Source organism: Chryseobacterium cucumeris (assembly GCF_001593385.1).
GTDB classification, from domain to species: domain Bacteria; phylum Bacteroidota; class Bacteroidia; order Flavobacteriales; family Weeksellaceae; genus Chryseobacterium; species Chryseobacterium cucumeris.
Window position 1 is genome coordinate 115,344 of the sequence record NZ_LUVZ01000046.1, and the last position, 57,671, is coordinate 173,014.

Below are 57,671 nucleotides of genomic sequence, written 5' to 3' on the forward strand. Positions count from 1 at the left end.
ATCTGCACGGATTCCGTTTTTAGCCGCAATATCTTTATAGTAAGGCATTACTCCGAACACTCCGATAGAACCGGTAAGTGTGTTAGGCTCTGAATAAATTTTATCTGCAGCCATTGCTACATAATATCCTCCTGATGCCGCATAGTCTCCAAAAGATACGATCAGTGGTTTTTTCTTTTTCAGCTGCTGTAACTCAAATAGGATCTCATCTGAAGCATTAGCACTTCCTCCCGGAGAGTTGATTCTGAAAACAACCGCTTTCACTTTATCATCCTCCTGAAGTTTTTTAATATACTTCACATATTTCTCAGAATGAATATCATTGTATTCATCTCCGTTATTAATAGATCCTGAAGCATACAGTACTGCGATCTTTTCGCCGGATTTATCTTCATCCGCATAAGAATTGATATAACTTGTCAAAGAAATCTTGTTCAGTTTTTCGTCATTCTTTACGCTTAACTTAGCCTTAAGAAGATCTTCGTATTCTGATTTCTGAATCAGTTTATCTGCTAGTTTATATTTTAAGCTTTGCTCAGGAATCATTCCATACAAACTATCTGTGATCATTCTGAACTGAGCAGTATCAATTTTTCTTGAAGCAGCCATTTTATTGGAAGTGTTTTTCCAAAGGTCATTCAAGAGAGTGCTTAACTGTTCTTTATTTTCAGGAGAAATATCATTTCTTAGAAAAGGTTCTACTGCAGACTTGAATTTACCGTGACGAATTACTTCAATTCCAATCCCGTATTTATCTGCAAAATCCTTGAAGAAAGCAACCTCTGTAGAAAGACCTTTTAATTCTACCATTCCTGCAGGATGCAGATAATATTGATCAGCAACAGATCCTAAATAATAAGCAGACTGTGATACTCCATTTCCGTATGCATATACAAATTTTCCGCTTTTCTTGAAATCTTCAATGGCGTTTCTCAGATCATCAATCTGAGTAAGTCCTGCAGATAAATAATCAGTTTCTATACTGATTCCTTTAATATTGTCATCAGTTTTTGCTTTATTGATAGCTTCCAGTGCGTCATATATAAGGATACTTTTATTTTGAGCACCCAAGCCGAATAACCCCATCTCTTCTTCAGTAGGACTATCGATTATATTTGTCTTTAAATTAATCGTAAGAACGGAGTTCTTTTTTACCGCCACCGACTTATCATTCCCCATCGCACTGAACACAAGCATCATAATGAAAAAGATGAAAAATAGAGCGCAAAGTATGATAATTGCTACTATATTTGCCAAAACATTTTTAAAGAAACTTCTCATAAATCAATCAATTTTCTAATATGTCGCAGCATAAGGTCGTTTTGTTACTGGGAAGTAACTTAGGAGAGCAAAAAAAAAATGTAGAGCTTGCATTAAAGATGATAAATGATGCTGGAAATCACATTTCACAAACCAGCGAATTTTTAATGTCTGACCCTGTAGAGTTTGTCAGTTCCAATATTTTTTGTAATATTGCAGCAATAATATTCACTCATCTTTCACCAATCCAACTGCTTGATTGTATTAAGAATATAGAAGTTGAGATGGGAAGAATTAATGATTCAAAAGTATCCGGAGGTTATACTGACAGGATTATAGACATTGATATCATTAAGTATAATGAGTTAAATTTTAAATCAGAAAGGTTAGAAGTCCCTCATAAAAAACATCTTTTTGAAAGGGATTTTTCCAGAATATTATTGAAAGATTTTATTTAAAACATAAAACATATTGTATGAAATTAGGTTTATTATTATTGGCTACATCATTGCCAATTGCAGCTTTCGCACAGAACAGCGGCACAACAGTAAACTCTTCCACAGAGTACCCTAATACATTCTCCTCAGGTTCCGCTAATGTAAAACCCTTTGACAACAAATCCAGACGTTTCAGAGACTGGTCTATTTCTGTTGGAGGAGGTCCTGCATTTATGGTACACTCCGATTTAAAATCTATCCGCAAGGATAAGACTAATTGGGGTTACAATGCGTACATAAGCGTAGACAAACAAATTACACATGCATTCGGGCTAAGCCTAATGTATATGAGAGGAGAAACGAAACAGACAGCCCAGCTTCCCGGTGCTGCAGGTGTAAAATCAGGAATAGCTACTGCTACAACACAATTTGACAACATCTCTTTATTAGGTGACATCAACTTCTCGAACTTATTCAGAAGAGTAGACAACCACTCTCCATACAGATGGGCTTTCCATGGATATATGGGTATTGGAGTTCAGGGATTCAGAACATCACTACATGATAACGACGAATTCAGATGGAGCAATACTCCAAGAAGAACTCCTTTATTCATTAAACAGGACATTGATATCAACTCTATCTTCTATCAGGGAGGTGTGGGAATAAAGTACAATGTTTCAAAACTTATTGACGTTGAGGCAAGAACCATGTACATTATCAGTGGTGATGATGAATTCGATGGCGGCGGATGGGCAGATCCTAATGATTATGATCCTTCCACTCCAGGTTCAAAATACAACATGTTAAATTCCAGAAGATCTGATAACGCCTGGACAGTAAGTTTAGGAGTATCTTTCAAACTAGGAAAACACGAATCTCACCTTGCATGGCATGATCCGCTTCAGGAAGCATACTACAGAACCAGCGTTCTTGAAAACGCAAGTACTGACCTTGTTGTTTGCGAAAAAGGAGATGCAGACAATGATGGAGTATGTGATGACTGGGACAGACAGCTTGACACTCCTGCAGGTGCAAGAGTAGACGGTGCCGGAGTTGCTTTGGATATGGATCTGGATGGCGTTATTGACCTTTACGACAAGTGTGTAACCGTACCAGGACCTGTTGAAAACAATGGATGTCCAGTTAAATAATTAAAACAAACTTAAACTTCTTTTTCAATAAAAGAAATCAAATAATAATACACGATGAAATTAAGTTTAGCAATTGTTGCATTAGCTTTGGCAATTCCTTCTGCTACTTATGCACAAGACTCAACTGCAGATTCAAATGGAAAATATCCTAATACATTTTCTTCAGGATCTGCCAATGTTACCCCCTTTACCAACCAGTCTAAAAGATTTAATGATTGGTCTATTTCTGTAGGAGCAGGTGTTCCCCTTCTTCAGTCTGCAGATTTGACTTCCATTAAAAATGGTAACGGTAAAAACCTTTTTGGATATTCAGCCTACGTAAGTATTGATAAAGCGATTACCCATGCTTTTGGGATCAATTTACAATATGACAGAGGTGAAACCAGACAAGGATGGTTCAATACTAAAAATGCTGCACCTGATGCATCAGCAGTAGGAGCAAGAACTCAGTATGACGCAATCTCTCTCTTAGGAGACATTAACTTCTCAAACCTGTTAAGAAGAGTGGACAACCACTCCCCTTACAGATGGGCCCTTCATGGATATGCTGGTATTGGTACTATTGCCTACAGAGCATACCAGAAGGATGGTAGTAACAAACAGACATTAATGACTGAAATCAAACCTTTCCAATTAGGTTCTCTGTTCTTCCAGGCTGGTACAGGTGTGAAGTTCAAAGTAAACAGAAGAATCGACATTGAAGGTAGATTAATGTATGTGGTAACAGGTGATGATGAATTTGACGGAGGCGGTGATGCTTACAGCGCTATCAACAAGCGTTCTGAGCAGGTTTCTGACAACTTCTTCAATGCGACATTAGGTCTTTCTTTCAAATTAGGAAAGCATGAATCTCACGTTATGTGGCATGATCCACTTCAGGAAATCTATTACAAACTGGATGTATTGGCTAATAAAAACCAGGATATCGAAGTATGTAAAAAAGGTGATGCTGATAACGACGGGGTATGTGACGATTGGGACAGACAGCTTGATACTCCTGCAGGAGCAAGAGTGGATGGTGCCGGAGTTGCGCTTGATACAGACTTAGACGGTGTAATTGACCTTTACGATAAGTGTGTAACAGTTCCAGGACCTGTTGAAAACAACGGATGCCCTATCGTTAAAGATCATAAGGAAACTGCTGTAGAAGTAGAGAAAACCCTTAAGGATATTTATTTCAACTTTAATAAAGCTACCATCAGACCTGAATCTAACGAAAAATTGGATCTGGCAGCTTCAATTATTAAAGAAAACGGAGGTAATTACTTGTTGACCGGACATACAGATATCAAAGGAAATGCAGCCTACAATCTTAGATTGTCTAAAGAAAGAGCAGCTGCTGTAGTAGGAGCTCTTGAAAACAGAGGCATTAATGAAAATGTACTAAAATCTAGAGGAGTTGGTTCTGCAGAAGCAACGATCCCGGCATCAGCTTCAGATGCTGAAAGAATGGCTGACAGAAAAGTTACTGTAAGATTTATAGAAAGTTCAGAATGGGATTCTATCAAAAAGAAAGACTATGAAGATGCTCCTGTAAAAAAAGCAGTAAAAAAAGTTCCTGCTAAGAAAAAGAAGAAATAAATTTCAAATACTACTTAAACCGAAAAGAATTGCTCTTTTCGGTTTATTTTTTTTCTACTACGATTTTTTTTACATACCTTTATCATTATTTTCAGGACAACTGTGTGAAATACATTAGTAATCAGTAAGTTTGTTTTGAAAAAAATTAATACAAAATCACTTTTTAGCGTAAAAAATCATTTAAAATAACTTAACTTAAAAAAATAACACTATGAAATTAAGTTTAGCAATTGTTGCATTAGCTTTGGCAATTCCTTCTGCCACTTATGCACAAGACTCAACGGCAGTTTCAAAAGGAGAGTATCCTAATACATTTTCTTCGGGATCTGCTAATGTTTCCCCATTCACCAATCAATCTAAAAGATTTAATGATTGGTCTATTTCTGCTGGTGTAGGTGTTCCACTTCTTCAGTCAGCAGATTTGACTTCTATCAAAAATGGTAACGGTAAAAACCTTTTTGGATATTCAGCCTACGTAAGTATTGATAAAGCGATTACCCATGCTTTTGGGATCAATTTACAATATGACAGAGGTGAAACCAGACAAGGATGGTTCAATACTAAAAATGCTGCACCCGATGCATCAGCAGTAGGAGCAAGAACTCAGTATGACGCAATCTCTCTATTAGGAGACATTAACTTCTCGAATCTGTTAAGAAGAGTGGACAACCACTCCCCTTACAGATGGGCACTTCACGGGTATGCTGGTATTGGTACTATTGCCTACAGAGCATACCAGAAAGACGGAAGTAACAAACAGACATTAATGACTGAAATCAAACCTTTCCAATTAGGTTCTCTGTTCTTCCAGGCTGGTACAGGTCTGAAGTTTAAAGTAAACAGAAGAATCGACATTGAAGGTAGATTAATGTATGTGGTAACAGGTGATGATGAATTTGACGGAGGCGGTGATGCTTACAGCGCTATCAACAAGCGTTCTGAGCAGGTTTCTGACAACTTCTTCAATGCGACATTAGGTCTTTCTTTCAAATTAGGAAAGCATGAATCTCACGTTATGTGGCATGATCCACTTCAGGAAATCTATTACAAACTGGATGTATTGGCTAATAAAAACCAGGATATCGAAGTATGTAAAAAAGGTGATGCTGATAACGACGGGGTATGTGACGATTGGGACAGACAGCTTGATACTCCTGCAGGAGCAAGAGTGGATGGTGCCGGAGTTGCGCTTGATACAGACTTAGACGGTGTAATTGACCTTTACGATAAGTGTGTAACAGTTCCAGGACCTGTTGAAAACAACGGATGTCCTGTAGCTACAACAGGACCTGTAGTAGAAACAGAAACTAAGTTGGAGGGAATTGAGTTTGATTTAAATTCTGACAGAATTTTGCCATCAAATACTCCAATCTTAAATAATGCTGTAAACTACATCAATTCTTCGACTGGTTCTTATAATGTAATCGGAGCTACTGATACAAGAGGTACTGATGCTTACAACCAAAAACTATCAGAAAGAAGAGCAAACAACGTTAAGAACTATCTGATCAAAAACGGTGTTCAAACAGGTAAATTACAGGCAATAGGAAAAGGTGAAAAAGACCTTAAATATCCTGAATGTGAACCGGCAACGAAGTGCCCTGAATGGAAAAACAGAGCCAACAGAAGAGTATACTTCGAAGCTAAATAATAAACATATTGATATATTATATGAAAGTCACGCCCTGCGTGACTTTTTTTGTCTAATTCTTTCCTTATTTTTACAACATGATTTCTCCGCAGGATTTTCAAAAGCTAAAATATGATACTCTTAAGTATTTCTGGGGTTATACCGACTTCAGAGATTCTCAGGAAGAAATTATCAATGCTGTTATTAATGAAAAAGATACCCTGGTTCTCTTACCTACAGGGGCAGGAAAGTCTTTATGCTATCAATTACCAGCCCTATTGAAAGAAGGAACCTGCCTTGTTGTTTCTCCTTTGCTGGCATTGATGAAAGACCAGGTTAATCAGCTTAAAGCCCGCGGTATAGAAGCAGAATATCTGTCCTCAGAACTTGATGAATATGATGCGGAAGCAGTTTATGACCGTTGTAAAGAAGGAATTACCAAACTACTCTATGTTTCTCCTGAAAGACTTACCAATAGTCAGTTTATTCAAAACATGGAGGAAATTCAACTATCCTTCATTGCTGTGGATGAAGCTCACTGTATTTCAGAATGGGGTCAGGATTTCAGGCCCAGTTATCAGAATATAAAAGGATTCAGAAGTAATAATCCTGAAATTCCCTGTCTTGCTTTGACTGCAACAGCGACTCCAAAAGTTCTTGAAGAGATCAAAAGTAAACTGGAACTGAAAAATCCTTTTGTTTTTCAAAAAAGTTTCAAGAGAGAGAATATTAAAATTTTCACCGATGAAGTATCTGATAAATTCCAACGTGTTTTTGATATTTTAAAATACAGCAATGACTCCGGAATTGTATATGTAAGAACAAGAAAAGAAGCAGAATTGCTGGCAGAATTCCTGAAGAAAAACCAACTGAAAAATGTAGATTATTTCCATGCAGGCCTCACAACCAAGGAAAAAAATGCAAGACAAAACCTTTGGAATAATAGTGACAACCATGTTCTTATTTCTACCAATGCCTTTGGAATGGGTATAGACAAAGACAATGTTCGTTTTGTGATTCACTATTCCCCTGCTGCGTCTCTGGAAAACTATTATCAGGAGATCGGAAGAGCCGGAAGAGATGGAAAAGACAGTTTTGCCTTCATGCTTTGGAACAAACAGGAATTATTGAATTTTGATCAGGTTCTAAAAAATCAGACACCCAACAAAGCTGAGTTTTTGAAGATCATTAGTTACCTCTATTCTATTTTTCAGGTAGCAGAATTTGAACTTCCGGAAAAAACATTTCAGCTGAATAATCTTGGTATACAGAATTTCACAAAACTGTCGAAAGCAAAGATCAACAATGTACTCAATTTTCTCCACAACCAGGAAATTGTCTACTACAACGATTACAAAAGTCTGTCTTCACTTGAGCTTTTTATCAAAGCTGATGAGCTGGAACAGCTTCCTCAAAAAGATGCCTACTTTATAGAGCTTCTTTTCCGTAATATATCAGGAATTACCACCCACAAAGTAATGTTCAGTGAACAACAGGTAAGCAACAAAATCAATATCAGTGTTCCTTTGATCAAAGAACGGTTGAAAGAACTTCAGCAAAAGAACTATCTTGAATATATCGATGGGGCGTTAGCCAGTATCAAATTCCTGAAACCCCGCGATGAAAGAGCTGTGAACAGCACTTACTGGAAATTATTTGAACATATTCAGAGGAATAAAATCCAAAAATGGGAAGAGATGAAGTTTTACGTAGAAAATAACGACTACTGCAAAATGAAACTAATTCTTGCTTACTTTGGTGAAAAAAATTCCAGAAACTGTGGCCAGTGTTCTGTCTGTGAAAAAAATAAGCAATCCATCTTTGGAAAAAATATTTCTCAGCAGATCATTAATTTATTAGCTAAAAAGTCGGCTACCATTGAAGAACTGTCTATCCAGCTCAGCTATCATTCCAAAGAAAATATACTGGAGAATCTGATTTTTCTTTTGGATTCAGGAAAGGTAAGAATGCTGAATTTCAGAACGTATGCGCTGAATCATGAGTAATGAATAATGAATAATGAATAATGATTGATAAATATTATGACCCTCAACCTGCCTAAATCTCAAACGCTCACACTCTAAAACTCTCCTACCTTCAAACCCTGATATTTTCCGACTCTCAGATCAAAAACTTATCTTTGCAGTATGAAATCATTGAAAGTTGTTTTTTTAGGAACTCCTGAGTTTGCAAAAACCTCTTTGGAGGCCATCCACCAATCTCACCATCAGGTAGTAGGTGTTGTAACTGTAGCTGATAAGGCAAGCGGACGCGGACAGAAAATTCACCAGTCACCGGTAAAAATCTATGCTGAAGAAAATAATATTCCTGTTTTTCAGCCGGAAAAGTTGAGAAACCCTGAATTCCTGGAAGAACTTAGGAAATTGGATGCTGATGTTTTTGTAGTGGTTGCCTTCAGGATGATGCCTAAAGTGCTTTTTGAGATGCCTAAAATGGGAACTTTCAATCTTCATGCTTCACTGCTTCCTGATTACAGAGGTGCTGCACCCATCAATTATGCTGTAATCAACGGAGAAGAAAAGACCGGAGCAACTACTTTCTTTATTAATGAAAAAATTGACGAAGGAAATATTCTTCTTCAGCAGGAAATGGAAATTTTACCGGATGAAAATGCCGGAAGCCTTCATGACCGACTCATGGAAATGGGCTCAGGCCTTGTGGTTAAGACATTGGATGGTCTTGCCGAAAATGCTATTGAAGAGAAACCTCAGCCCCATGTAGAACATCCTAAAAATGCTTATAAAATTTTCAAGGAAGATACGAGGATCAATTGGGAACAGCCTTCAAAAACCATTCATCAGTTTATTCTGGGAATGTCGCCTTATCCTGCAGCTTTCACCACTTTAAAGATTGACAACGAAGAAAAAGGATTAAAAATATTCGGGGGTAAATTTGAACTTGTTGGCCACGGAAAACCAGCTGGAAGTCTTGATATTTCTAAGAATGAATTTAAAATCTATACTCAGGACGGAATCTATTATCCGCTGGAGCTTCAGTTAGAAGGTAAAAAAAGAATGTTGGTAAAAGATTTTCTAAATGGTTTCCGAAACTTTGACGGAATTGCATTAGCCTAAAAAATAAGATCATTATACATAAAAAAGTCCCAAAAGTATTTACAGATAGACTTTTGGGACTTTTTAATTTTCAGTCATCAACTTTTACTCACAATTTTCTTCCGGATTCTGCTTATAAACTCAGGTGTCACTCCCAGATAGGCTGCAATCTGAATATTGGTAAGACGGCTTGCTGTCTGTGGATAATCTTTTAAAAACTCAACATAGCGTTCATCTGAAGGTTTGCTTAGATTATCAATAATTCTACGCTGTAGGGCAATAATTGATTTTTGAAATTTAAGCCTCATTAATCTTTCAATCTCCGGCATTTCAGCATACAGTTTTTCTTTGTCTTTTTTGGGAATAAGAAGGATTTCACTATCCTCAAGCGCCTGAATATTGAGTTTTGAGGGAATGCGGTTTACAAAACTATCAATATCGGAGATCCACCAGTTTTCAATTCCAAAATACAATATCTGTTCGGCTGCATTATGATGGGTATGAAAAACTTTAAAACATCCGCTAACGACAAACCCTTCAAATTCGCAAATTTCACCTTCTTTTAAGAGGAATTCTTTTTTCTTGATTTTCCTTAAACTGAAAGCACTGCAGTATTTCTCCAGCTTTTCATCTGAAATTTCAATATAGCCCCGGATATGTTTTTTTAAAGATTCAGTCATGGTTTAAAAAATAAAAAAGGTTTAGAAAAATCCTAAACCTTATATTTTATATTACAAACAGTCATTTATTATGAAAAAATTCATTATTGACTGTTCATTTACTAGAGTTGTACCATCTCAGTAACCTCTACATCATATCCTCCAACCTGAGGTTTGATATTAGGGTTTTGAGTGATTACTTTAAACTTGTTGATTCCTAAATTCTTAAGGATCTGCGTTCCGATTCCATAATCTCTGTAGTTGTAGGCCAGTGTAGGATGCTGCTCCTGACCGTCCTGATAGTTCAGGAACTGCTGAAGTTTTCTCAATGTATTTTCAGAATTAGAAACATTGTTGATGAAAATAATAGCTCCTTTTCCAGCCTCATTAACCATATTGGTTACTTTTTCCAACAGGGGTTTCTCCCCATTATTTAATCTTGTCAATACATCAAAATAAGAATCTGAAGACTGTACTCTTACCAAAACAGGCTCATCTACCGTCCAAGCTCCTTTTGTCAATGCAAAGTGGATCTGGTCATTGGAAGTTTCTCTGAAAGCATAAAAATCAAAATCACCGTAGTGCGTTTTTACTTTTTTCTCTTCAAGTCTTTCTACCAGATTTCCTTTTTTAAGCTGATAGTGGATAAGATCTTCAATAGAAACGATCTTCATATCGTGTTTTTGGGCAAAAGCATGAAGTTCAGGCAGACGGGACATTGTACCATCTTCATTCATGATCTCGCAGATCACACCTCCTTCTTTCAATCCTGCTAAATTCGTAAGATCGATGGCCGCTTCAGTATGTCCGGCTCTTTTCAATACTCCTCCTTTTCTTGCACGAAGCGGGAAAATGTGGCCAGGTCTCATAAAATCTGTAGGCTTGGATTTTTCATCCATCAATGCTAAAATTGTTTTTGCTCTGTCACTTGCAGAAATTCCGGTAGATGTTCCGTTACCCAGAAGGTCAACTGATACGGTGAAAGCAGTTTCCTTAGGATCGCTGCTTCTGCTTACCATCACTTCAAGTCCAAGCTCATCACATCTTTTTTCAGGAAGCGGCATACAGATCAGCCCTCTTCCGTGAAGAGCCATAAAATTGATAATTTCCGGCGTTGTCAGTTCTGCCGCGCAAAGAAAATCACCTTCATTTTCTCTGTCTTCATCATCTACTACTATGATTATTTTACCATTTCTAAGGTCTTCGATAGCCTCTGGAATAGTATTTAATTTAATATCGGACATTTTTACTTTTTATTTGTGCAAAGATACTCATAAAAATAAGCATCTGCCAATTAATTATGTATGGTTTATTACGCTTTGGATAAAGAGTCTGCAGCCTCTCTGAAAATCTCGTAAGATCTCAATCTTTTCTGATGATCGTAGATATGTGAATTGATCATCAGTTCATCCACCTGGAATCTTTCCTGGAAATCTTTAAGCTTTTCCTGAACTTCAGCCTTATCTCCGATAAAAGTATATCTCAGTTTCTGTAAAACCATAGATTTTTCCATTGGCGACCAGATTTCATCCATATCATCCACGGGTGGAGCAAAAGGTTTTCTGTCGTTTCTTACAATATTGATGAATGCCTGGAATAAAGTGGTGGAAATTTTATGAGCTTCCTCAGAAGTTTCAGCCGCTACCCCATTTACACACGCAATGATATAAGGTTTATCCAGATATTTTGACGGTTCGAAATGTTCTCTGTATATTTTAAAAGCCATTTCCATCTGCTCAGGTGCAAAATGTCCCGCAAATGCATAAGGCAGCCCTAGTTCTGCAGCCAGCCATGCACTGTCTGTACTTGACCCCAGAATATATAGCGGAATATCCAATCCTTCTCCCGGAATGGCACGAACCATCGCCTCTGAATTTTCTTTTGAAAAATATCTTTGAAGTTCGAGGATCTGTCTTGGAAACTGTTCATTGATGATGGCTGGATTCCTTCCCAACGCTTGTGCTGTCAAGCCATCTGTTCCCGGAGCTCTTCCTAATCCAAGGTCAATCCTTCCCGGAAACAGAGATTCCAGAGTACCAAATTGTTCTGCAATGATCAGAGAACTGTGGTTAGGAAGCATAATTCCTCCTGAACCTACTCTGATTGTTTTCGTTCCATTGGCAATGAAACCAATTAAAACAGAAGTTGCAGAGCTTGCAATACTTTCCATATTGTGGTGTTCTGCCAGCCAGAATCTTTTATAATTTAAATTTTCAGCGTGATTAGCTAGTGATAAGCTGTCCTGAAAAGTATCATGAATGCTTTTACCTTGCTTTACCGGGGCAAGATCTAAAACAGAAATTTCAAAATTTTTCATGTTATGATGTTAATTTTTCTTTAATCTGAAAAACAAGGCAAATTTAAAACATAAAAACTGCATTAGTTACTTTTTGTAATTAATAAAAACAATTGATCAGTTCAGGGAAAAACTATTGGAATGAAAATTTTGCTTACATCGTTTTACCTATGTGATCTTAAAATTAAATAATCATATTAAAAAACATATTTTAACAAAAATAATTCAACAAAAAGAGATATATTTATTATATTCGTATACCAAATTTTTAAAAATTTTAATATGAACAAAAAAACAAACAGCCTGTTTTATAAGCAGATGTTGACAGGAAAAACTGTCTTTATGAGTTTTCTTATTGCTGCAATATTTTCGTCTTGTAGCAAAAACAATGAAGAAATTACTTCTGAAGCTCAAACCAATGCCTTCAACGCAGACAATGTAAAAAAAGGACAATTGAACGGCCAGGAAATTACCTATGAAAGAAAAAACGGAATGAATTTTTTCCAGGGAGATATTGTTCTTACCGACAAACAATTATCAGAAGGTAATGAAGTTAATAAAGGCGGTGCAAGCTATTCAAGATGGCCGAATGGTAAAATTTATTATACTATTGCCGGCAATATGGGTTCCATCAATGTTAACAAAATCAACTCTGCCATCAGCGAGTACAATAATAAAACGAATACACAGTGGATCTACCGTACCAACCAGGCTAATTATGTGGAATTTATTTTCGGAAGCTCATCAGGATCTGATGGCTGGGCTCATATCGGATATCAGGGTGGAAAACAAACCATTTCTTTGGATCAGTATATTTCTGTAGGTTCAGTGATTCATGAAATGGGGCATACGGTAGGACTTTATCATGAACATACGCGTAAAGACAGAGATCAATATGTAAAGATTCTGTGGAACAATATTCAAAATGGACAATCTTATAATTTCAACATCTATAATTCCGGAACAGATATAGGCCCGTTTAATATTAATTCTGTGATGATGTATTGGCCAACCTCTTATTCTAAAAATGGGTTACCAACAATTACCAGAGCTGACAACAGCAATTTTACTTATACCAGAACCGGATTTACTACCGGAGATATCAATACCATCAATGCGATGTATCCTTAAATTTTTAAGAATCGTCTCTCCATAAAAAAAGAACTCTTATGAGTTCTTTTCTTTTTTATAATTATAATGATTGATTAAAATCCTGATTTCGTTAAATTCAAAATGGCTTGGCAGTGCATTCTTCCACTCGGTTAATGTTTCATGTGGATTTTTATAGAATTCATCTTCAAAAGCCTTAATTTTATCCGAAGTAATGACTCGGGAAATATCCAGCAAGCCTTGTTCGGCAAATTTGGCAAGATGCCCAATAACGGTTTCTTTCACCAGCCCTCTTTCCAAGGCAATTTCTCCGATCGTTTTTCCCTGCTCAAACAGCTGGAAAGTTAAAACCTGTGACGGAACTTTAGCAATTTTCAGATTGATTTCCTTATCATTCTTTTCATCTAAAAGTTTAGTTTCAAGTAAGTGAATATCTTTCAGACTGTTCAGATATTCTTCAATGTCTTCCAGCCAGCTTTTAAATTCTTCATTATATTGTTTTAAACCTTTCGCTCCTTTTATTTCAGCATAAAATTCTTTCAAAGGATCGAAAATCTTATTTCTGGTTTCTGTAAAAAAGAAATTAACCGCACCTTTTGATTTGCTTTCAATCTCGGACCATTCTTCTTTCTGTTCAATAAAATTATTGACTTTCTGAAAAATAATACGTTCCAGTTTCTCAAAGATTTTTCCAAGATTTACTGCTTCATGTTTTAACTGAAGATAAAGCTGTTTGGTTTTGACGTGGTCTATATTCTTGGTGACAATGGAAAGGTTATTCCACTCCTCCACTTCCTTTAAAAACCATGTACAGTCTAACGTACGCAATACTTTTCTGATGCTGTAATCATATTTTTCCTGATTTAAAATAGCTTCTACATGGTCATTGGCAATCGTATCTGTGTGGAAATGCAAAATTCTGTTATCCTTGAAAATAACTTCAGGGGTAATTTTTGATTTTAAAACAATTCCTTCCAAAGTTCTGCAGCGGGATAAAGCTACATAGACCTGACCGGCAGTAAAACTCTTTCCTGCATCAATAATCACTTTATCAAACGTTAATCCCTGACTTTTATGAATCGTAACCGCCCATGCTAATTTGATAGGAAACTGCTCGAAACTTCCCAACACTTCTTCCTGGATATTTTTATCAGTATCAAGAAAATATTTTTTCTGTTCCCAGGTTTCTCTTTTGACAACAATTTCTCTTTCACTTTCATCCAGTACAACACGGATTTCATTTTCATCCAATCCGATGATCTCGCCCAGCTTTCCGTTAAAATATTTCTTCTCACCGGAAATATCATTTCGGATAAACATGATCTGAGCTCCTATTTTCAGTTCTAAAAACTGTTCGTTCGGAAATTGATTTTCTTTAAAATCCCCTACCAACTTAGCTTCATACACCTGAGGATCAACTTTTATTTCTGCCAGTTTTTCCTGATTGATCTCATCTGCCATTTTGTTGTGAGAACACAGATATACATAGGATTCTTTTCCCATATCAAAGTCAGGATCATACCTTTCATTGAGATGATTAAAGTCTATATTATCCACATCGCCGTCACGGATTGCATTCAGAATTTCCAGAAACTCTTCGTCAGATTGTCTGTATACTTTCGTCAGTTCAATGGTAACAATAGGAATTTCCTTAATGGCATGGCTGTCAAAAAAGAAGGGTGAATTGTAATACATTTTCAGGATATGCTCATCCCTTACCACCGGAGGAAGCTGAAACAAATCTCCGATAAAGAGCATCTGTACCCCTCCAAATCTCTGATTATTCCTTCTGATAAATCTCAAAGAAAAATCCATCATATCCAGAACATCAGCCCTCAACATTGAAACCTCATCAATAATAATGATTTCAACCTCTCTTAGAAGCTTCAGCTTATCTTTACGGTATTTGAAATGAGGCATCAGATCGGCAATATTATTAGCCAAACTGGTATCTATCCTTTCTGTAGTAGGAAGAAAGGTTCTCAACGGCAGCCCAAACATGGAATGGATTGTAACTCCACCTGCATTAATGGCAGCAATTCCCGTGGGAGCCACTACAATATGCTTTTTCTTTGTACGCCTTACAAAATCATTAAGAAATGTCGTCTTTCCTGTTCCGGCTTTCCCGGTTAAAAAAACGCTTCTGTTCGTATATTCTATTAAGTCAAAAAAATGATTATTCATCTTCGTCAAAAATACGGAAATGAATTTGAATTTCTTACCTTGGCATAAGTTTTGAAAATTCTTAAAAAGAAAAAAGTTTATTGTGAAAAAATTATTCTTTCATATCCCGGCAATAGTATTGTGTACTACATTAACTTTAGTTTCGTGTAATACATCAAAGAGTGCCAATACCAATCTTCCTATTGATATTGCTGACAGACCTGCTGACGAGGAAAGTCAGAAATATGAACAGGCACAGCTGGATAGATTAAAAGCTTCTATTGAATCTGAAGTATCAGGAGAAAAATGTACGGATGCCAGCCAATGGGCATTTGCTCCTATGGGATCAAAAGCCTGCGGTGGACCTCAGCAATACATTGCCTACCCTAAGAAAATAGAAGCGATTTTCTTACCAAGGGTGAATGAGTATACGGATAAAGTGAAAGCTTTTAATGAAAAGTATAATATTACGTCTGACTGCATGATGATCGAGCCACCTACATCACTCAAATGTGTCAATGGCAAGATCAGACTTATTACACCGGATAATAATTAACAATAAAGCAAAGGTTCTATATCAAATCGAAAAAGCTCTGTTTCAGAACAGAGCTTTTATATTTATTTTTAAATAGATCAATGGTGAATTTTGCTTCGCAAATGGATGCCAAAAATAATTGACAAGCACAGCGAATTGACCATTGACCTTTCACTATTTTATAGTCAATAAGTGAATTTTGCTTCACAAGTGAATGGTGAATTCTGATCGCAAAAATTGACAAGCACAGCGAATTGACTATTGACCTTTCACTATTTTATAGTCAATAAGTGAATTTTGCTTCGCAAGTGAATGGTGAATTCTGATCGCAAAAATTGACAAGCACAGCGAATTGACTATTCATTATTCACTATTCACTTGACATTCTAAAATTGATGATCCTTCACATTCTCCTTATACCATGATGAATATTTGACATAGTTATCTGCAATTCTGTTCACTTCTCCTTCCAATAACTGAGCATTGATATCTTTTATTTTTCTTGCAGGAACTCCTCCCCAGACTTCTCCGGATTTAATGTGCGTTCCCTGAGTCACTACAGAACCTGCTCCTACAATGGAGTTTTCTTCTACCAGACAATCATCCATCACAATAGCTCCCATTCCGATCAGTACATTATCTTTAATGGTACATCCATGAACAATGGCATTATGTCCTATAGAAACATTGTTCCCGATATTCAAAGGATATTTCTGATACGTACAGTGCAGCATTGCATTGTCCTGAACATTCACTTTGTCCCCCATTTTGATATAGTGAACATCACCTCTGATCACTGCATTATACCAGACACTGCAGTCTTTTCCCATTGTAACATCGCCAATAATAGTTGCTGTTTCTGCTAAGAAAGTATTCTCTCCGATCTGTGGTGCTTTTCCTAAAAGCTGTTTTATTAGTGCCATAATATTTATTTGAAATGTAAAAATGTGCCCAATTGAAAATTACACTATCTTTTCTGATATCTAACTTCTAAATTACAGTGATAGCAAAAATCTAACTCTCAATTTTCAGCTTCTAACTTCTAATGCGTATTTTTGTATCTCAAATTTAACGAAAAAATGCGTACCGTACTTATAGAACCAACTGAAAACCCAAAAGTGATGAAATTTGTAGCAGATTACAATCTCATCCCGGGGTCTTTAGAACTGGACAGAAATTCAGATATTTCGGAAATTCCTCTGGCACAGGAACTTTTCAATTATCCTTTTGTGGAAAGAGTTTTCATTACCGCTAATTTTGTAGCAGTAGCAAAACAGGATACCATAGAATGGGAACATGTCGCTGAAAGTCTGAAAAATGTAATTGAGGATGAATTACTGGCTAACCCTAGAATTTATCTTCAAAAGAAAAAAGAAATGTATCAGATCTATGCTGAAATGACTCCGAATCCAAATGTAATGAAGTTTGTTTCGAGCAAACTGCTGATGGATGGTTTTGTGGAAGTAAAATCGAAAGAAGCGGCTGAAGAAGTTCCTTTAGCACAGGCTATTTTTAAAGAGTTTGATTTTGCAACAGAAGTTTTCATTTCGGACAATTTTGTAGCGGTTACAAGAGATAATTCAGTTGAATGGCACCAGGTAATGATGACTGTTCGTGCACTTATCGCTGAATATCTTCAGAACGGAGGTGAAATTTCAAAAATAGAACCTCAGAAACATGAAAACCCTGTTGAGAAAATTATCAACAGAGATTATACTGAAGATGAGCAGAAAATTTCTGACATTTTAAATGAATATGTAGCTCCTGCTGTAGAAAATGATGGGGGAAAAATTTCTCTGATGGAATACGATCAGGAAAATAAAACGGCAAAAATGCTACTACAGGGTGCATGCTCCGGCTGCCCAAGCTCTACAGCTACTTTGAAAAACGGAATTGAAAATATCTTAAAACAATTTGTTCCGGACTTAGTAGAAAGAGTGGAAGCCGTAAACGGATAAAACTGCCAAAATGCCTCCCGGAAAAAAAATTGTGGTGATTATTGGAAGTGCTTCGGCAAATTCCAGCAATCAGAAGCTGATGGAACAGGTGCTTGAAAAGACAGACAATACGGACTTTCAGATGTATGCTGATCTATCTTTTCTTCCCCATTTTGATACAGAATTAACGGATAATCATACTCCTGAAGAAGTTCTGAAAATCAAAGAAGATATTAAAAACGCTTCAGGTGTTATATTTTCCACACCAGAATATATTTTCAGTATCCCGGGCAGATTGAAAAATCTTTTGGAGTGGTGTGTTTCTACAACTGTATTTTCAGAAAAACCAGTTGCTGTGATTACCGCTTCTGCCAGTGGAGAAAGAGGTCACGAAGAGTTATTATTAATTTTAAAAACTCTTGGCGCTGTAACAGATGATAAACATCAGGCATTAATAAAAGGGATAAAAGGTAAATTTGACGGCAATGGCTTACTGGAAAGTAATACCTTTGTCAAAGTATCAAAATTAGTAACAGATTTTATAAGTTCTGTTTCATAATTAAAATTTAGAATATTGAATAAGAAAGGAATTTTACTAGTCAACCTCGGATCACCGAGATCAACTTCTGTAAACGACGTAAAGGAATATCTTGATGAATTTCTGATGGATGAAAGGGTGATTGATTACCGTTGGATCTTTCGTGCACTTCTTGTACAGGGAATCATTCTGAAAACAAGACCTGCAAAATCTGCTGAAGCCTATAAAACAGTTTGGACAGATGAAGGTTCTCCGCTGATTGTTATTACTAAACAAATTCAGAAAAAACTTCAGAAAGTGGTAGATGTTCCTGTGGAAATCGGAATGAGATATGCGCAACCAAGCATTGAAGCTGGTATCCAGAAACTGGTTGATCAGGGAGTCACTGAAATTGTTCTTTTTCCATTATATCCTCAATATGCAATGAGTACCACGGAAACCGTGATTGAAAAGGCGGAAGAAGTGAGAAAAAAGAATTTTCCAACTATAAAGATCAATTATATTCAGCCTTTCTACAACAGGGATATTTATATCAACTGTCTTGCAGAAAGTATTAAAGAAAAGCTTCCTGAAAATTTTGATGCCTTGCAGTTTTCTTATCACGGAGTTCCGGAAAGACATATTTATAAGACAGATCCCACCAAGACCTGTAACCTTAACGACTGTTGTTCCAGAGAAGATAATCCAAGTCATCAGTTCTGCTATCGTCATCAATGTTATAAAACGACACAGCTTGTCATTGATAAATTGAATTTACCTAAAGAAAAAACGATTGTTTCATTCCAGTCAAGATTAGGAAAAGACAAGTGGATTGAACCATATACAGACGAAACCCTGGAAACCATTGGTAAAAAGGGAATAAAAAACCTGGCTGTTGTATGTCCGGCATTTGTTTCCGACTGCCTTGAGACCCTGGAAGAGATTTCAGTAGAAGGAAAAGAACAGTTTATGCATGGCGGCGGTGAAAACTTCCATTATATTCCATGTCTGAATGACGAAGATCGATGGATTGAAGTGGTAAAAATACTTTGTGAAGAAAAACTGAATGATTTTTATTTAGTTTAATTCTTTTAGTTAAAAATATACAAAAGGCCGCAAGTTAATTCTTGCGGCCTTTTTGTTGAATATATTAAAAAGTTTGGTGCTATTTTTTAATAAGGTTTCCTGCTTTCTCTCCGTTTACTAATACAATATATACTCCCGGAAGAATATTGGAAGGCAATTGGATGTTAAGCTTATTGGCTCCATCAGTCATTTCTACTTTCTCAGAAATTTCTTTCTTACCTGTAAGGCTTACCAGTTCTACAATTCCTTTTCCAGCTTTCCCTTCAAAATTGATGGTAAATCTGTCTGTTGCAGGATTTGGACTTATGGTGTACAGAGCTGTATCTGCGGCTGCCACTTTTCCTGCCGGAGAAGTTCCACCACCTACGCCTACAGCATTCCATGCATTGGTAACCTGGGTTACTTCATTACTGCCTGCTCCATACAGATCTGCTGCTGCCTGAAGAGAATAGGTTCTTGCATTTGCATAGGTAGAAGAAGAAGTAAGATAAGTCGTTAATGTTCTGTAAGCAATTGCTCCGGCTTTATCCAGACCAATTCCTGAAACATTATAGGCAAAACCTTTGTCATTTGTACCAGAACCTCCTGTAACCAGCAGATAATACCAGAAGTTAAGGACACCTGAATTGGTATGAACTCCACAATAATCATTAGACTGGCTTGGTGTAACACAACCGGAAGTTGTAGTAGTTTTCCAGTAGGTTCCCATATAGGTATCCGGCTGGCTATAAGCATTTGGATTCGCCATATTTCTGATCACGTAGTTGAAATCCTCCCCCAGTGTCCAGCTTGCCTGTGTAGGTCTTGCCCAACGCTCAATGGTATTTCCGAAGATATCTGAGAAACCTTCATTCAATGCTCCGGATTCTCTCTGATAAGCAAGATTAGCTGTTTTAGAAGTCAATCCGTGTGTAATCTCATGACCACATACATCTATTGCTGTCAAAGGTTTTCCACCATTTGTTGTTGAACTTCCATCACCATAAGTCATTCTGGAACCATCCCAAAATGCATTGAAATAGTTTGTAGAATAGTGAACATAAGATTTAATAGCAAAATTATTATTATCAATACTCTTACGTCCATATTTTGTATAGAAATAATCCACTGTCATTTCTGCTCCCCAATGCGCATCGGTAGCATATTGGTCTTTATTGGTGTTCACATTATTCCAGTTATTATCTGTATCTGTGAAGTCTACTGCAGAAGCATAGCTGGTTCCTTTTTTCAGGTTGTACGTTTCTACTGAAGTTCCTGCATTTCTTCCGGTTTCTCTTAAGCGATAGCTTCCGTTATAAGAATCTGTGGTGATGCTACGTGTTCCGCTATATCCGGTAACTGCTGTTCCCGGGGTATTTACTTCATGAATGATTGCATCTACTCCTAATACTTTTCCATTTTTAGCATCTACAAAAACATATTGTCTGCTTAATGGCTTCTCCGCATAGATATCAAATTTATATGCCAGCCTTAAATCATTCAGCTTATCATCATCAGGATCTGAATAATATACTAATTCACCTTTAGGAGCATAGCTTGCATTGGGATCGCCTGTTTCTTTTTTAAGAAAATCTTCCTCTTCTTTATTTTTCCATTTATAGGCGTCAGCACCTACGAAGGATAAAGCACTCTGCAATGCTGCATTTTCAGCAAGACCGGCACTTTTGTCAAGCCCTTTCGGAACTTTAACAACCCATTTTCCGGACTGTCCTACAATTTTACCGTCTTTTGTCTGAACAGCCATCATTCCGTATTCTACAGGAATATCATTAACGGTCTGTTGAAATCTTTGAGTTTCAAAACCCAATGCATCTTTTTCCAGCCCCAGTTTGCGAGCTTGTCCCGGAGAAAGTCTCTGAGAAGTTTCGTCAAATAAAACAGGAGTTCCCTGATACGCAGGTGCATTTTTTTCAAATCTCATAAATTCAGCATGTAGTCCGCTTTTACCCGGAACTAATTTCGATGGAGTGTTTTGTCCAAACACAAAAGAGCAGGCAGCAACGCTTGCCACTAAGATAAATTTAGTTTTCATATTAATATTGGTTGATTGTGGTAACGAATTTATAAACTTTTCACAATAAAACAACAAAAACAATGAGTAAAATTCAATTGATATTATAAATCAATAAATAAAACACAATAATGATTTTAAAAAAAAGAAAATTATTTAAATATAATTTTTCCACAATGTTAATTTCATGTTAAAAAAATTAATTAAAATCAAAATTTTGTGAATTAATATTTTTCACTATGCAGTGCATTATATTATAAGAAAATTAGTCATAATATGAGATTTGAGAGAGTAATTCTTTCAATAAGGACAAAAAAATAGGACTATCTTAAGAGACAGCCCTATTTTTTATGTATATTTTAAATTATAATTACTTAACGTTTATTCGCAATGGGTGTTCTGAATTCTCCATATCCCATTAACCCATCATAATTTCTTCCAAATGGTGCATAATAAAGAAACGCCTGATAAAGATTTTCTGTCTGCCAGAAGTTACCGTTTACTTCTCCAAAATTCAAACCGTTTCCATCTTTTGTTACCAAAACATAGTTATAAAAACCTTGTTTAAGGAATATTTTTGCCACATATTGTTTGGTAGAAGCATTATACTGCATTTGATTTTCCTTACTGGGTTTAAAATTATTAAATCCTCCCAACACATAAATTTCTTTATCCACAGGATCGGAATCCAAGTAGAAATGTACCCATGAATAATCCGCTTCTCTTTCTGCATCTCTCTCTCTTCCTAAGTCGTTCCTTCTGTAATACCATGCTCCATTGACATCGGGTTGGTACTGATAGTTTAAAGGAAATGCCCATACCGGATGTAGATACGTCTGGTTGACATCATCTTTTATTTCGGTAGCACGCACCATATCCGCGGCCATATTCATATTTTTATTATCGAAATAATAAAACTCATTATCCCCAGGAAAAACAAGATTCATCTGCTGGAACAAAACCTGATTTCCTAAAACACTGCTCGGTTTAAGATTGGATATCACCATATTCGGGTTGTTATTTTGCATCACATTCATGGTAATTGAATTAACATTGGAAGAAATATCTCCGCCTTTCGGCGAAACATTCACTTCTACCCTCTGATTAAGATTTGGATTTTTTGCGTCTGCAAATCTTGAAATATTCAAGCCCACGGATGTTACATCTTCCACCAGATAAAATCGTTTTTTGAACAGAGGCTGATCTGCCGAATCTTTGTAGACAATCAGTTCATAATTCCCTGAGACTTTCAGCTGGATTTTATCATTCGGGAAAACAAGTTTATAGTGGGTATAAGCCTGTAACGTATTGAAAGAATACTGAAACTGATCCAGCAGTGCATTCATACTTCCGGTAGCAAATTCTGTAAAAAACAGATTATCTTCATTCCAGTTTCTGTCATAATGTTTGAATGTGTATCTATAGATCTGACTGCCATTCGTAAGATCATCAAAGCCCAGAACCAGTTGTTCGCCTATCTTAATGACCGGAGTTTCATCATTGGTCTGAGGATTGAACAGCTGAACACTTTGGATATTTTGTCCAAAAACCAGTCCGCCCAAAGAAAGTAAGAGTATTCGCAAAGTTTTCATTATGACGAAGATAACGAAAAATAGCCATTTTCTTAATAATATCGTATTTTTGAATAAAAAATATTCAGATATGCTTCAGATTCAAGGTTTCGTATTCAACTTTGCGAGCGAAAACACTTATATCCTTTATAACGAAAATAAAAATGCCTGGTTAATTGATCCGGGAAATATGAATGCTCAGGAAACTCAGGCTATTGATAACTTCATTACTGAAAAAGGACTGAAGATTCGGAAAATACTCCTGACCCATGCTCATATTGATCATGTATTGGGACTTCAATGGGCTTTTGATAAATTTAACGTACCTGTGAATATGCATCAGGAAGACCAGGAAGTACTGGATATGCTTCAGGCAAGCGGGATGAGATTCGGAATGCAGATCAATCCGGTAAAAGTGAATGTAGAATATATAAAGGAAGGTGATGAGCTTGATCTGGATGGAGAAAAATTCAAAATATATCATGTTCCGGGACATTCTCCAGGAAGTGTTGTTTATCATAATGAAAATCAGAAATTCATGATTTCCGGTGATGTTCTTTTTGAAGGAAGTATCGGAAGAACAGATCTGTATAAAGGAAATTATGATCAGCTGATTGAAGGAATTAAATCAAAACTTTTCATTCTGGATAATGATACCCAGGTTTTCTCAGGACATGGAAATCCTACATCGATTGGTTTTGAGAAACAGTATAATCCGTTTTTAAAGTAAAAAGGTTTGAGGGATTGAATTGTACCAACCCCTGAAATCAAAACTTATTGGAGCTGTATTTGATCCCATCGGGATCAACTGTTAGTAGAAAAAATGAGGCACCGGTAAAATAGAGATCCGCAGGACCGACCTGTTAATCTATGACGTAAATATTGTTTTCAATATATTTATCCTCTTTATCGGACAGTACTAGTAATAAAAACAAAACCGTCAGAAATTCTGACGGTTTTGTTTTTATTAAGAAATAGAGTCTAGAAATCCAGTGTGATTGATGCTCTGGCAGCTGCTCCTATAATAGGTCTTGCCATGATGATTCCGTCTCCATTGGGCGATCCTGCTCTTGGGTCTCCTTCTGTAATACCAATAGTGTTAAAGATATTGGTACCATCTACTGCAAAGCGTATTCTTCCTAACTGGTAAGACATTCCCGCTCCAAATTCTGTAAAAGAAGGTAGGGTCTGTACATTCTTCTCATCCTGGAAACGTTTTCCATAATAATTCATACTTACATAGGCTCTCCATGACTTGGTAATGTTCACCGCCGGTGAGATATTAAAATAAAACTTTGGCATTCTTCTTACCACATTTCCTTCAAGTACACTTCCGGCTTCAAGGTTTTTATATTTCGGGCTTTGAACGGTTCCATTGAATGCAACTTCTAAAATATTATTGAATAAACGGGCATATCCTTCAAATTCAACTCCATAGTTTTGGGTATTCGCAAAAGTATTTTCAGATTTTCCATCAGAGAAGATATCTGTAAATGAAAGATTATTCAAGGTAGAATAGAATGGAATCACCGCTATGTCAAAGGTACGCGAGTAATATTTATATCCAACTTCTAACTGATTGGTGGTTACTGATTTTAAAGGTTTGTCAGGGTTTGGAGTGGAGAAATAGTTGTAATAAGCTTCTTCATTCGGAGATCTGAAACCGTTGGAGAAACGAGCATACACCGCATTCTCTCTGTTGATTTTATAATTGGCAGCTAATGTAAAGGAAACTTTATCCACATTAAAGTTCCAATAGGTGTATTTATTTCCCAATACACTCATATTATCATCAGCCGTCGTCGTGTTGAAACCATGAGTTCCATCAGTTGTTAATCCAGAATTATTTAAATTAGAAGTGGTGGTATTGGCAAAATTTCCTTTGTAATAATCATGGCTGTAACGAAGGCCTCCATTTACACTTAAAGCATCGGTAATGTTATAGTCTAAGTTTACATAAAGATCATTCAAACTTCCCTGAGTCTGAGTTCTTCTTTGCAAAAATGTCATATCCATCACACCATTGTAGGTTTTAGAGTATCCGTCATCAGACGGGCTCATAGACGGGTTTACCAGATTTAAAAGTTCAGGTCTGTCTGTAGCAGTTGCCAGAACATTACTCCAGTTCCAGTATTGCTGAGATTTCCAGTTGGATTTATAAAAACCAGCCGTAACATTTCCTTTGTCAAATTTATAACTGAATTGTAAATCATTCACAAAATTATTCATCTGTTTGTCGATTGCCCAGAATCCTAATTTTTGTACATACTCAGGATTAACAACAGCTCCGTTGCTTACGAGAGAATACTGATAATTGCTCATTCCAAGCCCACCATCTTTCACGGCATCAGTAGCATATTTAGAAGCTAGCTTTGGACCTCCTGCAGGAAAAATCCCCGTATAATTCATATTGATATTGGTGTATCTCGTTTTGTTTAAAACACTGAAATTATTTCCAAGATCATATTTAAACTCTGCACCCAATGCATCTACTTTCGGATGGATTCCATCTTCAAGATTTCTGTTGAAAAATCCACCTCCGGCCTGTGGAATATTCAGCTGGCTGATGGCTCTGTAACTATATGTTCCGTAATTAGGATCAAATCCCTGGAATCCTTTCAGTTTATTTCCGTTCTGGATTAAAGGAATCGGAAGGAAGAATGTATTTCTGTCATCCAGTTTTTTGTAATATACTTTTACATAGCCTTTATCAAAGACATATTTCAGATTCATTCTGATTTGCCCCCCATTATTGGCTTTGAAACCTGTTTTTCTGATTCCGTCATCTGTTCTGTAAAAACCACCGACATTAAAAAACAATTTATCCTGAACCAAAGCGCCTCCTACATTCACATCGGTACGCATCAATCCGTAGGTACTGGTTTCAAGTTTCGCCGTACCTCTGAAATCATTGGTTCCTTCTCTGGTAATAAAGTTGATCAGACCTCCAGGTGAATTTGTTGCAAAAATAGAACCTGACCCTCCTCTCAACGCTTCCATACGGTTGACAGAATTGTCTACACGGAAAAAGTTGTCAGCATTGGCAAACTGAAGTGCTCCGTCTTCGAAAACCGGAAGACCGTCTTCCTGTACCTGTACAAATTCATAAGCTCCTGCAGAAGGAATTCCTCTTGCGAAAAGGTTGTTTCCTACTTCACCACCTGAAGTTTCCACCGCAAATCCCGGAACTCTTTGCAATAAAGCAGCAGCACTGATCGGGTTCTGTTTCTGAATTTCTTTGGAGCTAAATGTGGAAATTGCTGTACTGGATTCTATTTTTTTCTTTGGATTTGAGTTTCCTGTAATGACAATCTGATCGATGGAAGAAACTTTTGCAGAATCCTGCGGTGTTTCCTGGGCATAAGCATTATTAAAGTATAACGTAGCTGTTGCGGCGATTAAAAAGATCGATTTTTTTTTCATAGCCTTATTTTTTATTGTTAGTTTCAGTTCTGTTGTAATTGTAAATACACTCCATTGGTCCAACCGAATCCGTCCTGATTAGGGTATTCCCCTCCGCCTGCTATTGTTTCTGTGTCTAATGCATTGTATTTTTCCATCAGCTTTCCGGTGTTTTTGTAGACCCTTTCTACATTGGAACACCAGTTGTTTTTAATTTTTTCTGCCAGCTCATCAAAGCCGTAATTTTTCATTGCTTTAAATCCTAACCATTGATAAGGAGCCCACGCATTGGGAAGATCCCACTGCTGACCCGAGTTTTTAGTTGTAGTAACAAGACCACCCTGGTAAAGAAACTTTTCAGCAACAGCTTTAGCAACTGCCTCAGCCTGCTCCTGATCTGCAATTCCAAGGAATAAAGGGTAAAGAGCAGCAATATGTTCAGACGGTGTTTTTGTGTTTTTTTTAGTGTGATAATCTTTATAATTGTTAGTATTTCCATCCCAGAAATAGTTATTGATCATCTGTCTTCGGCTTGCTGCTCTTTCTGAAAAATAATTTTCTTTTTCACTCAGATTCTGAAGTGCTGAAGATTTCGCCAAAGTCATTTCCAAATGCCACAAAAGACAGTTCAAATCAACCTGGGCAAGATTCAGCGTTTCTATTGTCTGTATATTTTCTCCGTCTGCAAACCATCGGCTGGAAAAATCCCAACCCGATTCACAGGCGCTTCTTATATTTCTGTAAAATTCATCACCTGAAGCTTTCTCATGATCTTCAATATCGATCAGATAACTTTCGGGCCGTGGTGTATTTTCTGCATCGTAATAACGGTTCAGGATATCTCCCTCTGTTGTTTTTACCACTCTTTTTACACTGGACCCGTTTTCAAGTCCTTCTTCCCCATTCATCCAGAAAGCATATTCTTTCTCCAGTGTTTCGTGGTATTTCACATAAATCTCCTTGTCTCCTGTCGTTTCGAAAAGAAGATCCAGCATTAATGAAAAGTAAGGAGGCTGCGATCTGCTCAGGAAGTGAGTTCTGCTTGCATTCGGAACAAATCCTATATTTTGGATCAGATAAGAACAGTTTTCAATAATGTTTTCCATCATTTCTACTCTTCCCGAAACCTGTAATCCTAGCATGATAAAATAACTGTCCCAATAGAAAAACTCATTAAAACGACCACCCGGAACGACATAAGGCTTTGGCAATTTTAAAAGGGTCCCTTTTTCTTCATATGCTGTACGGGTGAGTTCATCCCACAACTTTTCGATATGTTCACCAATAGGGAGCTGATCTTGTCTCTGAACAGAAACTCTTGCTCCTAAAAAGTCAAAATGAGTCATCACAAAATCTTTCAGATCAAAACCTTCCGTATTTTTGGATTGTTCATAATCCTCATTGATCTTTGCAATGGGAAAAAGAGGAACTGCATCCGTCATCATTTTCTGATCCTCAAAAATTTCAGATCTCTGTACATTATCAAACAGACTTTGAATTTCGTTTATATAAAGCTGATTACTCATTGTTATTTTTTAGGATTAATTTTTAATTTATTCATGAACACTGCCGAAGTGATCAGTAATGAAAGCGGAATCAGAGAAAGGTAAAATGCCCGCTGCCCGCTGAACTCCTGAAATACAAAACCGGTAATGATAGAACCTATCGTTCCCCCGATTGCTGAGAAAACAACGATCAATCCTGACATCGCACTGTGCAGATATTTAGGGATTGATGCCAGAATCACAGAATTAATGCTTGGATAAATTGGTGCCAGCAAACCTCCCATCAAAGGAAATAAATACACGACCAAAGGAGCATTCAACCAGTTTGTATTTGTATCAATATGAATATTATGGGTCAAGGGCAAAACCAGCAATAAACTGATAGCAAAACCTACCACACAGAAAGAGACTACATAGATCCAGCTGAATTTTTTAGAGAAGAATCCCGATAAAAATCTTCCCAAAGCAAAAGCTCCCGCTAAAACCGCTCCCGCCTGAATACTCATAGAGGTAGGCACTTTTAAAATCTCTTTATAAAATGTGGGCGTCCACGTTTGAAAGCTCTGCTCTACCAATACAAAAAGGAAAGCGCATAATAAAAAACATAATACTTTTTTATAGCTGAATAAGCTTACACTATTTTTTAAATCTCCCAAGAGATCTGTTTTATCACTTTTAGCTTCCTGTTCGTTCAGTTTTGAAAAGAATAAAAATAAAAAAGACAAACTTGAAAGTCCTCCCAGCACCCAATACACATTCAGCCATTCAGTAGATTTCGGATTATGATCATCTATATATAAACTGAATAAAACATTTCCAGCCAGTACTCCGATCATAAAAAACCCTTCCAGAAATCCCATAAAACTGGAATGTTCTTTATCTGTTTCCGTTACCAGCCCGATAGAAGTAAAAACCGATATTTTGATTAATGCAAATGAAACTCCTACGGTTGCAAATAGTAACTTGAATACCCAGAAGTCATTGGTAAAAGGCATTACAAAACACATGCAGCTTACCAGCAATAAAGCAATCAGCATTGATTTTTTGATTCCTATCTTCGGAAGAAATGAAGCCAGAATGAAAGAACATATGGCGATTGGAAGATCTTTGAAGCCTTCCAGAACGCTTGCCGAAGATTTTGAAATCCCAAAATTCTGCTGTACCTGTAGAATGACTGTTCCTACAGAATTCAGAAGAATGGCAAAGACAAAATAGTTTAAAAATAAAACGGCCTTGATGTTAAGATTTTTCATTCAGGTGATTTCTTGTTGGCTAAGATAGAAGCATTTCTGTTAACGATAATTTAACACAGTAAATCAATATTTGAACTATATTAATATATTTAGTATTTTTAGTGAATAAATATGATTAATTAGATGAAAGTTACTTTTGAAAGGGTAATCCCTAATGAAAAGAGCTCATTCCGCACCATTCATAATAATTCTCCCATTTCAGAATTCAAATGGGAGTATCATTATCATCCCGAAATTGAGCTGGTATGTGTTATTTCCGGGAATGGAACCCGTCACGTGGGTTATCATAAAAGTAATTATACGAACGGAGATCTGGTATTAATCGGGTCCAATATTCCCCACTCCGGATTCGGTCTGAATTCTATTGATCCGCATGAAGAAATTGTACTTCAGTTCAAAGAAGAAATCCTTCAGTTTCCCGAGCAGGAAGTAGAATCGAGATCTATTAAAAACCTGTTGGAACTTTCAAAGTACGGGATTCATTTTCATCATAAAGTAAAAAAGGTAATGCTTCCCAGGCTGAAACTGATGCTGGAATCAGAAGGCTATAAAAGATACTTATTGCTGTTGGAAATTCTTTTTGAACTTTCAAAATGTGAGGATTATGATCTTTTAAACAAGGAAATCATGCCCTACACCATTATTTCTAAAAATAAAACCCGTCTTGAGAATATATTTACCTATGTAGAACATCATTACGACAAGGAAATTGATATTGAAGAAGTAGCAAAACTAGCTAACCTGACTTTACCAGCTTTCTGTAATTTCTTTAAAAAAGCAACCCAGATTACGTTTACAGAGTTTGTGAACCGCTATAGAATTAATAAAGCCTGTCTGCTGATGGCGCAGGACAGATCTATTTCAGAATGCAGCTACCAGTGTGGCTTTAATAATGTGACCTATTTTAACAGGATGTTTAAAAAATATACGGGGAAGACTCCTTCAGAATTTATCAGGAATTATTCTCATAGCAATGTTAATGTAGATATAAAGACTGAAAAGGAGACTAAAGCTAAAATAAGTTTTTAATAGAAGACTTCTACCAGAGTGACAGACTGTGTGGATAATAGGTGAACTATGTTGCAAGAAACAAAAAAGCCACTCCAAAAGAGCAGCTTTGTATTATTGAGTAATAATTAGTGATTATCTAAAATTATTTCCATTTAATATTGCATCCCATGCTAGGTCTCTGAATTTCTTCCTGAGGTTCTCCAGCCAAAAGATTTTCAAAAGCAATAATCAGATCTTCTCCGGTTACATCTTTATTATTTCCAGGTCTTGAATCATCCATCTGACCTCTGTATACAAGGTCAAGCTTATCATCAAAGAAATAAAAATCCGGTGTACAAGCTGCATCATAAGCTTTTGCTACTGCCTGGCTTTCATCAAACAGATAAGGGAAATCAAATCTTCTTTCAATCTGGAATTCGATCATTTTTTCCGGAGAGTCTGCCGGATATTTTTCAATATCATTCGCATTGATGGCGATGAATTCAATTCCACGCTCGTTATAATCTTCGTACAATTCATTGATCTTATCAATCACATGAAGAACAAACGGACAATGGTTGCACATAAAGATCACCAAAGTACCTTTTTCTCCTTTCAGCTCTTCCAAAGACTGAAGTTCATTCGTTTTTGACGGGTTAGGAAGTTCAAAAAACGGAGCTTTTGTTCCTAATGCCAGCATATTTGAGGGAGTATTCATATCCTTATTTCTTTACCGGCAAAGATAATTATTTCTTTTGTTAATTAGGAAGAAGACATTTTCATTTTTAATAGGTAAGGAAGCTGGAGGATGAAGATTGTTAGCCCTCAAAAATAGTTATAGTCAAATTCTATTATTATATTATTTACCTTCAAAATAACTTCCAGCACCCATTCTTCCAGCTTCCAGCCTTTAATTAATCTTCTTTAAAAAGCAGACGAACCTATAAAACTTACAATATCCCTTGGAAGTTATATTAAAAAGTTTGTAGTTTTGCTAACGCTGTTAGTAAATAAAAATCATGGGTCTACATGAACGCCGTCAACGAGAAAAAGAATCCATCCGTGCAAATATTTTGCAGGCTGCTTTTACGTTGGCTAAAACTGAAGGCTGGGGTTCGCTTTCTATGCGCAAGATAGCAGATGCTATTGAGTATAGCGCTCCCGTTGTATATGATTATTTTGAAAATAAAGAAGCTATTCTATTTGAAATTTCTTTAGATGGCTTTCATAAGTTACACATTGAACTGTTAAAAGCTCAGCAGAAGCACGATACTCCGGAAGAGCAGCTTGTTGCCATTGTGGATGCGTACTGGAACTTTGCTTTTAAAAATAAGGAATATTACCAGCTTATGTTTGGTCTTGGAATGCAATGTTGTGGAAAAGGACAGATGAAAAAAGAATTCTCATCATTCCAGGAACTTATTTATGAATGTACTTATGAGATTATAAAGAAAAACGGATCCAATCCGGACAATGCCTGTCATATGTCTCATGCTCTGTTTTCTGCCGTACATGGAATGATCTCTATTATGATGATGCGTACAGCTGATATCCCTTCAACAATGAATAAAACGACTTTGGACGAAACTGTTTCGGCTTTTATTAAGTCTTTATAGATTTTTTTTGAATTAAAAATTAACACCGTTAGGAAAATTAACACTGAATTAATATATATATTTCCTGTTAATCCTGACTAAAAACTCAAACATTTATGAAGCCATTCATTATTTTAAGTTGTTAAAATTAGTGATTTTTGTCTACTAATTAACACTGTTAGTAAAATTAACACACCTTACACCATCATTATACACTTCAATACATTAAAAAAATTTCAATTATGGAAGCAATCGACCTCATCGGACATTAAAAATTCTGTAATTTTTTTTGAACAAATCATTAACACTGTTAGGAAAAAATACAGCATTTATCAAAACATTTTTTTACTTACCTCTAACACTTCATTAAAAAAATTAAACCAACAATGAAATTACCTGGAAAAACAAGGTTTATTGTACTTATTGCAAGTATAATTCTTTTACAGAGCTGCACAAAAGCCGCAGAAGGAACCAATGCCGCACCTCCAGCTCCAGAACTTCCGGTTTATACCGTTATCACCTCACCCGCTACTACATATCAGGAATTCCCAACTGCTTTGGAAGGGAAAAACAACGTAGAAATCAGATCTCAGGTAGATGGATACCTTGACAGAATCTACGTAGAAGAAGGAGCATATGTAAGAGCAGGACAACCGTTATTCAAAATAGATTCAAGAAGTTATGGCGAACAGATGAATATGGCTCAGGCTAATCTTCAGGCGGCCAATGCCAATATTCAAAAAGCAAGAGTAGAAGTAGACAGACTTCAGCCGCTGGTGGCTGCCAAAGTAGTTTCTGATGTACAGCTTAAAACCGCAAAAGCCAATTATGAAGCGGCTGTAGCAGCAGCTGCACAAGCGAGAGCCTCTGTAGGAAGCGCCAGAATCAACGTAGGATTTACAACCATTACAGCTCCTGTAAGCGGCTATATAGGAAGAATTCCTTACAAAAAAGGAAGTCTGATTTCAAGAACAGATGTGAATCCATTGACATTACTATCTGATATCAGTGAAATCTATGCCTATTTCTCTCTGAGTGAACTTGATTTCATTGCTTTCCAGAATAAATATCCGGGAGCAAGCTTAGAAGAAAAACTGAAAAATATGCCCATGGTAGATCTAGTGATTGCCGACAACAGTACTTACCCTGAAAAAGGAAGATTAAGCATTGTAGACGGCCAGTTTGACAAAACTACCGGAGCCATCAGTGTACGTGCCGTTTTTCCTAATGCCAACGGAACTTTAAGAACCGGAAATACAGGAAGAGTACGTATGCCACAGCTGATTTCTAATGCAGTCGTAATTCCTCAGGAATCAACCTTCGAAATTCAGGATAAAACCTATGTTTATGTAATGGGTAAAGACCAGAAGGTAACCGGGAGACCGATCAAAATATCAGGAAAAACGGATAGCTATTATTTTATTTCTGAAGGGCTTAAGCCTGGAGAAAAAATTGTATTCACGGGAATTGGAAACCTGAAAGACGGTGCTTCCATCAAGCCGAAAAATATTTCTTCGGACAGCTTGTTAAAAGCAAAACCATTATAGTTCTTTCCGAATACAGAAGACTTAAAAAAATAAACTTCTTATGTTAAAACAATTTATAGAAAGACCAGTCCTTTCAACGGTCATCTCCATAATACTCTTATTATTGGGAGCTTTGTCTCTCTTTAATCTACCGATTGCCCTTTTCCCGGACATCGCTCCACCAAGCGTTCAGGTAACGGCATTCTACCCTGGAGCCAATGCTGAGGTCGTAGCCCGTTCGGTAGCCACTCCTATTGAGGAAGCTGTAAACGGAGTTGAGAACATGACTTATATGACCTCAAACTCCAGTAACGACGGTACCATGACCCTGAGTGTTTTCTTCAAACAGGGTGCCGATGCAGACAATGCGGCAGTAAACGTACAGAACCGTGTATCGAAAGCGATGAGCCAGCTGCCTCAGGAAGTGGTACAGGCCGGGATCTCAACCCAGAAGGTTCAGAACAGTATGATTATGTTCATGGGACTGACCAGTGAAGATGCAAAACAATATGATGAATTATTCCTTCAAAACTATCTGAAGATCAATGTTATTCCACAGATACAGCGTATTCCGGGGGTAGCACAGGCTCAGGTATTCGGGACAAGGGATTATTCCATGAGAATCTGGCTGAAACCGGATCGTCTGGCAGCCAATAATCTTTCGCCTCAGGAAGTTTTGGGAGCCATTAAAGACCACAACCTTGAAGCTGCTCCGGGCCGTCTTGGACAGGGAAGTAAGGAAACCTACGAGTATATCCTTAAATATAAAGGAAAACTGAATAAGGGTGAAGACTATGAAAACATCGCCATCAAAGCAAACAGTGATGGATCTTTCTTAAGATTAAAAGATGTTGCAAGAGTAGAATTCGGTTCTTATACCTATACTGCGACCAACAGGGTAGACGGAAAACCGGTTGCCGGATTTGCTATCCTGCAGACAGCCGGATCCAATGCCAACGAAATCCTTACGGAAATTGAAAAGCAGGTGAAAGTAATGGAAACCACTCTTCCAAAAGGAGTGAAGCCAATCATCATGTACAACTCTAAAGACTTCCTGGATGCTTCTATCCATCAGGTTGTGGAAACACTTGTTATCGCCTTCATCTTGGTATTTATTGTAGTATTTATTTTCCTTCAGGATTTCAGATCTACCTTAATTCCGGCTATTGCCGTACCCGTTGCGATTATAGGAACCTTCTTCTTCCTGCAGTTATTTGGTTTCAGTATCAATATGCTTACGTTATTTGCATTGGTACTCGCCATTGGTATTGTAGTGGATGATGCCATTGTGGTGGTGGAAGCCGTCCATTCTAAAATGGAACAGACAGGAATGCCTGTAGAGCATGCTACCATGCACTCGATGAGTGAAATTTCAGGAGCCATTATTTCCATTACACTGGTAATGTGTGCCGTGTTTATTCCGGTTGGTTTCATGCAGGGGCCTGCAGGAGTTTTCTACAGACAGTTTGCTTTCACATTGGCGATTGCGATTTTAATTTCAGCGGTTAATGCATTAACATTGAGCCCTGCATTATGTGCGATGTTCTTAAATGATCCTCAGGGAGAACATGGGGAGCACGGTCATAAAAAAGGTTTTGGAGCAAGGTTCTTCAATGCTTTCAATGCGAGCTTCAACAGCATGACCAGAAAATATATTTACAGCCTTAAGTTTTTAATTAAAAACAAATGGGTTGCGATAGGAGGTCTTGTTATCATCACAGCAGCAAGTGTATTTTTAATCAAGAAAGCGCCGTCAGGATTCATTCCTACGGAAGACCAGGGATTCGTATTATATGCAGTGAATACTCCTCCGGGAAGTTCACTGGAAAGAACCCACAGAGCTACGGCTCAAATTGATAAAATTATCAACGGTGAAAAAGCAACCAACCACCTTTGGGTAGCGGACGGGATGAACTTCATCAGTAATGCCAACGCATCTCCCTATTCTGCAGGTTTCATCAAGCTTAAAGATTATGACAAGCGTGGTGAAATGAAAGATCCCGATCAGATTGCAGCAACGTTGACAGGTAAGGTAAGTCAGGTGAAAGATGCCCACGCATTCTTCTTCAACTTCCCTACTGTACAAGGTTTCGGTAACGTTTCCGGATTTGAATTCATGCTTCAGGACAAAACGAATGGTTCTTTTGAACAGTTGGGAACAACCACTCAGCAGTTTATCGGAGAGCTTATGAAAAGACCTGAAATTGCTTTTGCCTTCACAACGTATGCCGCAGGAAACCCTCAGTATACTATTGATGTGGATACTGATAAAGCTAACCAGCTGGGCGTTTCTGTAACAGAACTGATGCAGACCATGCAGATTTATTTCGGAAGCAGCTTTGTATCAGATTTCAACAGATTCGGGAAGTATTACAGAGTAATGGCTCAGGCAGATATTCCTTACCGTACGGATGTTAATTCACTCGAAGGAATCTATGTAAAAAATAAATCGGGAGAAATGGTTCCTGCCAAAACTCTGGTTACTCTAAAAAGATCTTTCGGTCCTGAAACAGTAACAAGAAATAACCTTTTCAATGCTGTTACGATTAACGGAACTCCGAAACCTGGTTACAGTACCGGAGATGCCATCAAAGCGGTTGAAGAGGTTGCTCAACAGTCACTCCCAAGAGGATATGGATATGAGTGGACAGGGATTACCCGTGAAGAAATTAAAACAAGCGGACAGACTGCCTTTATTTTCTTCTTAAGTATTCTATTCGTTTACTTCTTACTGGCAGCTCAATATGAAAGTTATATCCTTCCTTTTGCGATTATTCTTACCATTCCTACAGGTATTTTCGGAGTATTTGCCTTCACAGGATTAGCAGGAATTGATAACAATATTTACGTTCAGGTAGGATTGATCATGCTTGTGGGACTATTGGCTAAGAATGCCATCCTGATTGTAGAATTTGCTGTACAGAGAAGAAAGGCAGGTAAAACACTGATAGAATCTGCACTTCAGGCATCAAGATTACGTTTAAGACCGATCTTAATGACCTCTTTTGCCTTCATCGTGGGAATGCTTCCACTGGTATGGACGCAAGGTGCTTCTTCAAAAGGAAACCACTCTATCGGTTACAGTACCGTAGGAGGAATGCTTACAGGGGTAATCTTCGGGATCTTTATCATTCCGGTAATGTATGTAGTGTTCCAGTACCTGCATGAAAAAATGCCAAGCAGAAAAAAGAAAAGACTTCTGAAAAAACAAATGGAGGAAGAACTTTTAGCTGCTAGTCACTAATAAAAAAATGAATGACAAAAACTTAGAGAAAATTTTAAGATCATAGGTTTACCTATTTACCTGCCTGTTCTTAATGGTTTTAAAAACTAACTATTTTCTCCTACTAAAGAAATTTTTGCATCAACAGAAACCTCTCTAAGTTTTGTCTTCAATTAAAAGTTTAAAAACTATGAAACGAGTAAAAAATATTATTCTAACATTTGTGCTGGCCATCGGCTCTGTTTCGTGTGTGTCTAAACTGGCCTACACGGAGCCTGAGCTTCCACTTCCGGAAAAGTTCCAGTACACTGCCACTGCAGACACAGCCAGTATAGCTAACCTGGAGTGGAAACAGTTTTTCAGTGATCCTATTTTACAGGGACTGATTGAAAAAGGAATTAAAAATAATTATGATCTTCAGATTGCCTTAAAGCAGGTGGCTGCTTCACAGGAAAAACTGAAACAGGCAAAATATATGCAGTATCCGGATGTTGGGTTCGGAGTAAGCGGACAGATTTCAAGACCATCCAAAAACAGCATGAACGGGCAAAGCTTAAATTTATTTTTAGGTTCAAGCCATGTTGAAGACTATAACGCAGCCTTCAATCTTTCATGGGAAGCAGATATCTGGGGAAAAATCAAAAACCAGCAGGAAGTTTCAAGAATGCAGTATCTTCAGACGTATGAAGGTTCAAAAGCAGTTCAGACTCAGGTAGTAGCAGCTATTGCACAAGGGTATTATAATTTGTTAATGCTTGACAGACAATTGGCTATTGCAAAATCCAACCTGGAACTGACCAGCAATACCCTTTTAATGACCCAAAAAATGTGGGAAAGCGGCGATAATACTTCTTTGGGAGTTCAGCAGGCCGCAGCACAGAAACAGGCTACAGAACTTCTGATAGCCCAGCTGGAGCAGAATATTGCCATCCAGGAAAATGCACTGAGTATTCTGGTTGGAGAACTTCCCAATAAAGTCGACAGAACCATTGAAATGTCTGATACTTCACTGCCTCAAAACATTACTGCAGGACTTCCGGCAGCTATGGTAAGCAGAAGACCAGACGTTCGTCAGCAGGAACTGGTTTTATTAGAATCCAATGCGATGGTAGGAATTGCTCAGGCAAATATGTATCCTGCATTGAAAATTACTGCGAATGGTGGAGTAAATTCATTCAAATTTGATAACTGGTTCCAGATTCCGGCTTCGTTATTCGGATCGGTTTTAGGAGGAATTACCCAGCCTATTTTTCAGAAAAGACAATTGAAAACAGATCTGGAAGTAGCCAAAATTCAAAGAGAAAAAAATGTACTTGCATTCCGTCAATCAGTATTAAATGCCGTGGGAGAAATTTCTGATGCTTTGGTTTCCAATGAAAACTTAAAAGTTCAGGAACAAAAAGCGACAGAACAGGCAACTACACTAAAAGATGGAATTAAAAGTGCACAACTTCTTTACAAAGGAGGTTCAGCCAATTACCTGGAAGTGATTACAGCACAGGGGAATTCCCTACAGGCAGAGTTGAATCTGGCTTCCATAAAAAGACAGAGATTAAGCAGCATTGTAGATTTATACAGAGCTTTAGGCGGCGGTTGGAAGTAGTAAATTAAATTATATTTGTTTTAATATGCGGTTCTTTTCAGAGCCGCATTTTTTGTATTGTTTCTGTTTATCTACAATATGAATTTAAACTTGGATTCCTAAGGAATGACACAGTGTATGGATAAATGAAGCGTCCGGTTTGTCATTCTGAATGGAACAAAGTGGAATGAAGAATCTTTAAAAACAATCGATGAGATTCTTCCTTCGTCAGAATGACAAACTAAGTGCTTAATTTATTCCTGAAATTGCTCAGCAATCCATTTTAACAGAGCCTCAAAGTCTTTCTGAGAATATCCCAACTGTAAATAATGAATATCGTCCGCCTTTCTGTACCATGTCAATTGGCGTTTTGCATATCTGCGGCTGTTCTTTTTAATTTCCGAAACCGCAAAATCAAGATCCCATTCTCCATCAAAATATTTGAACAGTTCAGCGTAACCTACAGTATTCAAAGCTGTCAACCCTTTGAATTTCTCAAGACTTTTCACCTCATCCAGCAAGCCGTTCTCCATCATGATATCCACTCTGCGGTTAATTCTTTCATATAATTCTTCCCTTGGAGCTTCTATCCCGATTCTGATGACATTAAAATCTCTTCCATTTTGAGAAACCGAAATATGTTCAGAATATTTTTTATCCGTCTGCCAGATAATATCAATAGCTCTCAACAGCCTGCGGTGATTGTGAATATCCACCACACTGAAATATTCAGGATCCAGTTCTTTTAAAATCTCCTGAAGTTTTTCTATTCCCTCCTGCTCCATCATATTTTGAAGCTTTTCCTGGTTTTCAGCATTGGCTTCCGGAAGATCATGCAGACCTTCTATCACCGCTTTTTCATACATCATGCTTCCTCCAACAAGAATTACCGTGTCATGAGCAGTAAAAAGTTCATTGAGTTTCTGAAGAGCATCTTCTTCATACTGCCCGATAGAATAATACTCTTCCACTGAAAGATTTCCAATAAAATGATGAGGTGCCTGCCCCAGTTCTTCTTCCGAAGGGGCTGCCGTTCCTATTTTCATTTCTTTAAAAAACTGACGGGAATCACAGGAAATAATCTCCGTATTGAAATGTTTCGCCAAATCAATTGCCAATCTCGTTTTTCCAATTCCGGTGGGTCCTACTACAGAAATTAAATTTTTCTTTTTCACAGCGCTAATTTACGAAAATGGGTTTATTTAATTTGCTGGAAGATGGAAGCCTGAGGTTGGAGGTTAATTAAATCTCATTATATATTTACAACAACCTTCCAGCTTCTCGCCTCCATCTTCCAGCCATTCAACATTAGTTAAACTATAGACTTAAATGTTTATCTTTGTAGAACAATAAAAAACTATGATTTTATCAATGACCGGATTCGGTAGAGCCGAAGATGTTTTTGAAGGAAAAAAAATTACTATTGATATTAAATCTCTGAACAGCAAGAGCTTTGATTTAAATATTAAAATTCCTTTACGTTATAAAGAAAAAGAATTTGAAATCAGAAAAATTCTTAACGATAGAATTATCCGTGGAAAAGTAGACTGCTACGTTAATATCGAGAATCTTGAAGAGTCCAACGATGTAAAAATCAATAAAAACTTAATTGACTCTTATATTAACGAACTTAAAAACATAGCTTCTGACGGTCCCAATTTCGAATACCTTAAAATGGCAGTAAGACTTCCTGATGCCATCACTTCAAGACCTGACGAATTAACGGAAGGTGAATGGGAAGCTCTGGCTAAGATTGTCAATAATGCCGTAGACAGATTCGAAGAATTCAGAAGAACTGAGGGTGGTATCTTACACGAAGAACTCAACAGAAATATTCAGAATATCGACAAATATCTTAGCGAAGTGATTCCTTTTGAAGAAGAAAGAATTGTAAGCGTGAAAGAACGTTATCAGAAATCTTTGAAAGAATTTGAAAATGTTGATGAAACACGTTTCTATCAGGAAATGGCCTATTTCACTGAAAAACTTGATATTTCTGAAGAAAAGGTAAGACTTGCCCAACACCTGAAATATTATAAAGAAGTAATGGACAATGAATCTTTCAACGGAAAAAAACTGGGATTTATTTCTCAGGAAATCGGAAGAGAAATCAATACACTGGGTTCTAAAGCCAATCACGCAGAAATCCAGAAACTGGTGGTAATGATGAAAGACGACCTTGAAAAAATAAAAGAACAAACGTTAAACGTATTGTAATGATAGATACGAGGTGCGAGTTGTGTGGTTGTTATTTCTAATAATGGAACACCAAACTCGAAACCCGTAACCCGAAACCCAAAAAAATGGATAAAGTAATTATATTTTCAGCACCATCAGGGAGCGGAAAAACTACATTGGTAAAGCATTCACTGGAGACATTTCCTCAACTGGAATTTTCAATCTCATGTACGACAAGACAGCCAAGAGGAAGTGAAGTACATGCCGTAGATTATCATTTTCTGACACCGGAGGAGTTCAGACAGAAAATTTCCGAAGATGCTTTTGTAGAATATGAAGAAGTTTATACTGACAAATATTACGGTACTTTAAAATCTGAAGTGGAGAAAATCTGGAATCAGGGAAAAGTAGTTATTTTTGATGTAGATGTAAAAGGAGGAATTTCGTTAAAAAAATATTTCGGTGATAAAGCGCTGTCTATTTTTATAGAACCGCCTTCCATTGAAGAATTGGAACGAAGATTGATCTCCAGAAACACAGATGATGCAGAAACCATAAAAACCCGTGTCGCAAAGGCAGAAGAAGAAATGACCTACGCCAGCGGGTTTGACAAGATCGTGATTAATGAAGATCTTGATGCAGCTAAAAAAGAAATAGAAAGTTTAATAAAAAGTTTTATCAGTAATTAATGGCTGGAAGATGGAAGAAGGAGGATGGGAGTAAAATACTACACTCAAAATCTAACTTCTAATTTCTAACCTCTAGCTTCTGATCATAAAAAATTGAGGTTGATATGAGTACCGAAACATTAGAAAAAGCTAAATCTGCAATTCCTGTCAGAGGATTTCTGGATATAAAAGATATTGCTATTCCTCAGGGTGAAGAATTGGTGAAGGCCATTCTCAAACTAAAAGAAGAAAAAAATGCGGTTATTCTTGCCCATTATTACCAGCCCGGAGAAATTCAGGACATCGCAGATTTCCTTGGAGATTCTTTACAGTTGGCAAGACAGGCTAAAGATACCAATGCTGACATGATTGTATTCTGTGGAGTACATTTCATGGCAGAAGCCGCAAAAATTCTTAATCCAACTAAAAAAGTAGTTCTTCCTGATACCATGGCCGGATGCTCTCTGGCAGATGGTTGTTCCGGAGAAGGACTGAGAAAAATGCGTGAGCAGCACCCGAATGCTTTAATTGCCACTTACATCAACTGTAATGCAGAAACTAAAGCTGAAAGTGATATTATCGTTACAAGTTCAAACGCTGAAACAGTGATTGAAGCACTTCCGAAAGACAGACCCATCATTTTTGCACCTGACAAAAACCTGGGAAGATACCTTTCTAAGAAAACAGGCCGCGATATGATCCTTTGGGATGGAAGCTGTGTGGTACACGAAGCATTTTCAATGGAAAGAATTGCCCAGCAATTGGCTGACAATCCGGATGCAAAACTGATTGCACACCCTGAAAGCGAAGAAGCAGTTTTAAAACTGGCCCATTTTATCGGTTCCACTTCTGCCCTTTTGAACTATGTAGAAAAAGATGACTGCCAGAAATTCATCATCGCTACAGAAGAAGGAATTCTTCACGAAATGAGAAAACGTGCGCCTCACAAGGAACTGATTCCTGCATTGGTTTTTGATGAAAGCTGTAATTGTTCAGAATGTTTCTATATGAAACGTAATACCATGGAAAAGCTGTATTTATGTATGAAATATGAGCTTCCAGAAATTCTTATCGACGAAGAATTAAGATTAAAAGCATTAAAACCTATTGAAGCGATGCTTGATCTTTCCAAAAGCATAAAATAATTTTTTTATCACGAATATTTATTATATTTAAAACTTAAACTAATAATAAATATGAAAAATCTAAAAAAATTAGACAGAAGAAGTCTTAAAAATGTAAACGGAGGAAGTAACATATGTAACTTAAACTGCGAAATACATGAAACCTGCGGAGCGGGATGTAATGGAGAATTAATCTGCGTACCCAGAGGAATGTATATTCCGGATAACTGTTAAAAAATAAAGCACTGTTTTTACAGTGCTTTTTTATTTTTATTATGCAGTGATTGCAACAAAGCAATCTGCACTCACAACAACGCACATTCTGCAATTTTCGGACAATGTCCAATATGCATCGCACGAAGGATCACTGGAAGAGCCTGGTCCAAAAACCAGATGGGTAGGACAACCATCACAACTTGATATACCAGCACCTTTCATTTGTTCCAAATCTCTTCTGTTCAGTTTCTTTAATTTTTTCATAAAGTCAAATTATCTTTTAAGAAACTCCTCCGTCCACACATTCCATACTTACCAGAACACACATCTTGCAGTGGTCAGGAAGTCCCTGATAAGCAGAGCATGGATATTGATATTCAGGTCCATCTCCAAACGTAGCATTTTGAGGACACCCTGCACATCTTGAAGGACCTGCTGCTCCATTTAATTGTTCAAGTTCTTTTCTGTTTAATTTTTTTAGATTTTTCATAGTAGTTTTAAATTAAATTTTGATTTTATGTTCTTATAACAAATTGATGGTTTTTACATACTATTTTTCTAGCCTTCGAGAACCATACAGCTGCCTGGAATGGATGGATCATAAGGAAAAAGATAAAGACAAACTTTACGTCCTTTGAGATCTGTGCATATTGCACAACCTTTCGGTCCACAATCAAGATCTACCGCACAGCTGTCTCCTGTCCCTCCAATGATAGCTCTTAAGCTTTCTCTGTTTAATTTTTTTGAATTTTTCATAGTACTTTAATTTTTAAATTGAGTTTAGTCTATTCAATACTACAGCATTGGTGCATAGCAGGTTCCTCCCGGCTTCAGCCAGCATCCCCAATTCCCGCCTCCACGGAAACAAACAAACTGCTCGCCTCCACAGGCTTCAATCTGAATATCAGTGAAACCACCTTTGATGTTCTTCTTGTCTTCCCTTGATAATTTTTTAATTGTTTTCATATGGTAATAATTTTGGTATTCTGTAATAATGAATTCATGATGTAAATCAGTAAGGACCAAAGCATTCAAAGCTTACTAACACTCTTCCTTTACAGCACTCAGGTAATGCATAATAATCAGCACATGACCTTGGCTCGCCTGGTCCGTATGGGCCGGCAGGACAATTCTCAAAACAGTTATTCACATCTCCTCCACTGATTGATTTCAGATTTTTTCGGTTTAATTTCTTAAAATTTTTCATGATTAATTTCTTATTAGTTAATATTATAAATGTAACATTTTTAATCAATTACACCAAAATATATCTCATAAAAAGGAAATATAATTTTATTTTGTTAAAAACTTGTCTGTTTCAAAATTATTTGTACATTTGTTCTGTTACAATGAATTTTTTAAGAAACATATCTGATATTTCTGCTCTGAAATCACTTATTTCAGGCATATCTTCTGTTTCTACATTCGGCACTACAACAATTACCCCATAACGGGGTAGATTTTCACATATTATTCCCGGTACCCGTACTCTTTTTTTCAAAGAGTAACCATTTCTATTTACCCAACTTCAAAAAATAATTGATGAAAGTTTTAAAATTCGGCGGAACATCAGTCGCCCATTCTCAGAATATATTACTGGTGGAAAAAATCATACAAAGAGAATCTTTAAAGAGCAAAGTTGTTGTTATTGTATCAGCACTTCATGGTGTTACTGACCAACTGATTAAAGCTGCGGAATATGCTTCTGTAAAAGATGAAAATTATATTCAAACGGTTCAAAATCTTGAAGAAAAACACATAAATCTGGTAAAAGAACTTTTTCCAATCGCAGAACAAAGTTCATGGTTAAGTTTTGTAAAAAAACATTTTAATGATATCGAAGAGCTCTGCAACGGAATTGCTGTTCTTGGTGAATTGACAGACAGAATTAAAGATAAAATTGCTTCTTACGGAGAATTTCTGTCTTCAAATATTATTGCAGCAAGACTCCAACAAGAAAAATTAGATTGTATATGGATGAATTCTGCAGAGCTGATCAGAACAGACAGTAATTTCACCAATGCAAAAGTAAATTTTAAATGGACTGATATTAACATTGTCAATTTCCTGAGTAAAACCCCCAACCGCATTATTTTAGGACCTGGGTTTATTGCTCATGATGAAAAAAATAATACAACCACATTAGGAAGAGGAGGTTCCGATTATACTGCTTCTATTATGGCGGCGGCCGTTGATGCAGAAGAACTTCAGATCTGGACAGATGTAAGTGGGATGATGACTGCTGACCCACGTCTGGTTTCCAATGCTAAACCTATTTCTGAAATTTCTTATCATGAAGCAATGGAACTATCACACTTTGGGGCAAAAGTGCTTTATCCGCCTTCTATTCAGCCTGTGATGGTAAAAAACACAAACCTGATCATCAAGAATACTTTTGATCCGGATTCGTCAGGAACTTTAATTTCTGATCAACTGAAATGCTCAGAAGATACAAAGCAGATTGCAGTAGGAATTTCAAATATGAACAATATTGCCCTGCTTACCCTTGAAGGCAGTGGAATGGTAGGAATACCCGGAATTTCAGCAAAATTATTTCAATGCTTAAGCCATGAAAAAATAAATGTAATTCTTATCACACAAGGATCTTCAGAACATTCTATCACCATTGCTATTGAAGAAAAAGAAGTTTTGCGTGCTGAAGATGCTATCAACTCTTCTTTTGCAGATGATATTAACCTTAAGAGAGTCTATGATATAAAGATTGAGACAGAACTTTCCATTGTAGCTTTAGTAGGAGAAAATATGAAAAGTAGAAGTGGTGTGAGTGCAAAAATGTTTGGATGTCTCGGAAATAATGGAATCAATATTAGAGCGATTGCACAAGGGTCTTCAGAAAGAAATATCAGCATTGTCATTTCAGAAAAGGATAGTAAAAAAGCAGTTAATGTGCTTCATGAGGAGTTTTTTGAATCTGAAATAAAGCAAATCCATCTGTACATCTGTGGAACAGGAAATGTAGGTTTAAAACTGATTCAGCAGATTTATAACCAAAATGATTATTTAAAAGAAAACTTTTTGATCAACCTGAGAATTGCAGGCATTTCCAATAGCCGTCATATGATGTTTTCAGATCAGGGAATATCAAAAAACAGCTATGCTAACTGGGAACAACATGGTGAAAAAGCCTCTGCCAGAGAATTTGCTGATGAAATTATCCGTCGAAACCTTAGAAATTCGGTTTTCATTGATGTAACAGCAAGCGCTGACATTCCTGAAGTGTATGAAAGCTTATTAAAAAGAAGTGTGAACCTCGTAGCCTGTAATAAAATTGCAGCTTCTTCAGATTTCAAAAAATATAAAACTTTAAAAAATACCGCGCGAAACCACAGCTGTAATTTCTATTTTGAAACCAATGTAGGAGCTGGGCTTCCGGTCATAGGAACCATTAATGATCTCATCAAAAGCGGAGATCAGATTCAATCCATTAAAGCTGTACTGAGTGGAACATTGAATTTCGTATTTAATGAGTATGACGGCAGCAGAACATTCTCTGAAGTTGTGGCACAAGCTCAGAAAGAAGGATATACAGAGCCGGATCCAAGACTTGATCTGTCCGGAACGGATGTAGCCAGAAAAATTTTAATTCTGGCAAGAGAGGCAGGATATCCGCTTCAGTTTGAAGATATTGAAAACATTGGTTTTCTGCCTGAAGAATGCATGCAGGGAAGCGTTGAAAGTTTTTACGAAAAGCTTACAGTATATGAAGATCACTTCAAAAACTTATTGAATAAAGCTAAAAGCGAGGGCAAAATATTAAAATATGTCGCAGAATTTGAAAACGGAAAAGCCAAGGTAGGCTTGCAGCATATTGCTCCGGAAAGTGATCTGTTTCACTTATATGGAAAGGACAATATTGTCATTTTTAAAACGCTGAGATATTCTGAGCAGCCTTTGGTTGTAAAAGGAGCTGGTGCAGGAGCTGAGGTAACGGCAAGCGGAGTTTTTGCAGATATAATCCGTTCTATTTAAAAACAGAGTTATGAAAAAAGTAAAATTAAAAGTCCCGGCCACCGTGGCCAATCTGGTTTGTGGATTCGATATTTTAGGAATGGCAGTCCATGATCCTTATGATGAGATGGAGTTCAGATTATTGGAAACTCCTGACATTATTATAAAACATACAGACTCTTTCGGACTTCCTGAAGAGCCTTCCAGCAATGTTGCCGGGATTGTTCTCTTAAAAATTCAGGAACACCTTAATCTGAAAAACGGCTTTGAAGTTATTATTCATAAACATATAAAGCCCGGAAGCGGGCTCGGCTCCAGTGCGGCAAGTGCCGCCGGAGCCGCCTTCGGAGTCAATGTATTATTAGGAAACAAACTTTCCAAAGAGGAAATGGTTTATTTTGCCATGTTTGGGGAAGAACTTGCTTCAGGAGTGCGCCATGCAGACAATATCGCACCATGCATCTATGGCGGAATCACCTTGGTAAAATCTACCGAACCAATTGATATCATCCCTCTGAACAGTCCTGATTTATTCGTAACCACCGTTCATCCGCAGGTGGAAGTTAAAACCTCAGATGCCAGACAGATTTTAAAGAAAAATATCACCTTAAAAAGCGCTGTTGAACAATGGGGAAATATAGCCGGACTTGTAGCCGGGATTCAGAAAAATGATTTCCCGTTGATTGGCAGAAGCCTCAACGATGTGATTATAGAACCTATCCGTAGTATTCTGATTCCGAAGTTTGACGAAATCAAAGAAAAAAGCTTACAGATAGGATCTTTGGGAGGAGGAATTTCCGGATCAGGACCTTCCATTTTCATGCTGTCTGAACAAAAAGAAACGGCAGAAAAAATTGCTCAGATGATGAAATCAGTCTATGATGAAATTGATATAGAAAGTTTTGTATATGTATCAAAAATAAATCCGGCAGGAATTCAGATTGTTGAAGAAAATTAACCTTAAAAAACAGAAATGAAATATTACAATTTAAAAGACCATCTGGAAAAAATTGATTTCAGAGAAGCAACAATAAAAGGCCAGGGAAAAGAAAAAGGGTTGTTCTTTCCTGAAAACATTCCTCAGTTAAATGAAGAATTTATTCAAAATCTTCATCAGTATTCCAATGAAGAAATTGCATACAGATGTATGAAAGACTTTGCAGGAGATGACATTCCTTCGAAAATACTCAAAGAAATTGTAGCAGAAACCGTGAGTTTTGAGATTCCTTTAGTAAAAATTAATGAACAGATATCTATATTGGAGCTTTTTCATGGTCCTACTCTGGCTTTTAAAGATATTGGTGCGAGATTTATGAGCCGCTGCCTGTCTTATTTTCTGAAAAATCAGCAGAAACAAGTAACTGTTCTTGTTGCCACTTCCGGCGATACCGGAGGTGCTGTTGCCCATGGATTTTATAAAATTCCGCAGATTAATGTCGTTATTTTATATCCTAAAAACAGGGTAAGTCCGGTACAGGAGAAACAGTTGACAGCATTAGGAGAAAATATTTCGGCTATAGAAGTCAATGGCAGTTTTGATGATTGTCAGAATCTTGTCAAGCAGGCTTTTTCAGATGAAGAAATCAACAGTCAGTTATTTCTGACGTCTGCCAACTCTATCAACGTTGCAAGATGGCTTCCCCAGCAGATTTATTACTTAATAGCTTTGAAACAATGGATTCAACAGCATAAAGAGCATCCCGTAATCTGTGTACCAAGTGGTAATTTCGGAAATATCTGTGCCGGGGTTTTGGCTTATTTCAGAGGTTTACCCGTAAGCCATTTTATTGCGGCCTGTAATGCCAACCAGGTAGTTCCTGACTATTTTAAAACTCAAAACTACCAGCCCCAAAAAGCGATTGCTACTCTATCCAATGCTATGGACGTAGGAGATCCGAGTAATTTTGTACGAGTTCTGGAGCTTTTCGGGCATCAGTTTGAAACTGTAAAAAATAAAATTTCGGCTTATTCCATTGATGATGACCAAACCATGGGCACTATCACAGAAGTTTATGCCAAATACGGATATGTTCTGGAGCCTCACAGTGCCGTAGCCTTTGCGTCAATGGAAAAATATCTAAAAGAAAATCCCAATCAAAAAGGATTTATCCTGGGTACTGCTCATCCGGTAAAATTCCCTGATGCAGTGGAAAAAGCAATTCATACTCAGATTGAAATTCCTGAATCGTTGAATGAGCTCATGAAAAAGGAGAAAAAAACTGTAGAAATAAATTCAGATTTTGAAGAATTAAAACGATTTTTGCTTCATAAAATCTGAAGCAATGAGCAAAATATATCTTGAAGATGTAAGAATATACGCGTACCATGGCGTACTTCCTGAAGAAAATATCATCGGTACCTATTATATTCTGAATGCAGAACTTCATACAGATCTGTGGAAAGCAGCCACTTCCGACGATTTGCATGACACGATAAGTTATGCAGATATCAACGATATTCTTCACGGTGAAATGAAAATAAAATCCAAATTACTGGAACATGTAGGAGGAAGAATCATCACAAAAATTCATGACAGCTTTCCACAGGTCGATTATATTAAATTAAAAATCACCAAAACAGCTCCACCTATGCAGGGAGAAATGAAAGGTGCAAGTATTGAGTTGGAAAAAAGCTTTAAACCAGAAAATTAAATTGCTTATTTTCGTTTCATTAAAAAAACATATAAATTGAAATTCGTTAAAATATTATTTTTAGTAGCGGGAATCAGCGTTTTTGGTCAAGCTGGTGTTGACAATCAGTTGGCGGCTTATAACTTTCCGAAGATCAGATCCAGTATTACAATGCCTGTGACCATCCCCCTTTCGGAACTCAGCAACATGATCAATGCTTCCGTGAAAGATCTGGTGTACCAGGATGATTCTTATACAGACAATAATAATGATCAGTTTAAGGTAAAAGTGTGGAAGACCAGACCTATCCGCCTTGTAGGAGGAACCAGCCAGAATCTGCTGATTGAAGTTCCTTTAAAAATATGGGCAGAAAAAGGAATTGGTACACTAGGAGTATATACCTATCAAAATACCACTTTCGAAACGGTAATGTCTTTCAATACCACTGTTACTTTTAAAAATAACTGGACCATTACTACGAATACCAGGCCCAATGGCTTCAGATGGGTAACAAAACCTGTTCTGGACTATGGAAGAATACAGATTCCTATTACCTCCATTGTTGAAAAAAGCTTAAAAGAGCAACAGGAAAAATTCTGTAAAACTATTGATCAGCAAATGGCTACACAGCTGAATTTCCAGCAATATGCCTTGATGGCATGGAATACTTTCCTTCAGCCCTTCAATATTTCTGAGGAATATAATACATGGCTGAAAGTAAGTCCTGTAGGTGTCAATATCACTCCTTTAAAGTTTTATGGAAACCAGATCAATGCTACTCTTGGTGTGGATATCTTTTCTGAAACTTTTACAGGGAATAAACCTGCCGCCTCTTCCCCGGTAACCAGTGTTGCCAATTTTAATACAACCCCTACAGTTGCTGACAAGTTTATTCTGCAGACTACAGCCAATATTCCTTTTACAGAAGCAAGCAATATGGCGAGAAAAACTTTCCTGAATAAGGAATTTGATATTCGCGACTCCAAAGTAAAAGTAACAGACATCAGAGTGTACGGTGTTGATAATAGAGTAGTTATTGAGGCTCAGACTGATGGCTATATAAAAGGTACTTCTATTATTTCAGGAATTCCGGTGTATGACGAAACCAAAAGAAAAATTGTATTGTCAGAAACCAAATTCAAACTGAAAACTACCAATATTCTGCAGAAAACCGCTTCCCTCCTGTTTCAGGGGAAAATCGTAAAAATGATTGAAGAAGAATATGGTATTCCAACTCAGGAACTGGAAGAAACTTCAAGAAAAAGCATTGAAGAAGCCTTCAACAAAGAGTATTATAAAGGATTAAAGATGAACGGAAAAGTTTTCAATCTTAAACCTAGTAAAATTCTGCTCAGTAATACAGGAATTACTGCAGTTATTGATACGAATGCCTCATTAAAGCTACTTGTCAATGGGTTCTAAAATTTTAAACTTAAAACTAAACTAAAAAACTAAACCAAAAACTAATAACCGACCATGAGAAAATATTTAGTAATTGTAGATCGAAACAGAGCTGAAAAGCTGACCAGATTTGCTAATTTTATTATTGACAGAGTTGTAATCTCAGTTTTTTTTCTTGCTTTAGGTTTTATTGCTTCGTTACTGTACAGCCTTGCCAATATTGACTTTCTTATCAACATTGTTTATAAAATGTCTGAAATGAATAGATTTCTTGATATACTAATAACCTCTCTTATCTACTTTATGTATACTTTTTTGATAGAATATTTTACTAAAGGACGATCCATAGGCAAATATATTACTGGAACAAAAGTTATTTGTATAGATGGGACTGAGCCTACTTTTAATGATTATCTCATCAGGAATATTTCAAGAATTGTTCCTTTTGATACGCTTTCCTTTTTCGGAGAAAATGGCTGGCATGACAAATGGAGTGAAACAAGGGTAATTAACATGAAAAATTATCAGGCTGAAATTCAAGCAAAAAGCGAAATTGAGGATCTTGGGAAGAAAGAAATTGCTTAAAAACTTTTGTTCATAAAGAAATTTTACTATATTTGCACACCTCAAAAATGGTAAAAATGGTACTTTGGCCGAGCGGCTAGGCAGTGGTCTGCAACACCATCTACAGCGGTTCGAATCCGCTAGGTACCTCAAAAAAAACCTCTAAATAATTTAGAGGTTTTTTTGTTTTTATACTTTTAGCTTTTTTAGTATTCCGTTCTTTTTATCATCAATAGAACCTATGAAAAAATTACTAGTCTTCTTCTTCATTTCATTTGCTCTTGCTCTGTTGAATGGATATTTTTTTAATTTCCTTAATGATACCTATTTTCATTTTGATGTCAATCAAAATAGAAACAAGAATATCTCGAAAGAAGAACTAAACTTCATTGCAATATTTATCGCCCCTTTTCTGGAAACTTTTTTATTTCAATATCTCCCCTACCTAGTTTTAAGCAAATGGATGAGAATCAGGAATAGAGTACTTTGTATTATCATCATGAGTATCATTTTTGCCTCCATGCATTATTATAACGGGCTATATATTGTTATGACATTTTTTGGAGGCATCATTTTAAACAATCTTTATATTTATTATTTCAGGCACGCCCATGCCTACAGTTTTATGCTAACAGTATTCTTTCACGGGTTATTCAATCTGTACGGCTTTTTATTTATAATGTAATATAACCTGCCTCTTTTAATGATACAAAAAAGCCCTTCAGATCACAGAAGAGCTTGATAAATAATGTAAAAAGTAATGATGGATAGAAAATTATCTCCTTCAAAAATAGAGGATTAATCCAACATACTTTTATGAGTAGCGTCATATTAGGGCAAAAAAAAATCCTCGGAAATTCCGAGGATAAAAACTAATAACCATGAAAACTCAAATTAAACATGAGTTACATTTCTATATTGAAAAATCGTGCCAAGAATAATGATTTTGAGAAAAAAAATTATTTTCTTGTTGTGACACAATTTTCACCAATTCAACATTTAAAACAGATTTTACTGATCGTTTAAAAACCTCTTCATAATTACCTTTAATAATTTCAGATAAATCTAATGCTCCGGCAAAAGTATTAAAAAAAAAATAATTTACATTTTAATAAAAAAAAATTTACATTCAAGACATAAAAAAAATTAAAAAGAGCTGATCTGCCATAAAAAGTATTTCTAATAACAAATTGGCACACTCGCCACATCCATCAAAAAAAATATTAATCATCATGATATAAAAGATCATATCAATCCTTCATATAAAAAGCCCCCAAAAATGGAGGCCTCAAAAAACACAAATGATGAAAAAAAATTTTATATCAGAGATAAAAATTATTTTATCTATTAATTCTTAGCCAAAGATATACCAGTCTTTTTTTTTATTTTATGAGTATAATCATAAAATTATTATTTCTTTTAAGTACGGAATTTTCAGGTCATACACTTTATTTCTCAGAAAAAGACAATAATCAAAATCTACATGATAATGGTTATCGGGGTGAAATATCTTATTCTTTAAAAAAACATAACACACTCCCTGGTGTGCAAAATATAAGAAAAAAAAATCAAATATATAATGACTGAAGTTATGTTTTCCGTATATATTATTTTATAATTTTATACTATAAATTCAAAAAGACCGTGGCAAATTTTTCTATACTTATAGCAAACTATAATAATGGAAAGTATTTCAAGGAGTGCTATCATTCATTAATCAATCAAACCTATGAAAACTGGGAGGTAATAATTATTGACGATGCTTCTACAGACAATTCGGTTGAAATTATAGAGTCTCTGATCAAAGATGACTCCCGCTTTAAGCTTTATCATAATGTTCTTAATGAAGGCTGTGGATCTACGAAAGCCCAATGCATGAAATATGCTCAGGGAGATCTATGTGCGTATCTTGACCCTGATGATGCTCTTCATCCTGAGGCACTGGAAAAAGTAACACTGGAATTTACAGACAGAGATGATCTTGCTGCCGTATATTCTCAAATGATACTTTGCAACGAGGACCTTGTTCCGGAAAAAATCTATACAGGTACTAAACAAATTTATAACAATCGCTATTTCTTCAACTATCCTATTCAGTTTGCCCACTTTTTCACGTTTAAAAGAGAGATTTATTTAAGAACTAAAGGAATTAATCCGAATCTGAAAAATGCGGTAGATCAGGATCTTTATCTGAAAATACTGGAGCAAGGGGAAGTAAAATACCTCAAAGAACCTTTGTATCTCTACCGACTCCATTCCAATGGAATTTCTCAGGATAAAGCAAAACAAAGTGCAAAAGATTCTTTTGCAAGAGTAATCCATGAAACGATGAAAAGACGGGGAATAAAAACCATTAACAACAAAATAGTTCCTGAGTTTTTTACCAGTTCAAATGAAATTTTTAATCTTCTGAATTACCAAACCAACAGAATGCACCGCATCATGAGTAAAATAAAAGTTACTTTAGATAATATATAAATCAAAGGCTGCTCTATTTGAGCAGCCTTTGATTATAAAATATGGAATGAAATTGTTTGTAATAAAAGTATCCGTTTTTGAACAATTATTATATGCGTAAAATCATAAAAAGCAATAAAATGAAAAGGCCTCCGTCAGGAGGCCTAAAAAACACAAATGATGAAAAAAATCTATTTAGAAAAATCCAAACAGAATATTGTAGAATCATTCAACATCACCAATATATTTTACATTTTCTAAGCAGAAAATATAATACAATATCACAACAGAAGAATGAATACTTTATATTAGAATCAAGCAGCCCTCCGAAGAATAATCAAAAATAATCCGCATTACGAAAATGCTTTATAGGTTATACTCATCTAAAAACCATATAAAATTATTGAATGATTGAAAATATCTCCATCTCTGGGATGGGTAAATTTAGCTAAATATTTGTTTGCTCACAAGGCTTATTCTTCCCAAATGATCGGAATATATATGGTAATATATCCATCAGAATCTACCTGTGCATCAGAAACTGTTGCAACTACTGTTCCATAGCCAACCCATCCTCCTTGTCCCTGCATTGCCGAAAAGGTATAAGTTCCCGCAGGAAGACCATTATAATATTGTGGAACAGATTGAAATCCGCCACTATAATATGTATCATACACTTCCCCGGTCGTCATATTTTCTGCAAGGAAACTTCCTACATCATAATTTCCTGACAGAATTTTTGTTCCGTTTTTAGAAAGAAGGCCATACCGGATCTTATAAGTCTGAGTTATTGGTGATTTATCAGCTATTTCTGAACTGCCTTTATGGGGTTCTGTTATTTCCTTGAAGGAAAACGATGTTGTAACAGCCAGCAATCCAATAAATGCTGATACTGTAAAAATTGATTTTTTCATATTAAAAAGTAATTTGGTATTCAAAAATACTCAACTTATATGAATTTAATAAAAACTATCAATGAAATAAAATTTACAAATACTTTTAAAAACAAAAAAAGAAAATTGAAAGCATATGTATAATGTTTACTTTATTTTTTTTTATCCTAAAAAATCATACAACCTAAAATAACCAACCTTTATTTTTCAACCTTTGAAATCTACCATCAATAGTACAAAACTGATCATTATATAAAATTAACTCTCTTTTCAATTATCACTTTTAACACTTATTAACTAAAATTTGGCTTCATAATTGAAAATAGAATTAAAATCAAAGTCATTTTGGCTTTATCGTATTAAAATTTGAATTATGAGAAAGATAGTATTAGCAGGTTTTTTATCCGTCTTTTTAATGACGGCCTGCAAGAAAGATGACAGTGTTGCAGAAAAGTCACTGGAAGCACAGAAACTTGAATTTCAGGCCAGACAACTTGAAATAGAAAAACAAAAACTGGCTATTGAAAAGGAAAAAATGGTATATGAAGCGCAGAAAAAAGCAGATAGTGTATCAGAAAGCAAAAAAGCGAGAGCTGCTGCTGAAAATAATTCAAAACCACAGGTGATCAGAGAAACACGAACAATATATAGAGACAGAAACTCTAATTCTGGCTCAGGAAGCAGCAACGGAAGTTATGCCAATAACGGAAGTGGTACATCACAGGGAACTACTCAGAAAAAAGGATGGAGTAAAGCTGCCAAAGGGACCGTCATTGGTACTGTAGGTGGAGCTGCTGTCGGAGCCATAGTTGCTAAGAAAAACAGAGGATTAGGAGCTGTAATCGGAGGTGTTGTAGGTGGTGCAACCGGATATACCATTGGTAGATCACAAGATAGAAAAGACGGAAGGGTACAACCCCGCTAATAAATATTTTAATGATAAAATATAAAGATTGCTTACTTTTAAGCAATCTTTTTTTATGATAATGATTCTGTTTTCTTCCATTTTCATCATTCCTGCCCTGATGGGCTGGGGAAAGATCATGGAAAATATATGGGGAATTTTATTTCAGGGGATCTCTGGAAAAATTTTAGCCGGAATTATGGGAATCAGTATTATATGGACAGTGATTTCTTTTTTTATTCCCTTAAATATCAAGGTGGAAGTACCTTCAATACTATTGGGACTATTTTCTTTCTTTATAAATAAACTTTATCAGGACTTTCGTCAATTTTCAAAAAAGGATTTTATAATATTAAGTGTAAGTTCTCTGACTGTTATATTCGCAGGGTCTTTCTATCCTTATATATTGGATCATTTTGGGTATTATATTCCTACATTGAAATGGCTTACAGAATATGGACTTATAAAAGGCATCTCGAATATAGACCTCACCTTAGGACAAATGTCTGTCTGGCATATTTTTCAGGCAGGGTTTTCGAATTTTTCTGATCCATTTTTAAGAATCAATTCTATACTGCTTATCATCTACAGTATGTATAGTATTGAAAAGAAAAACTGGATCCATCTTTGTTTTCTGCCCATCTTATTACTGTTTTCACAGTCTCCTAGCCCGGACCTTCCTGTGATTATCTTTTCTGTGATTATTTTAAATGAAATTATAGCTGGAAACAGAAATATCACGCTCCTCTTTGCATTTTCAGTTTTTGTCTTTACCATAAAACCTACGATGATATGGCTTCCTATTTTGGTTTTCTTAAACTTTGTTTTTATTTTTAAAAGCAACTTTAAACAATTTCTTTTAGGGAGTTCAATTCTTTTTTTATTCTTCGTTAAAAACATCTGGACATTCGGATATCCTGTCTTTCCTATAGCAATAGGTGATCTGGGGCTATCCTGGAAGCCCAATTCCGAAGTTTTAAAAATTTCTTCTCAGTTCGCGATCATGAAAACCTATGATATGCAGTATACCTATGAGGAAATCCAAAATTTTTCAACATGGGATTATATCAAAAACTGGTTTTCTCTGGAAGGAATAAAATCCAAAATCAATATTATCTTTATTCTGAGCTTAATTATTTTCATAGTATTCGCCTGGATAAAAAAGAAAAAACTTATCACCCTGATCTGCATTTCATTGTTGATAAAAAGTATAATAGTTCTTGCATTTTCAGCCCAGTACAGATTTTTTACAGATGTCTTATTTGCAATATCCTTTATTTTATTTTACGACTATTTTGATCAGAAAAAATCCATTATTGTCTTTTCAACACTTAGCTTATTCTTTATTTCAATATTATCTTTTCCGGGAATTATTCAAAAATATATTCCAAGTTTCCGGGTGGGAAGTTTTATGGCCGGATTTGAAAAAGAGCAGATATACAAACCTTCAACCTATGAATATCAGCGGTTTGACAGATTTAAAGTAGGGAATTTAAAGTTTAATGTTTCTCAACATTACCCCTATAGTTTTGATACTCCACTTCCTGCAATTACTCCGGCTTATCTTTTTGATGATGTAAATGCAGGTATTTTTCCACAGCTTTCAGATAAAAATGATATTAAAAAAGGGTTTATCCCGAAAAAAATGACTTCTGAAGAAAAAGAGGAAGCCCAAAAGGTTATCAATACTATCAAAAACAATGATAAATAGAACAAATCCAGAAACTTTATTATCTGAAGAAAAAAAGGTAATTTTGTATCATGTTCAACACATTAGGTAATCTTCTTAGTCTTACAACATTTGGAGAAAGTCACGGAGTGGCTTATGGCGGTATCATTAATAATTTTCCGGCAGGTTTAACGGTAGATCTCGATAAAGTTCAGTATGAACTGAACCGAAGAAAACCTGGCCAGTCGGCAATCGTTACACAAAGAAAGGAAAGCGACACGGTAAAGTTTCTTTCAGGAATCTTTGATGGCAAAACAACAGGTACGCCCATCGGTTTTATCATTGAAAACGAAAATCAGAAATCGAAAGATTATGATCACATTGCTGGCGCATATCGTCCAAGCCATGCTGATTTTACTTATGACCAGAAATTTGGTTTCAGGGATCATCGTGGTGGCGGAAAATCTTCTGCAAGAGAAACAATGAATTGGGTAGTGGCAGGAGCCCTTGCCAAACAACTTTTACCCAACATTGAGATCAATGCTTACGTTTCTTCCGTAGGTGATATTTTCTGTGAAAAGCCTTATCAGGCTTTAGACTTCTCCCAAACAGAGAGCAATGATGTTCGTTGTCCGGATACTGAGACGGCAGAAAAGATGATTGCAAGAATCAAGGAGATCAAAAAAGAAGGAAACACAATCGGAGGTACCATCACTTGTGTGATTAAAAATGTTCCTGTGGGAATTGGTGAACCTATCTTTTCAAAACTTCAGGCTGAGCTGGCAAAAGCAATGCTGAATATCAATGCCTGCAAAGGGTTTGAATATGGAAGCGGTTTCTGCGGAGCTAAAATGACAGGAAAAGAACATAATGATGCCTTCAATACGGATTTCACTACAAA

Annotated in this window: 51 protein-coding genes and 1 tRNA gene (2 of these 52 cut by a window edge); 33 read left to right on the plus strand and 19 right to left on the minus strand. The window is 36.4% G+C overall.

Features of this window, described 5'->3' with window-relative positions:
• Positions 1–1,281 carry the 5' portion of a signal peptide peptidase SppA gene (gene sppA, locus A1704_RS22320; protein ID WP_062676202.1) on the minus strand. 477 nt of this gene lie to the left of the window's left edge, so only the first 1,281 of its 1,758 coding nucleotides appear in the window; it begins with the start codon at positions 1,279–1,281; its stop codon lies beyond the left edge, outside the window.
• A 20-nt stretch (positions 1,282–1,301) separates the two neighbouring features.
• On the opposite strand from sppA, the gene folK reads away from it, so the two are divergent.
• From folK to fmt, 6 genes are all read left to right on the plus strand, one after another.
• Complete coding sequence (gene folK, locus A1704_RS22325; RefSeq protein ID WP_062676203.1) at positions 1,302–1,718, plus strand: 2-amino-4-hydroxy-6-hydroxymethyldihydropteridine diphosphokinase; 417 nt, start codon at positions 1,302–1,304, stop codon at positions 1,716–1,718.
• Between the two features lie 17 nt (positions 1,719–1,735).
• Entirely contained in the window at positions 1,736–2,851 is a 1,116-nt protein-coding gene (locus A1704_RS22330; protein WP_062676204.1) for a hypothetical protein, read from the plus strand.
• A 54-nt stretch (positions 2,852–2,905) separates the two neighbouring features.
• The gene (locus tag A1704_RS22335) at positions 2,906–4,432 is read left to right on the plus strand and encodes an OmpA family protein (protein WP_062676205.1); all 1,527 of its coding nucleotides are present in this window, start codon (positions 2,906–2,908) and stop codon (positions 4,430–4,432) included.
• Between the two features lie 211 nt (positions 4,433–4,643).
• On the plus strand, positions 4,644–6,083 hold the full coding sequence (locus A1704_RS22340) for an OmpA family protein (RefSeq protein WP_062676206.1): 1,440 nt from the start codon (positions 4,644–4,646) through the stop codon (positions 6,081–6,083).
• A 77-nt stretch (positions 6,084–6,160) separates the two neighbouring features.
• On the plus strand, positions 6,161–8,068 hold the full coding sequence (locus A1704_RS22345; RefSeq protein ID WP_062676207.1) for a RecQ family ATP-dependent DNA helicase: 1,908 nt from the start codon (positions 6,161–6,163) through the stop codon (positions 8,066–8,068).
• Positions 8,069–8,209: 141 nt separating this feature from the next.
• Positions 8,210–9,157, plus strand: coding sequence for a methionyl-tRNA formyltransferase (fmt, locus tag A1704_RS22350; RefSeq protein ID WP_062676208.1), 948 nt, complete (start codon positions 8,210–8,212; stop codon positions 9,155–9,157).
• Positions 9,158–9,234: 77 nt separating this feature from the next.
• On the opposite strand, the gene A1704_RS22355 is transcribed toward fmt, so the two are convergent.
• The 3 genes from A1704_RS22355 to A1704_RS22365 form a co-directional block, all read right to left on the minus strand.
• Entirely contained in the window at positions 9,235–9,816 is a 582-nt protein-coding gene (locus A1704_RS22355; protein ID WP_062676209.1) for a Crp/Fnr family transcriptional regulator, read from the minus strand.
• 101 nt (positions 9,817–9,917) lie between these two features.
• Positions 9,918–11,039 (minus strand): 3,4-dihydroxy-2-butanone-4-phosphate synthase, encoded by a 1,122-nt coding sequence (ribB, locus tag A1704_RS22360; protein WP_062676210.1) that lies wholly within the window; start codon positions 11,037–11,039, stop codon positions 9,918–9,920.
• A gap of 68 nt (positions 11,040–11,107) precedes the next feature.
• Entirely contained in the window at positions 11,108–12,112 is a 1,005-nt protein-coding gene (locus tag A1704_RS22365; protein ID WP_062676211.1) for an LLM class flavin-dependent oxidoreductase, read from the minus strand.
• 261 nt (positions 12,113–12,373) lie between these two features.
• On the opposite strand from A1704_RS22365, the gene A1704_RS22370 reads away from it, so the two are divergent.
• Positions 12,374–13,222, plus strand: a complete 849-nt coding sequence (locus A1704_RS22370) for a M12 family metallopeptidase (RefSeq protein WP_062676212.1) — start codon at positions 12,374–12,376, stop codon at positions 13,220–13,222.
• Between the two features lie 36 nt (positions 13,223–13,258).
• Here A1704_RS22370 and A1704_RS22375 read toward each other — a convergent pair whose 3' ends face one another.
• Positions 13,259–15,385, minus strand: coding sequence for a helix-turn-helix domain-containing protein (locus A1704_RS22375; protein ID WP_062676213.1), 2,127 nt, complete (start codon positions 15,383–15,385; stop codon positions 13,259–13,261).
• A gap of 82 nt (positions 15,386–15,467) precedes the next feature.
• On the opposite strand from A1704_RS22375, the gene A1704_RS22380 reads away from it, so the two are divergent.
• Positions 15,468–15,920 carry a hypothetical protein gene (locus tag A1704_RS22380; protein ID WP_062676214.1) on the plus strand — a complete coding sequence of 151 codons (453 nt, stop codon included), beginning with the start codon at positions 15,468–15,470 and terminating at the stop codon, positions 15,918–15,920.
• A gap of 365 nt (positions 15,921–16,285) precedes the next feature.
• On the opposite strand, the gene A1704_RS22385 is transcribed toward A1704_RS22380, so the two are convergent.
• Positions 16,286–16,822 (minus strand): gamma carbonic anhydrase family protein, encoded by a 537-nt coding sequence (locus A1704_RS22385; RefSeq protein WP_034694954.1) that lies wholly within the window; start codon positions 16,820–16,822, stop codon positions 16,286–16,288.
• Positions 16,823–16,978: 156 nt separating this feature from the next.
• Here A1704_RS22385 and A1704_RS22390 point away from each other — a divergent pair, with 156 nt between their 5' ends.
• The 3 genes from A1704_RS22390 to hemH are packed head-to-tail and all read left to right on the plus strand — an operon-like array spanning position 16,979 to position 19,439.
• Positions 16,979–17,857: a NifU family protein gene (locus tag A1704_RS22390; RefSeq protein ID WP_062676215.1), complete on the plus strand. Its 879-nt coding sequence runs from the start codon at positions 16,979–16,981 to the stop codon at positions 17,855–17,857.
• 10 nt (positions 17,858–17,867) lie between these two features.
• Entirely contained in the window at positions 17,868–18,395 is a 528-nt protein-coding gene (locus A1704_RS22395; RefSeq protein WP_062676216.1) for an NADPH-dependent FMN reductase, read from the plus strand.
• A 15-nt stretch (positions 18,396–18,410) separates the two neighbouring features.
• Positions 18,411–19,439: a ferrochelatase gene (gene hemH / locus A1704_RS22400; protein ID WP_062676217.1), complete on the plus strand. Its 1,029-nt coding sequence runs from the start codon at positions 18,411–18,413 to the stop codon at positions 19,437–19,439.
• A 79-nt stretch (positions 19,440–19,518) separates the two neighbouring features.
• Here hemH and A1704_RS22405 read toward each other — a convergent pair whose 3' ends face one another.
• A complete protein-coding gene (locus tag A1704_RS22405) occupies positions 19,519–21,471 on the minus strand; it encodes a M4 family metallopeptidase (RefSeq protein WP_062676218.1) in 1,953 nt (650 codons plus the stop codon).
• Positions 21,472–21,824: 353 nt separating this feature from the next.
• The gene (locus A1704_RS22410; protein ID WP_062676219.1) at positions 21,825–23,042 is read right to left on the minus strand and encodes a type IX secretion system plug protein; all 1,218 of its coding nucleotides are present in this window, start codon (positions 23,040–23,042) and stop codon (positions 21,825–21,827) included.
• Positions 23,043–23,112: 70 nt separating this feature from the next.
• Here A1704_RS22410 and A1704_RS22415 point away from each other — a divergent pair, with 70 nt between their 5' ends.
• Positions 23,113–23,751, plus strand: coding sequence for an MBL fold metallo-hydrolase (locus tag A1704_RS22415; RefSeq protein WP_062676308.1), 639 nt, complete (start codon positions 23,113–23,115; stop codon positions 23,749–23,751).
• Positions 23,752–24,002: 251 nt separating this feature from the next.
• On the opposite strand, the gene A1704_RS22420 is transcribed toward A1704_RS22415, so the two are convergent.
• Genes A1704_RS22420 through A1704_RS22430 form a run of 3 tightly spaced genes read right to left on the minus strand, consistent with a single transcriptional unit; the run spans position 24,003 to position 29,181 of the window.
• Entirely contained in the window at positions 24,003–26,444 is a 2,442-nt protein-coding gene (locus A1704_RS22420) for a TonB-dependent receptor (RefSeq protein WP_062676220.1), read from the minus strand.
• A gap of 23 nt (positions 26,445–26,467) precedes the next feature.
• Positions 26,468–27,949, minus strand: coding sequence for a trehalase family glycosidase (locus A1704_RS22425; RefSeq protein ID WP_062676221.1), 1,482 nt, complete (start codon positions 27,947–27,949; stop codon positions 26,468–26,470).
• A gap of 2 nt (positions 27,950–27,951) precedes the next feature.
• Complete coding sequence (locus A1704_RS22430; protein WP_062676222.1) at positions 27,952–29,181, minus strand: MFS transporter; 1,230 nt, start codon at positions 29,179–29,181, stop codon at positions 27,952–27,954.
• A 123-nt stretch (positions 29,182–29,304) separates the two neighbouring features.
• On the opposite strand from A1704_RS22430, the gene A1704_RS22435 reads away from it, so the two are divergent.
• Positions 29,305–30,210 (plus strand): AraC family transcriptional regulator, encoded by a 906-nt coding sequence (locus tag A1704_RS22435; protein ID WP_062676223.1) that lies wholly within the window; start codon positions 29,305–29,307, stop codon positions 30,208–30,210.
• 124 nt (positions 30,211–30,334) lie between these two features.
• On the opposite strand, the gene A1704_RS22440 is transcribed toward A1704_RS22435, so the two are convergent.
• A complete protein-coding gene (locus tag A1704_RS22440; protein WP_002976725.1) occupies positions 30,335–30,889 on the minus strand; it encodes a thioredoxin family protein in 555 nt (184 codons plus the stop codon).
• Positions 30,890–31,190: 301 nt separating this feature from the next.
• Between A1704_RS22440 and A1704_RS22445 the strand changes: the two genes are divergently transcribed.
• From A1704_RS22445 to A1704_RS22460, 4 genes are all read left to right on the plus strand, one after another.
• Positions 31,191–31,787 (plus strand): TetR/AcrR family transcriptional regulator, encoded by a 597-nt coding sequence (locus A1704_RS22445; protein ID WP_034694942.1) that lies wholly within the window; start codon positions 31,191–31,193, stop codon positions 31,785–31,787.
• A gap of 365 nt (positions 31,788–32,152) precedes the next feature.
• Positions 32,153–33,313 (plus strand): efflux RND transporter periplasmic adaptor subunit, encoded by a 1,161-nt coding sequence (locus A1704_RS22450; protein WP_062676224.1) that lies wholly within the window; start codon positions 32,153–32,155, stop codon positions 33,311–33,313.
• Between the two features lie 40 nt (positions 33,314–33,353).
• Positions 33,354–36,536 carry an efflux RND transporter permease subunit gene (locus A1704_RS22455; protein WP_062676225.1) on the plus strand — a complete coding sequence of 1,061 codons (3,183 nt, stop codon included), beginning with the start codon at positions 33,354–33,356 and terminating at the stop codon, positions 36,534–36,536.
• 169 nt (positions 36,537–36,705) lie between these two features.
• On the plus strand, positions 36,706–38,118 hold the full coding sequence (locus tag A1704_RS22460) for an efflux transporter outer membrane subunit (RefSeq protein ID WP_062676226.1): 1,413 nt from the start codon (positions 36,706–36,708) through the stop codon (positions 38,116–38,118).
• Between the two features lie 233 nt (positions 38,119–38,351).
• Here A1704_RS22460 and miaA read toward each other — a convergent pair whose 3' ends face one another.
• Positions 38,352–39,272, minus strand: a complete 921-nt coding sequence (gene miaA / locus A1704_RS22465; protein ID WP_062676227.1) for a tRNA (adenosine(37)-N6)-dimethylallyltransferase MiaA — start codon at positions 39,270–39,272, stop codon at positions 38,352–38,354.
• A 184-nt stretch (positions 39,273–39,456) separates the two neighbouring features.
• Here miaA and A1704_RS22470 point away from each other — a divergent pair, with 184 nt between their 5' ends.
• The 4 genes from A1704_RS22470 to A1704_RS24595 all read left to right on the plus strand — a co-directional run bounded on the left by A1704_RS22470 (position 39,457) and on the right by A1704_RS24595 (position 42,301).
• Positions 39,457–40,314, plus strand: coding sequence for a YicC family protein (locus tag A1704_RS22470; protein ID WP_082798853.1), 858 nt, complete (start codon positions 39,457–39,459; stop codon positions 40,312–40,314).
• An 86-nt stretch (positions 40,315–40,400) separates the two neighbouring features.
• Entirely contained in the window at positions 40,401–40,964 is a 564-nt protein-coding gene (gene gmk / locus A1704_RS22475) for a guanylate kinase (RefSeq protein ID WP_062676229.1), read from the plus strand.
• A gap of 104 nt (positions 40,965–41,068) precedes the next feature.
• A complete protein-coding gene (gene nadA / locus A1704_RS22480) occupies positions 41,069–42,088 on the plus strand; it encodes a quinolinate synthase NadA (RefSeq protein WP_034694934.1) in 1,020 nt (339 codons plus the stop codon).
• A 51-nt stretch (positions 42,089–42,139) separates the two neighbouring features.
• The gene (locus A1704_RS24595; RefSeq protein ID WP_157885796.1) at positions 42,140–42,301 is read left to right on the plus strand and encodes a bacteriocin-like protein; all 162 of its coding nucleotides are present in this window, start codon (positions 42,140–42,142) and stop codon (positions 42,299–42,301) included.
• Between the two features lie 262 nt (positions 42,302–42,563).
• Here A1704_RS24595 and A1704_RS22490 read toward each other — a convergent pair whose 3' ends face one another.
• From A1704_RS22490 to A1704_RS24610, 5 genes are all read right to left on the minus strand, one after another.
• Entirely contained in the window at positions 42,564–42,773 is a 210-nt protein-coding gene (locus tag A1704_RS22490; protein ID WP_062676231.1) for a bacteriocin-like protein, read from the minus strand.
• A gap of 68 nt (positions 42,774–42,841) precedes the next feature.
• Positions 42,842–43,039: a hypothetical protein gene (locus tag A1704_RS22495; RefSeq protein ID WP_062676232.1), complete on the minus strand. Its 198-nt coding sequence runs from the start codon at positions 43,037–43,039 to the stop codon at positions 42,842–42,844.
• Positions 43,040–43,078: 39 nt separating this feature from the next.
• Positions 43,079–43,249: a bacteriocin-like protein gene (locus tag A1704_RS24600; protein WP_157885797.1), complete on the minus strand. Its 171-nt coding sequence runs from the start codon at positions 43,247–43,249 to the stop codon at positions 43,079–43,081.
• A 46-nt stretch (positions 43,250–43,295) separates the two neighbouring features.
• Positions 43,296–43,490 carry a bacteriocin-like protein gene (locus A1704_RS25140; protein WP_062676234.1) on the minus strand — a complete coding sequence of 65 codons (195 nt, stop codon included), beginning with the start codon at positions 43,488–43,490 and terminating at the stop codon, positions 43,296–43,298.
• 117 nt (positions 43,491–43,607) lie between these two features.
• Entirely contained in the window at positions 43,608–43,784 is a 177-nt protein-coding gene (locus A1704_RS24610) for a hypothetical protein (RefSeq protein ID WP_157885798.1), read from the minus strand.
• Between the two features lie 41 nt (positions 43,785–43,825).
• On the opposite strand from A1704_RS24610, the gene thrA reads away from it, so the two are divergent.
• From thrA to A1704_RS22555, 9 genes are all read left to right on the plus strand, one after another.
• Positions 43,826–46,273 (plus strand): bifunctional aspartate kinase/homoserine dehydrogenase I, encoded by a 2,448-nt coding sequence (gene thrA / locus A1704_RS22510; RefSeq protein WP_062676235.1) that lies wholly within the window; start codon positions 43,826–43,828, stop codon positions 46,271–46,273.
• A gap of 10 nt (positions 46,274–46,283) precedes the next feature.
• A complete protein-coding gene (locus A1704_RS22515; RefSeq protein ID WP_062676236.1) occupies positions 46,284–47,210 on the plus strand; it encodes a homoserine kinase in 927 nt (308 codons plus the stop codon).
• 15 nt (positions 47,211–47,225) lie between these two features.
• Positions 47,226–48,530, plus strand: a complete 1,305-nt coding sequence (gene thrC, locus A1704_RS22520) for a threonine synthase (protein ID WP_062676237.1) — start codon at positions 47,226–47,228, stop codon at positions 48,528–48,530.
• 4 nt (positions 48,531–48,534) lie between these two features.
• Complete coding sequence (gene folB / locus A1704_RS22525) at positions 48,535–48,903, plus strand: dihydroneopterin aldolase (RefSeq protein WP_062676238.1); 369 nt, start codon at positions 48,535–48,537, stop codon at positions 48,901–48,903.
• A gap of 36 nt (positions 48,904–48,939) precedes the next feature.
• Positions 48,940–50,304, plus strand: a complete 1,365-nt coding sequence (locus A1704_RS22530) for a DUF4403 family protein (protein ID WP_062676239.1) — start codon at positions 48,940–48,942, stop codon at positions 50,302–50,304.
• A gap of 54 nt (positions 50,305–50,358) precedes the next feature.
• Positions 50,359–50,868, plus strand: a complete 510-nt coding sequence (locus A1704_RS22535; RefSeq protein ID WP_062676240.1) for an RDD family protein — start codon at positions 50,359–50,361, stop codon at positions 50,866–50,868.
• Positions 50,869–50,926: 58 nt separating this feature from the next.
• Positions 50,927–50,997 (plus strand) — tRNA-Cys (locus A1704_RS22540).
• Between the two features lie 91 nt (positions 50,998–51,088).
• Positions 51,089–51,532, plus strand: a complete 444-nt coding sequence (locus A1704_RS25105) for a CPBP family intramembrane glutamic endopeptidase (RefSeq protein ID WP_062676241.1) — start codon at positions 51,089–51,091, stop codon at positions 51,530–51,532.
• Between the two features lie 959 nt (positions 51,533–52,491).
• On the plus strand, positions 52,492–53,325 hold the full coding sequence (locus A1704_RS22555) for a glycosyltransferase family 2 protein (protein ID WP_062676243.1): 834 nt from the start codon (positions 52,492–52,494) through the stop codon (positions 53,323–53,325).
• Positions 53,326–53,777: 452 nt separating this feature from the next.
• On the opposite strand, the gene A1704_RS22565 is transcribed toward A1704_RS22555, so the two are convergent.
• Complete coding sequence (locus A1704_RS22565) at positions 53,778–54,218, minus strand: hypothetical protein (protein WP_062676245.1); 441 nt, start codon at positions 54,216–54,218, stop codon at positions 53,778–53,780.
• A gap of 352 nt (positions 54,219–54,570) precedes the next feature.
• On the opposite strand from A1704_RS22565, the gene A1704_RS22570 reads away from it, so the two are divergent.
• The 3 genes in view from A1704_RS22570 to aroC are tightly spaced (at most 55 nt apart) and all read left to right on the plus strand, a layout consistent with a single transcriptional unit that may run on beyond the window.
• Positions 54,571–55,122, plus strand: a complete 552-nt coding sequence (locus tag A1704_RS22570) for a glycine zipper domain-containing protein (protein ID WP_062676246.1) — start codon at positions 54,571–54,573, stop codon at positions 55,120–55,122.
• Positions 55,123–55,177: 55 nt separating this feature from the next.
• Positions 55,178–56,812, plus strand: a complete 1,635-nt coding sequence (locus A1704_RS22575) for an LIC_10190 family membrane protein (RefSeq protein WP_062676247.1) — start codon at positions 55,178–55,180, stop codon at positions 56,810–56,812.
• A gap of 50 nt (positions 56,813–56,862) precedes the next feature.
• On the plus strand, positions 56,863–57,671 hold the 5' portion of the coding sequence (gene aroC / locus A1704_RS22580; RefSeq protein WP_062676248.1) for a chorismate synthase. 262 nt of this gene lie beyond the right edge of the window; the window shows 809 of its 1,071 coding nt (coding positions 1–809); its start codon is at positions 56,863–56,865; the stop codon falls past the right edge of the window.

Excerpts from the sequence above, each read along its gene's own strand:
- folK (WP_062676203.1), top strand. The coding sequence starts at position 1,302 with ATGTCGCAGCATAAGGTCGTTTTGTTACTGGGAAGTAACTTAGGAGAG.
- A1704_RS22330 (WP_062676204.1), top strand. The coding sequence starts at position 1,736 with ATGAAATTAGGTTTATTATTATTGGCTACATCATTGCCAATTGCAGCT.
- A1704_RS22335 (WP_062676205.1), top strand. The coding sequence starts at position 2,906 with ATGAAATTAAGTTTAGCAATTGTTGCATTAGCTTTGGCAATTCCTTCT.
- A1704_RS22340 (WP_062676206.1), top strand. The coding sequence starts at position 4,644 with ATGAAATTAAGTTTAGCAATTGTTGCATTAGCTTTGGCAATTCCTTCT.
- A1704_RS22345 (WP_062676207.1), top strand. The coding sequence starts at position 6,161 with ATGATTTCTCCGCAGGATTTTCAAAAGCTAAAATATGATACTCTTAAG.
- fmt (WP_062676208.1), top strand. The coding sequence starts at position 8,210 with ATGAAATCATTGAAAGTTGTTTTTTTAGGAACTCCTGAGTTTGCAAAA.
- A1704_RS22355 (WP_062676209.1), bottom strand. The coding sequence starts at position 9,816 with ATGACTGAATCTTTAAAAAAACATATCCGGGGCTATATTGAAATTTCA.
- ribB (WP_062676210.1), bottom strand. The coding sequence starts at position 11,039 with ATGTCCGATATTAAATTAAATACTATTCCAGAGGCTATCGAAGACCTT.
- A1704_RS22365 (WP_062676211.1), bottom strand. The coding sequence starts at position 12,112 with ATGAAAAATTTTGAAATTTCTGTTTTAGATCTTGCCCCGGTAAAGCAA.
- A1704_RS22370 (WP_062676212.1), top strand. The coding sequence starts at position 12,374 with ATGAACAAAAAAACAAACAGCCTGTTTTATAAGCAGATGTTGACAGGA.
- A1704_RS22375 (WP_062676213.1), bottom strand. The coding sequence starts at position 15,385 with ATGAATAATCATTTTTTTGACTTAATAGAATATACGAACAGAAGCGTT.
- A1704_RS22385 (WP_034694954.1), bottom strand. The coding sequence starts at position 16,822 with ATGGCACTAATAAAACAGCTTTTAGGAAAAGCACCACAGATCGGAGAG.
- A1704_RS22390 (WP_062676215.1), top strand. The coding sequence starts at position 16,979 with ATGCGTACCGTACTTATAGAACCAACTGAAAACCCAAAAGTGATGAAA.
- A1704_RS22395 (WP_062676216.1), top strand. The coding sequence starts at position 17,868 with ATGCCTCCCGGAAAAAAAATTGTGGTGATTATTGGAAGTGCTTCGGCA.
- A1704_RS22405 (WP_062676218.1), bottom strand. The coding sequence starts at position 21,471 with ATGAAAACTAAATTTATCTTAGTGGCAAGCGTTGCTGCCTGCTCTTTT.
- A1704_RS22410 (WP_062676219.1), bottom strand. The coding sequence starts at position 23,042 with ATGAAAACTTTGCGAATACTCTTACTTTCTTTGGGCGGACTGGTTTTT.
- A1704_RS22415 (WP_062676308.1), top strand. The coding sequence starts at position 23,113 with ATGCTTCAGATTCAAGGTTTCGTATTCAACTTTGCGAGCGAAAACACT.
- A1704_RS22420 (WP_062676220.1), bottom strand. The coding sequence starts at position 26,444 with ATGAAAAAAAAATCGATCTTTTTAATCGCCGCAACAGCTACGTTATAC.
- A1704_RS22425 (WP_062676221.1), bottom strand. The coding sequence starts at position 27,949 with ATGAGTAATCAGCTTTATATAAACGAAATTCAAAGTCTGTTTGATAAT.
- A1704_RS22430 (WP_062676222.1), bottom strand. The coding sequence starts at position 29,181 with ATGAAAAATCTTAACATCAAGGCCGTTTTATTTTTAAACTATTTTGTC.
- A1704_RS22435 (WP_062676223.1), top strand. The coding sequence starts at position 29,305 with ATGAAAGTTACTTTTGAAAGGGTAATCCCTAATGAAAAGAGCTCATTC.
- A1704_RS22440 (WP_002976725.1), bottom strand. The coding sequence starts at position 30,889 with ATGAATACTCCCTCAAATATGCTGGCATTAGGAACAAAAGCTCCGTTT.
- A1704_RS22445 (WP_034694942.1), top strand. The coding sequence starts at position 31,191 with ATGGGTCTACATGAACGCCGTCAACGAGAAAAAGAATCCATCCGTGCA.
- A1704_RS22450 (WP_062676224.1), top strand. The coding sequence starts at position 32,153 with ATGAAATTACCTGGAAAAACAAGGTTTATTGTACTTATTGCAAGTATA.
- A1704_RS22455 (WP_062676225.1), top strand. The coding sequence starts at position 33,354 with ATGTTAAAACAATTTATAGAAAGACCAGTCCTTTCAACGGTCATCTCC.
- A1704_RS22460 (WP_062676226.1), top strand. The coding sequence starts at position 36,706 with ATGAAACGAGTAAAAAATATTATTCTAACATTTGTGCTGGCCATCGGC.
- A1704_RS22470 (WP_082798853.1), top strand. The coding sequence starts at position 39,457 with ATGATTTTATCAATGACCGGATTCGGTAGAGCCGAAGATGTTTTTGAA.
- gmk (WP_062676229.1), top strand. The coding sequence starts at position 40,401 with ATGGATAAAGTAATTATATTTTCAGCACCATCAGGGAGCGGAAAAACT.
- nadA (WP_034694934.1), top strand. The coding sequence starts at position 41,069 with ATGAGTACCGAAACATTAGAAAAAGCTAAATCTGCAATTCCTGTCAGA.
- A1704_RS24595 (WP_157885796.1), top strand. The coding sequence starts at position 42,140 with ATGAAAAATCTAAAAAAATTAGACAGAAGAAGTCTTAAAAATGTAAAC.
- A1704_RS22490 (WP_062676231.1), bottom strand. The coding sequence starts at position 42,773 with ATGAAAAATCTAAAAAAATTAAACAGAAAAGAACTTGAACAATTAAAT.
- A1704_RS22495 (WP_062676232.1), bottom strand. The coding sequence starts at position 43,039 with ATGAAAAATTCAAAAAAATTAAACAGAGAAAGCTTAAGAGCTATCATT.
- A1704_RS24600 (WP_157885797.1), bottom strand. The coding sequence starts at position 43,249 with ATGAAAACAATTAAAAAATTATCAAGGGAAGACAAGAAGAACATCAAA.
- A1704_RS25140 (WP_062676234.1), bottom strand. The coding sequence starts at position 43,490 with ATGAAAAATTTTAAGAAATTAAACCGAAAAAATCTGAAATCAATCAGT.
- thrA (WP_062676235.1), top strand. The coding sequence starts at position 43,826 with ATGAAAGTTTTAAAATTCGGCGGAACATCAGTCGCCCATTCTCAGAAT.
- A1704_RS22515 (WP_062676236.1), top strand. The coding sequence starts at position 46,284 with ATGAAAAAAGTAAAATTAAAAGTCCCGGCCACCGTGGCCAATCTGGTT.
- thrC (WP_062676237.1), top strand. The coding sequence starts at position 47,226 with ATGAAATATTACAATTTAAAAGACCATCTGGAAAAAATTGATTTCAGA.
- folB (WP_062676238.1), top strand. The coding sequence starts at position 48,535 with ATGAGCAAAATATATCTTGAAGATGTAAGAATATACGCGTACCATGGC.
- A1704_RS22535 (WP_062676240.1), top strand. The coding sequence starts at position 50,359 with ATGAGAAAATATTTAGTAATTGTAGATCGAAACAGAGCTGAAAAGCTG.
- A1704_RS25105 (WP_062676241.1), top strand. The coding sequence starts at position 51,089 with ATGAAAAAATTACTAGTCTTCTTCTTCATTTCATTTGCTCTTGCTCTG.
- A1704_RS22565 (WP_062676245.1), bottom strand. The coding sequence starts at position 54,218 with ATGAAAAAATCAATTTTTACAGTATCAGCATTTATTGGATTGCTGGCT.
- A1704_RS22570 (WP_062676246.1), top strand. The coding sequence starts at position 54,571 with ATGAGAAAGATAGTATTAGCAGGTTTTTTATCCGTCTTTTTAATGACG.
- A1704_RS22575 (WP_062676247.1), top strand. The coding sequence starts at position 55,178 with ATGATAATGATTCTGTTTTCTTCCATTTTCATCATTCCTGCCCTGATG.